This window comes from Croceicoccus esteveae (assembly GCF_031846435.1).
In the GTDB taxonomy this organism is placed as follows: domain Bacteria; phylum Pseudomonadota; class Alphaproteobacteria; order Sphingomonadales; family Sphingomonadaceae; genus Croceicoccus; species Croceicoccus esteveae.
On sequence record NZ_JAVRHS010000002.1, the window covers coordinates 230,686 to 287,349 of the forward strand.

At 60.9% G+C, this 56,664-nt stretch carries 57 protein-coding genes (2 of these 57 cut by a window edge); 36 read left to right on the top strand and 21 right to left on the bottom strand.

From position 1 onward, the window contains the following. Both RM533_RS03935 and astD read left to right on the top strand, forming a co-directional pair. Positions 1-592 carry the final stretch of a protein adenylyltransferase SelO family protein gene (locus RM533_RS03935; protein ID WP_311339899.1) on the top strand. It extends 833 nt beyond the left edge of the window, so the window shows 592 of its 1,425 coding nt (coding positions 834-1,425); its start codon lies off the left edge, out of view; its stop codon occupies positions 590-592. Positions 593-615: 23 nt separating this feature from the next. Continuing rightward, positions 616-2,022, top strand: a complete 1,407-nt coding sequence (astD, locus tag RM533_RS03940) for a succinylglutamate-semialdehyde dehydrogenase (RefSeq protein ID WP_311339900.1) — start codon at positions 616-618, stop codon at positions 2,020-2,022. Positions 2,023-2,194: 172 nt separating this feature from the next. Here astD and RM533_RS03945 read toward each other — a convergent pair whose 3' ends face one another. After that, positions 2,195-2,710: a glycine zipper 2TM domain-containing protein gene (locus RM533_RS03945; RefSeq protein WP_311339901.1), complete on the bottom strand. Its 516-nt coding sequence runs from the start codon at positions 2,708-2,710 to the stop codon at positions 2,195-2,197. Positions 2,711-2,892: 182 nt separating this feature from the next. Between RM533_RS03945 and rarD the strand changes: the two genes are divergently transcribed. Beyond that, positions 2,893-3,837: an EamA family transporter RarD gene (gene rarD, locus RM533_RS03950; protein ID WP_311339902.1), complete on the top strand. Its 945-nt coding sequence runs from the start codon at positions 2,893-2,895 to the stop codon at positions 3,835-3,837. 50 nt (positions 3,838-3,887) lie between these two features. On the opposite strand, the gene RM533_RS03955 is transcribed toward rarD, so the two are convergent. Then, positions 3,888-5,216, bottom strand: coding sequence for a dihydroorotase (locus tag RM533_RS03955; protein WP_311339903.1), 1,329 nt, complete (start codon positions 5,214-5,216; stop codon positions 3,888-3,890). Positions 5,217-5,286: 70 nt separating this feature from the next. Here RM533_RS03955 and ygfZ point away from each other — a divergent pair, with 70 nt between their 5' ends. Beyond that, the gene (gene ygfZ, locus RM533_RS03960; protein ID WP_311339904.1) at positions 5,287-6,030 is read left to right on the top strand and encodes a CAF17-like 4Fe-4S cluster assembly/insertion protein YgfZ; all 744 of its coding nucleotides are present in this window, start codon (positions 5,287-5,289) and stop codon (positions 6,028-6,030) included. An 81-nt stretch (positions 6,031-6,111) separates the two neighbouring features. Then, entirely contained in the window at positions 6,112-6,279 is a 168-nt protein-coding gene (locus RM533_RS03965) for a CsbD family protein (RefSeq protein ID WP_311339905.1), read from the top strand. Between the two features lie 73 nt (positions 6,280-6,352). On the opposite strand, the gene secA is transcribed toward RM533_RS03965, so the two are convergent. Further along, positions 6,353-9,136, bottom strand: a complete 2,784-nt coding sequence (secA, locus tag RM533_RS03970) for a preprotein translocase subunit SecA (RefSeq protein WP_311339906.1) — start codon at positions 9,134-9,136, stop codon at positions 6,353-6,355. Between the two features lie 90 nt (positions 9,137-9,226). Continuing rightward, complete coding sequence (locus RM533_RS03975; protein ID WP_311339907.1) at positions 9,227-9,571, bottom strand: hypothetical protein; 345 nt, start codon at positions 9,569-9,571, stop codon at positions 9,227-9,229. Positions 9,572-9,637: 66 nt separating this feature from the next. Between RM533_RS03975 and argJ the strand changes: the two genes are divergently transcribed. Together argJ and RM533_RS03985 are read left to right on the top strand one after the other, a co-directional pair. Next, complete coding sequence (argJ, locus tag RM533_RS03980) at positions 9,638-10,858, top strand: bifunctional glutamate N-acetyltransferase/amino-acid acetyltransferase ArgJ (RefSeq protein WP_311339908.1); 1,221 nt, start codon at positions 9,638-9,640, stop codon at positions 10,856-10,858. Further along, positions 10,855-11,655 carry an inositol monophosphatase family protein gene (locus tag RM533_RS03985; RefSeq protein WP_311339909.1) on the top strand — a complete coding sequence of 267 codons (801 nt, stop codon included), beginning with the start codon at positions 10,855-10,857 and terminating at the stop codon, positions 11,653-11,655. Before argJ ends, RM533_RS03985 begins: the two co-directional genes overlap by 4 nt. Positions 11,656-11,694: 39 nt before the next feature. On the opposite strand, the gene RM533_RS03990 is transcribed toward RM533_RS03985, so the two are convergent. The 7 genes from RM533_RS03990 to RM533_RS04020 form a co-directional block, all read right to left on the bottom strand. Then, positions 11,695-12,171, bottom strand: a complete 477-nt coding sequence (locus RM533_RS03990) for a nuclear transport factor 2 family protein (protein WP_311339910.1) — start codon at positions 12,169-12,171, stop codon at positions 11,695-11,697. 78 nt (positions 12,172-12,249) lie between these two features. Next, positions 12,250-13,752, bottom strand: coding sequence for an FAD-dependent oxidoreductase (locus RM533_RS03995; protein WP_311339911.1), 1,503 nt, complete (start codon positions 13,750-13,752; stop codon positions 12,250-12,252). After that, positions 13,749-14,786: a 4-hydroxy-2-oxovalerate aldolase gene (dmpG, locus tag RM533_RS04000; RefSeq protein ID WP_311339912.1), complete on the bottom strand. Its 1,038-nt coding sequence runs from the start codon at positions 14,784-14,786 to the stop codon at positions 13,749-13,751. Before dmpG ends, RM533_RS03995 begins: the two co-directional genes overlap by 4 nt. Beyond that, the gene (locus RM533_RS04005) at positions 14,783-15,724 is read right to left on the bottom strand and encodes an acetaldehyde dehydrogenase (acetylating) (RefSeq protein ID WP_311339913.1); all 942 of its coding nucleotides are present in this window, start codon (positions 15,722-15,724) and stop codon (positions 14,783-14,785) included. Before RM533_RS04005 ends, dmpG begins: the two co-directional genes overlap by 4 nt. A gap of 11 nt (positions 15,725-15,735) precedes the next feature. Further along, positions 15,736-16,512: a fumarylacetoacetate hydrolase family protein gene (locus tag RM533_RS04010; RefSeq protein WP_311339914.1), complete on the bottom strand. Its 777-nt coding sequence runs from the start codon at positions 16,510-16,512 to the stop codon at positions 15,736-15,738. Beyond that, positions 16,499-17,320, bottom strand: coding sequence for an alpha/beta fold hydrolase (locus tag RM533_RS04015; protein ID WP_311339915.1), 822 nt, complete (start codon positions 17,318-17,320; stop codon positions 16,499-16,501). Before RM533_RS04015 ends, RM533_RS04010 begins: the two co-directional genes overlap by 14 nt. 14 nt (positions 17,321-17,334) lie before the next feature. Next, positions 17,335-18,549, bottom strand: a complete 1,215-nt coding sequence (locus RM533_RS04020) for an acyl-CoA dehydrogenase family protein (protein WP_311339916.1) — start codon at positions 18,547-18,549, stop codon at positions 17,335-17,337. A 289-nt stretch (positions 18,550-18,838) separates the two neighbouring features. On the opposite strand from RM533_RS04020, the gene RM533_RS04025 reads away from it, so the two are divergent. The 15 genes from RM533_RS04025 to RM533_RS04095 all read left to right on the top strand — a co-directional run bounded on the left by RM533_RS04025 (position 18,839) and on the right by RM533_RS04095 (position 32,936). Next, a complete protein-coding gene (locus RM533_RS04025; protein WP_311339917.1) occupies positions 18,839-19,636 on the top strand; it encodes an SDR family oxidoreductase in 798 nt (265 codons plus the stop codon). A 56-nt stretch (positions 19,637-19,692) separates the two neighbouring features. Then, complete coding sequence (locus RM533_RS04030; protein WP_311339918.1) at positions 19,693-21,411, top strand: FAD-binding protein; 1,719 nt, start codon at positions 19,693-19,695, stop codon at positions 21,409-21,411. A gap of 208 nt (positions 21,412-21,619) precedes the next feature. Beyond that, the gene (locus RM533_RS04035; protein WP_311339919.1) at positions 21,620-22,510 is read left to right on the top strand and encodes a VOC family protein; all 891 of its coding nucleotides are present in this window, start codon (positions 21,620-21,622) and stop codon (positions 22,508-22,510) included. Positions 22,511-22,546: 36 nt separating this feature from the next. Then, positions 22,547-23,431, top strand: coding sequence for a CoA transferase subunit A (locus RM533_RS04040; protein WP_311339920.1), 885 nt, complete (start codon positions 22,547-22,549; stop codon positions 23,429-23,431). A gap of 17 nt (positions 23,432-23,448) precedes the next feature. Then, entirely contained in the window at positions 23,449-24,243 is a 795-nt protein-coding gene (locus tag RM533_RS04045; RefSeq protein WP_311339921.1) for a CoA-transferase subunit beta, read from the top strand. Then, positions 24,240-25,142, top strand: coding sequence for an enoyl-CoA hydratase (locus RM533_RS04050; RefSeq protein WP_311339922.1), 903 nt, complete (start codon positions 24,240-24,242; stop codon positions 25,140-25,142). Before RM533_RS04045 ends, RM533_RS04050 begins: the two co-directional genes overlap by 4 nt. Continuing rightward, a complete protein-coding gene (locus RM533_RS04055) occupies positions 25,139-26,302 on the top strand; it encodes an NAD(P)H-dependent flavin oxidoreductase (protein ID WP_311339923.1) in 1,164 nt (387 codons plus the stop codon). The genes RM533_RS04050 and RM533_RS04055 overlap by 4 nt, the downstream gene beginning before the upstream one ends. Further along, the gene (locus tag RM533_RS04060) at positions 26,302-27,051 is read left to right on the top strand and encodes an enoyl-CoA hydratase family protein (RefSeq protein WP_311339924.1); all 750 of its coding nucleotides are present in this window, start codon (positions 26,302-26,304) and stop codon (positions 27,049-27,051) included. The genes RM533_RS04055 and RM533_RS04060 overlap by 1 nt, the downstream gene beginning before the upstream one ends. Beyond that, on the top strand, positions 27,051-28,202 hold the full coding sequence (locus RM533_RS04065; RefSeq protein ID WP_311339925.1) for an acyl-CoA dehydrogenase family protein: 1,152 nt from the start codon (positions 27,051-27,053) through the stop codon (positions 28,200-28,202). The genes RM533_RS04060 and RM533_RS04065 overlap by 1 nt, the downstream gene beginning before the upstream one ends. 12 nt (positions 28,203-28,214) lie before the next feature. After that, complete coding sequence (locus RM533_RS04070; RefSeq protein WP_311339926.1) at positions 28,215-29,210, top strand: acyl-CoA dehydrogenase family protein; 996 nt, start codon at positions 28,215-28,217, stop codon at positions 29,208-29,210. Further along, positions 29,203-30,357 carry an acetyl-CoA C-acetyltransferase gene (locus tag RM533_RS04075; protein WP_311339927.1) on the top strand — a complete coding sequence of 385 codons (1,155 nt, stop codon included), beginning with the start codon at positions 29,203-29,205 and terminating at the stop codon, positions 30,355-30,357. The genes RM533_RS04070 and RM533_RS04075 overlap by 8 nt, the downstream gene beginning before the upstream one ends. A gap of 41 nt (positions 30,358-30,398) precedes the next feature. Then, positions 30,399-31,310, top strand: a complete 912-nt coding sequence (locus RM533_RS04080) for an SDR family oxidoreductase (RefSeq protein WP_311339928.1) — start codon at positions 30,399-30,401, stop codon at positions 31,308-31,310. After that, the gene (locus RM533_RS04085; protein ID WP_311339929.1) at positions 31,307-32,089 is read left to right on the top strand and encodes an SDR family oxidoreductase; all 783 of its coding nucleotides are present in this window, start codon (positions 31,307-31,309) and stop codon (positions 32,087-32,089) included. The genes RM533_RS04080 and RM533_RS04085 overlap by 4 nt, the downstream gene beginning before the upstream one ends. Then, complete coding sequence (locus RM533_RS04090; RefSeq protein ID WP_311339930.1) at positions 32,086-32,550, top strand: MaoC family dehydratase; 465 nt, start codon at positions 32,086-32,088, stop codon at positions 32,548-32,550. The genes RM533_RS04085 and RM533_RS04090 overlap by 4 nt, the downstream gene beginning before the upstream one ends. A 2-nt stretch (positions 32,551-32,552) precedes the next feature. After that, positions 32,553-32,936, top strand: coding sequence for a nuclear transport factor 2 family protein (locus RM533_RS04095; RefSeq protein WP_311339931.1), 384 nt, complete (start codon positions 32,553-32,555; stop codon positions 32,934-32,936). Positions 32,937-33,013: 77 nt separating this feature from the next. Here the strand turns inward: RM533_RS04095 and RM533_RS04100 are convergent, their stop codons facing one another. From RM533_RS04100 to RM533_RS04120, 5 genes are all read right to left on the bottom strand, one after another. Beyond that, on the bottom strand, positions 33,014-33,514 hold the full coding sequence (locus tag RM533_RS04100) for a nuclear transport factor 2 family protein (protein ID WP_311339932.1): 501 nt from the start codon (positions 33,512-33,514) through the stop codon (positions 33,014-33,016). Next, positions 33,507-34,589: a DUF1214 domain-containing protein gene (locus RM533_RS04105; RefSeq protein WP_311339933.1), complete on the bottom strand. Its 1,083-nt coding sequence runs from the start codon at positions 34,587-34,589 to the stop codon at positions 33,507-33,509. The genes RM533_RS04100 and RM533_RS04105 overlap by 8 nt, the downstream gene beginning before the upstream one ends. Before the next feature lie 25 nt (positions 34,590-34,614). After that, on the bottom strand, positions 34,615-35,394 hold the full coding sequence (locus RM533_RS04110) for an SDR family oxidoreductase (RefSeq protein ID WP_311339934.1): 780 nt from the start codon (positions 35,392-35,394) through the stop codon (positions 34,615-34,617). 103 nt (positions 35,395-35,497) lie between these two features. Beyond that, positions 35,498-36,265, bottom strand: a complete 768-nt coding sequence (locus tag RM533_RS04115; protein ID WP_311339935.1) for an SDR family NAD(P)-dependent oxidoreductase — start codon at positions 36,263-36,265, stop codon at positions 35,498-35,500. A 7-nt stretch (positions 36,266-36,272) separates the two neighbouring features. Beyond that, on the bottom strand, positions 36,273-37,052 hold the full coding sequence (locus RM533_RS04120) for an SDR family NAD(P)-dependent oxidoreductase (protein ID WP_311340164.1): 780 nt from the start codon (positions 37,050-37,052) through the stop codon (positions 36,273-36,275). A gap of 172 nt (positions 37,053-37,224) precedes the next feature. Here RM533_RS04120 and RM533_RS04125 point away from each other — a divergent pair, with 172 nt between their 5' ends. Beyond that, positions 37,225-38,394: a sulfotransferase family protein gene (locus tag RM533_RS04125; protein WP_311339936.1), complete on the top strand. Its 1,170-nt coding sequence runs from the start codon at positions 37,225-37,227 to the stop codon at positions 38,392-38,394. A gap of 47 nt (positions 38,395-38,441) precedes the next feature. Beyond that, positions 38,442-38,990 carry a carboxymuconolactone decarboxylase family protein gene (locus RM533_RS04130; protein WP_311339937.1) on the top strand — a complete coding sequence of 183 codons (549 nt, stop codon included), beginning with the start codon at positions 38,442-38,444 and terminating at the stop codon, positions 38,988-38,990. 9 nt (positions 38,991-38,999) lie between these two features. Here the strand turns inward: RM533_RS04130 and RM533_RS04135 are convergent, their stop codons facing one another. Together RM533_RS04135 and RM533_RS04140 are read right to left on the bottom strand one after the other, a co-directional pair. Continuing rightward, positions 39,000-39,539 (bottom strand): nuclear transport factor 2 family protein, encoded by a 540-nt coding sequence (locus tag RM533_RS04135; RefSeq protein WP_311339938.1) that lies wholly within the window; start codon positions 39,537-39,539, stop codon positions 39,000-39,002. A 52-nt stretch (positions 39,540-39,591) separates the two neighbouring features. Beyond that, a complete protein-coding gene (locus RM533_RS04140) occupies positions 39,592-40,086 on the bottom strand; it encodes an SRPBCC domain-containing protein (RefSeq protein ID WP_311339939.1) in 495 nt (164 codons plus the stop codon). A 287-nt stretch (positions 40,087-40,373) separates the two neighbouring features. Here RM533_RS04140 and RM533_RS04145 point away from each other — a divergent pair, with 287 nt between their 5' ends. Genes RM533_RS04145 through RM533_RS04175 form a run of 7 tightly spaced genes read left to right on the top strand, consistent with a single transcriptional unit; the run spans position 40,374 to position 47,947 of the window. Then, positions 40,374-41,240, top strand: coding sequence for an alpha/beta fold hydrolase (locus tag RM533_RS04145; RefSeq protein WP_311339940.1), 867 nt, complete (start codon positions 40,374-40,376; stop codon positions 41,238-41,240). Further along, the gene (locus tag RM533_RS04150; RefSeq protein ID WP_311339941.1) at positions 41,237-43,048 is read left to right on the top strand and encodes a long-chain-acyl-CoA synthetase; all 1,812 of its coding nucleotides are present in this window, start codon (positions 41,237-41,239) and stop codon (positions 43,046-43,048) included. Before RM533_RS04145 ends, RM533_RS04150 begins: the two co-directional genes overlap by 4 nt. 3 nt (positions 43,049-43,051) lie before the next feature. Beyond that, positions 43,052-44,230 carry an acyl-CoA dehydrogenase family protein gene (locus tag RM533_RS04155; RefSeq protein WP_311339942.1) on the top strand — a complete coding sequence of 393 codons (1,179 nt, stop codon included), beginning with the start codon at positions 43,052-43,054 and terminating at the stop codon, positions 44,228-44,230. 14 nt (positions 44,231-44,244) lie between these two features. Then, positions 44,245-45,219, top strand: a complete 975-nt coding sequence (locus RM533_RS04160) for a bifunctional MaoC family dehydratase N-terminal/OB-fold nucleic acid binding domain-containing protein (RefSeq protein WP_311339943.1) — start codon at positions 44,245-44,247, stop codon at positions 45,217-45,219. A 4-nt stretch (positions 45,220-45,223) separates the two neighbouring features. Continuing rightward, the gene (locus RM533_RS04165) at positions 45,224-46,375 is read left to right on the top strand and encodes an acyl-CoA dehydrogenase family protein (protein WP_311339944.1); all 1,152 of its coding nucleotides are present in this window, start codon (positions 45,224-45,226) and stop codon (positions 46,373-46,375) included. Then, positions 46,356-46,781, top strand: coding sequence for a MaoC/PaaZ C-terminal domain-containing protein (locus tag RM533_RS04170; protein WP_311339945.1), 426 nt, complete (start codon positions 46,356-46,358; stop codon positions 46,779-46,781). The genes RM533_RS04165 and RM533_RS04170 overlap by 20 nt, the downstream gene beginning before the upstream one ends. Next, positions 46,778-47,947 (top strand): lipid-transfer protein, encoded by a 1,170-nt coding sequence (locus RM533_RS04175; protein ID WP_311339946.1) that lies wholly within the window; start codon positions 46,778-46,780, stop codon positions 47,945-47,947. Before RM533_RS04170 ends, RM533_RS04175 begins: the two co-directional genes overlap by 4 nt. A 78-nt stretch (positions 47,948-48,025) precedes the next feature. On the opposite strand, the gene RM533_RS04180 is transcribed toward RM533_RS04175, so the two are convergent. The 3 genes from RM533_RS04180 to RM533_RS04190 all read right to left on the bottom strand — a co-directional run bounded on the left by RM533_RS04180 (position 48,026) and on the right by RM533_RS04190 (position 52,231). Next, entirely contained in the window at positions 48,026-50,356 is a 2,331-nt protein-coding gene (locus tag RM533_RS04180) for a TonB-dependent receptor (protein WP_311339947.1), read from the bottom strand. 97 nt (positions 50,357-50,453) lie between these two features. Next, positions 50,454-52,100, bottom strand: a complete 1,647-nt coding sequence (locus tag RM533_RS04185; RefSeq protein ID WP_311339948.1) for a GMC family oxidoreductase — start codon at positions 52,098-52,100, stop codon at positions 50,454-50,456. Next, entirely contained in the window at positions 52,097-52,231 is a 135-nt protein-coding gene (locus RM533_RS04190) for a hypothetical protein (protein ID WP_311339949.1), read from the bottom strand. Before RM533_RS04190 ends, RM533_RS04185 begins: the two co-directional genes overlap by 4 nt. Here RM533_RS04190 and RM533_RS04195 point away from each other — a divergent pair. The 5 genes from RM533_RS04195 to RM533_RS04215 form a co-directional block, all read left to right on the top strand. Then, on the top strand, positions 52,230-52,865 hold the full coding sequence (locus RM533_RS04195; protein ID WP_311339950.1) for an EthD domain-containing protein: 636 nt from the start codon (positions 52,230-52,232) through the stop codon (positions 52,863-52,865). The two genes, RM533_RS04190 and RM533_RS04195, sit on opposite strands and share 2 nt — an antisense overlap. 159 nt (positions 52,866-53,024) lie before the next feature. Beyond that, positions 53,025-54,329, top strand: coding sequence for a peptidylprolyl isomerase (locus RM533_RS04200; protein WP_311339951.1), 1,305 nt, complete (start codon positions 53,025-53,027; stop codon positions 54,327-54,329). 4 nt (positions 54,330-54,333) lie between these two features. Next, positions 54,334-55,344, top strand: a complete 1,011-nt coding sequence (pdxA, locus tag RM533_RS04205; protein ID WP_311339952.1) for a 4-hydroxythreonine-4-phosphate dehydrogenase PdxA — start codon at positions 54,334-54,336, stop codon at positions 55,342-55,344. 62 nt (positions 55,345-55,406) lie between these two features. Beyond that, positions 55,407-56,243 (top strand): 16S rRNA (adenine(1518)-N(6)/adenine(1519)-N(6))-dimethyltransferase RsmA, encoded by an 837-nt coding sequence (gene rsmA, locus RM533_RS04210; RefSeq protein ID WP_311340165.1) that lies wholly within the window; start codon positions 55,407-55,409, stop codon positions 56,241-56,243. 97 nt (positions 56,244-56,340) lie between these two features. Further along, positions 56,341-56,664: the beginning of a hydrolase gene (locus tag RM533_RS04215; RefSeq protein WP_311339953.1), read on the top strand. The gene runs 909 nt beyond the window's last position; the window shows 324 of its 1,233 coding nt (coding positions 1-324); the start codon lies at positions 56,341-56,343; its stop codon lies off the right edge, out of view.

Below are 56,664 nucleotides of genomic sequence, written 5' to 3' on the forward strand. Positions count from 1 at the left end.
GTTCCTGCCGCATTGGGAGCCGGGCTTTACCGCCGCTTATTTCGATCATCATGGCCTGTATGCTTTTGGCCGGCAGGCAGAGGCAATCAAGTGGAACTGCGCGCAGCTGGCAATCGCATTGCGCCGCATCTGCCCTGCCGAACCGCTGATTGCGGCGGTTGAACGTTATGACGCACTCTTCACGCTGGCGCTGGGTCGCCGCTATGCCTGGCGCCTTGGCCTGAAGGTCGACGACACCGCCGCAAGCCTGCTCGTGCGGCAGGTCGAAGACGCGCTGACCAGCGCCGGATTGCAGCCCGACTCCTTCTTCCATGCAGCTCGGACGGGCAATCTTCCGCAGGATGGCCATTGCAAGACACTGGCCGCCACGCTCGCTGCATCTGAACGAGCGGCAGATGATCATCCCTACTGGTCTGGCGACACCGCACAATCCATGCAGATCGACGAGGTGGAAGCAATCTGGAGCGCAATTGACCGCGAGGACGACTGGACGCGATTGCACGACAAAATTGCCACCATCCGCAACATGGGTGCAGCCCATGGCGCGCCGCCGCTGCCCGCAGGGCACCTGCCCGCAGCGGCCCAGCTTTGAAAACCGCTACAGGAACCATTGCATTGCCCGACCAGATTGTTTCCGTCGAACCTGCCACCGGACACGAAATTGCCCGCTTCGACATGAATGATGCAGAAGCAGCTGTCCAGAACGCGCATGCCGCGCGGGCAGAATGGGCCGCAACTTCGCTCAGCGACAGGGTTGCGGCACTGCGCCGCTTTGCCGAACTGGTCGGCGACGAGGCGGAAGATCTTGCCACGCTCATCGCGCGCGAAACGGGCAAGCCCTTGTGGGAAGCGCGCACCGAAGTTCAGGCGGTAATCGCCAAGGTGGAAATTTCCATTACCGCATTTGCCGAGCGAACCGGCAACAAGGATCTGCCCGGCCCGGTGTCCGGCGCACTGCGGCACAAGCCTCATGGGGTAATGGCAGTGCTGGGCCCATACAACTTTCCGGCTCATCTGCCCAACGGGCACATCGTTCCTGCGCTGCTCGCCGGCAATGTCGTGCTGTTCAAGCCGTCGGAAAAGACGCCAGCGGTGGGAGAACGGCTCGTGGCTTTCTATCACCGCGCAGGGATTGGCGATGATATCGTGAAGCTTCTGATCGGCGGGGCCGAACAGGGCCGCAACCTCATCGCAGACCGGCGCGTGGACGGCGTCCTGTTCACTGGCTCGTCCACGACGGGAATCGCGATCAGCAAGGCGCTGGCGGAGCGGCCGGGCACAATTGCCGCACTGGAGATGGGAGGCAACAATCCTTTGATCGTGTGGGATACGGATCGCTTCGCAGATGCTGCTGCGATCATCGTGCAATCGGCTTACACGACCGCCGGGCAACGCTGCACGGCAGCCCGCCGCCTGATCGTGAAGGCGGATCTTTACGACACTCTGATGGCGCATCTGTTACCGATGGTCGACCGTATCGTGACCGGTGGACCGTTCGATGATCCGCAGCCGTTCATGGGACCTGTCATCGACAATGCTGCGGCAGATGCGTTGCTTGTCGCGCATCAACGGCTTGTCGACAGCGGCGCGAAAACCGTGCGTCCGCTGCGCCGTACCTCTCCAGACCTGCCTTTCCTGTCACCGGCAATTCTTGATGTCACCGACACGCCGCAACGAAGCGATGCAGAGATATTCGGCCCGTTGCTGCAGGTGATGCGCGTGTCGACATTCGATGAGGCGATCGCGGCGGCAAACGACACGGCCTACGGCCTCTCTGCCTCTCTGGTCGGCGGTAGCCAGGCTCAATACGACCGCTTCTGGCAGCGTAGCCGTGCCGGCATCGTCAATTGGAACAGGCCAACCAACGGGGCATCTTCGGCCGCGCCTTTTGGCGGTATCGGATTGTCAGGCAACCACCGGCCCGGCGCCTATTATGCCGCAGATTATTGCTCCTACCCCGTTACCAGCACGGAAGCCGACTTACCAAGGGCAGCCATAGATGTAGGGCTGGTTCCCGGCTGATGAGGCGGAGCCCCAGCATCGGATCTCTGGAGTCAAAGGCAGCTGTGTAGCCAACGCGGGAAGCGAACGACTGGTTCGGGCAATTCAGGTTCGGGCAGGAGCGCACCGTCATCAGCGATGCGATCCTGCCGGTAAAATCCTGTTCAACCGTGCACTGTCGCACACGCGGTCATCAGCGGCAACGCGATCCGCTCCGGTCAATCTCGCGGCCCAGCAATGCGCCGCCTGCTGCACCAAGCAAGGCACCCAGCGTGCGATCGCCCCTGCCGGCAACCTCATTGCCGATCACGCCACCGACTGCACCGCCGATCAACAGGCCGGTCGTGCCGTTGTCCTTCTTGCAGTAATAGCGATTATCGCGTCCGCGCCAGACGCGGGTGTCGCGGCGGACCGGTTCATCGTAGCGGCTGTAGCGATAGCCGTCATAATCACGGTCACGCCGATCATTGCGGTAGTTGCGGTAATCGCGATAGTCCCTGCGGCTGTAATAACGGTCACGCTCGCGGTCGCGGCGATTTTCCACGTTCTCACTTTCAAGGATGGCACCGACGGGCGCGCCGAACTGCGCACTGGCCTGCGCCGGCGTTGATAGCGGCACCGCCTGCGCTGCAGGCGCGCACAGCATCAAGGCAGGAGCGCCAGCGGCGATGGCAGCGATGCGCAGGCGGGAAGCAAAGGGCTGGTCCATTTTCTCGTCTCCTTTTCGGACCGGAAGTACAAACGAAGGCCAGATTGCCCTTGTTGTCCGATCATCGATGTTCAGATTTATACCTCCTTTTATGAACGACAGGAGAACAGCGTTACAGATCTACCCACAATTTGGCGGCTTCCCTGCAACGAGCCTGCGCTCTAAGCACCGCAGGATGATTGATGCACAAGCTGCTTGCCAAGGAAAACGCCGTCATGGGTGACCCTGCCGCCACTCCCCAGCCGCGCAATGGTCTGCCGCTGGCGCTTGCCGCCTATACGATCTGGGGCGTGTTCCCGCTGTATCTCGTGCTCCTGAACGCAGTTAATCCCTTTGCGCTGGTTGGCTGGCGCATCATCTGGACCTTGCCCCTGTGCGCGGCGATGGTGGCGGTCGCCGGGCAATGGCCTGCGGTAAAAGCTGCGTTGCGCAACCGGCGGGTGCTGTTGTGGATGGGGGCCAGCTCTGTCCTGATCAGCGTCAATTGGCTCGTGTATGTCGTTGCCGTGCAGCGCGGCTATTTCTACGCCGCCAGCCTTGGCTATTACATCAACCCGCTGGTCAACGTGCTGCTTGGCACCATCATGCTGAAGGAGCGGCTGGGCTCATTGCAGTGGATTGCCGTAGGTCTGGCGGCAGTTGGTGTCGGCGTTCTTGCCTGGGAAGCCGAAGCCACGCTCATCATCAGCCTGGTTCTCGCGATCAGCTTTTCAGGTTACGGGCTGATCCGCAAGATCATTGCCGTGGACGCTCTGCCCGGCCTTACGATCGAAGTGGTGCTGCTTGCCTTGCCCGCCGCCATTGCCATCGCAGTCGCGCCACCCGGCAGTGCCAGCTTCGGGAGTTCAACCTCGATAACGCTGCTGCTGATGGGAGCCGGCGTCATGACGGCCGTGCCACTGCTGCTCTTTGCCGCAGCGGCACGGCGCATGCCTTATTCCGCGCTTGGATTTGTGCAGTTCATCGCACCCACCATCGTGTTCCTTCTGGGCATGTTCGTATTCGATCAGCCGCTCAACCAGGCGCAGCTCGTCTGCTTCGTGTTCATCTGGATCGCCATTGCACTTTTCTGCACTGACATCCTGCGCCGGGGCAATCTGGCGCGGCGCGGGTTGTCGCGCCTGTAAACCGCGCAATATTGCGCGGTCCAACCTGCTGAACCCGCTCGCCCTGACGGTCAGAGCGCGCCTGCAAAACGCAGCGGTTCACCGTGAGCCTTGTCGGCAAGCTGTCCGTTCCACATCGCCTGCTGGCCCCGCACGATGGTGCCAACCACCCGCCCTTGCAGCTGCTTGCCGGTAAAAGGCGACCAGCCGCAGCGCGAGGCCAGCCAGTCCTCGGTGATCTCGAAGCTGCCCTTGCAATCGACGATGGTAAAATCGGCATCATAGCCGGCCGCGATCCGCCCCTTGCCGACCAGTCCAAACACCCGCTGCACCCCGGCGCTGGTCATGTCGATCAGCCGTTCCAGTGTCATGCGGCCATGCGCCACATGGTCGAGCATCAGCGGCAGCAATGTTTGCACGCCCGGCATCCCTGCGGGCGAATCGGGATAGGTGCGTGCCTTTTCCTCTAATGTATGCGGCGCATGGTCGGACCCGATCACGTCCGCGACGCCCTGTTGCAGCCAGTACCACAGCCCATCGCGATGCGCCGCGCTGCGCACCGGCGGATTCATCTGCGCATGGGTGCCGATTGCCGGATAAGCTTCCTCTGCCGCCAGCGTCAGATGCTGCGGCGTCAGTTCGCACGTTGCAATATCACGATGCTGGCTGATCACTGCCAGCTCTGACGGGGTGGTCACATGCAGAATGTGGATCGGTCGCCGCGCCTGCCTGGCGAGCCGCAGAATGCGTGCCGTTGCCAGCATCGCGCTTTCGTCGTCGCGCCAGACCGGATGGCTCGCCGGATCGCCGGTCACGCGCAGGTTCTTGCGTTCATTCATGCGCTCCTCGTCCTCGGCATGGATGGCAACCCTGCGCGCCCCGCTTTCCAGCACCCGGGCGAGCGTCGCGTCTTCTGCGACCAGCAGATTGCCGGTCGACGAGCCCATGAAAATCTTTACCCCCGCTGTGCCCGGAATGCGCTCGAGCTCGGCCAGATGTTCCGCATTGCCAGCAGTTGCGCCCACATAGAAAGCGTGGTCACACCACATGCGATGATGCGCACGCCGCAGCTTGTCTGCAATGCGTTCGGCAGTGTCGGTATTGGGGTTGGTGTTGGGCATTTCGAAAACGGCGGTTACTCCGCCAAGAACAGCAGCCCGGCTGCCGCTTTCCAGATCTTCCTTGTGCTCCAGCCCGGGTTCGCGAAAATGCACCTGGCTGTCGATCACGCCAGGCAGGATGTCGAGCCCGGTGCAGTCAACCTGACGCACGCCGGGAAAACTGCCCAGCTGCACGATCTTGCCTTCGCGCACGCCGACGTCGATGTTGAGCGGTCCGGCAGGCGTATGGACCGTTCCATTGGCGAGGACCCATTCGGGCGTGTCATGCGTATCTTTCATGCCCCGACACTACCCGTGCCGGTCCACGGCGCAATTGCTTTTGGCACGCAAGGAAAAGGAAATGTTCACGATGACCGATCGCGTTGCAGCCACTCTTCTATGCAACCGCGCCATTGTCAGGTTGTCGGGGGAGGATGCCGCCGGCTTCCTCCAGAGTCTGGTTACAAACGATGTTACCGGTGTCATGCCGGTCTGGGCCGCCCTGCTGTCTCCGCAGGGAAAGGTGCTGTTCGACTTTTTCGTCTGGTTGTCAGGCGACGGGCTGTTGCTCGATTGTGAGCAGGCCCATGCCGATGATCTGGTCAAACGCTTGTCGCTGTACCGGCTGCGCCGCAAGATCGCCATTGAAGTTGATGAGACAGTGGCGGTGCACTGGAATGCCCATCGCGGCGACGGCGGCGCTGACGACCCGCGGCTGGCGGCACTTGGCCAGCGCTGGCTCAAACCATCTGATCCTGACAATGCCGATTGTGCCGACGATGCCTATCGTGCGCACCGGCTGGCGCTTGGCGTGCCGGAGGGCCGGGCCGAGCTGGGCTACGACCAGACCTTATGGCTGGAGTGCAATGCCGGCGAACTGAATGGCGTAAGTTTTGGCAAGGGTTGCTATATCGGACAGGAGAATACCGCCCGCATGAACTGGCGGCAAAAGGTGAACCGCCGCTTGCTGGTAGTACCCATCGACCGTTCGCAAGAAGCACGGCAGAGAACCGCCTACCCCTCGCTTGGCGTTGCTGTCGATCATCTTCGGATGGCGGACGTGCCGGCGGAATTGCTGCCCCGATGGCTGGAGCCGCAGCCTGTTGATGAATGATCCAACGATCTTCGGCCTGCCTGGAACAGGCCAGCCTGCGGCCCGTTGAATGGCCAAGGGCAGACAATGCAGGAGCAAAAAATGGGTGAGTTCACCGACAAGGTCAAAGGCAATGTCAATGAGGCAATTGGCAAGGCGAAGCAGCAAAGCAATGATCCTGACACCCGCGCCGAGGGCGCTGGACAGGAGACGAAGGGCAAAGGTGAGCAGCTCAAGGGCAAGGTCAAAGGTGTCATCAACGACATCTGACTACAAATACTGCTGACAAGAAAAGCCCCGCCAAATGGCGGGGCTTTTTGCTGTCCTTGACGCCTCGCTTGGTTCAGACGCGGCCGGCGCTTTGCGATACCGCCCCATGACAGTGCTTGTATTTGCTGCCCGAACCGCACGGGCAAGGTGAATTGCGGCTGACGTTCTTGCCAGCCCAAGGGTCATCGACCTGCGCACCACCTGGTCCTGCTTGCGCAAAGGTTGATCCCGCAAGCGCGCCGAATAACGCCTCGCGCTGACGCGACCCATCATTGTCATCCGAGTTGTCGCGACCTGTAAGCGGGTCGATATGCCCGGTCATCAATCCTGCACTGGTAAGAAAATCGGGCAGATCAGGCAGGCTTGGTGCCGCCGGCGGAGTCATCCGCAACTGGCTTTTCATCAACGTGCCGGTCACATCCTCACGAATCGCGCCAAGCATTCGTTCGAACAGCGCAAAGGCTTCCTGCTTGTATTCGTTAAGCGGCGTCTTCTGTGCATAGGCTCGCAGGAACACCACCTGACGCAATGCATCGAGCGTGGCGAGGTGCTCCTTCCAGTGATGGTCCAGCCGGTCGAGGAGAACGGATTTCTCGATCTGCTTCCAGCTTTCCTGATCGATTTCGGCCATCTTGGCATCCATGCGTGCATCCGCGATCGCGGCCAGCCGCTGCTCGATATCATCAGGGCCGATGCCGTCCTCTTCCATCCAGGCGTCGAGCGGCGGTTCCTCGCCCATGATGTCGGCCACGCGGGCCTTCAACCCTTCCATGTCCCATTGTTCGGGATAGGTTCCGGGCGGGCATGCACTGGCGGTGATCCAGTTGATCGTGTCCTGCCGCATGGCAGTCACGACATCATCGACCGTGTCGGAGTCCATGATGTCGGCGCGCTGCTCGTAGATGACCTTGCGCTGATCGTTCATGACGTTGTCGTATTCGACGACCTGTTTGCGCGTGTCGTAATTGCGCGCCTCGACTTTCTTTTGTGCGGTTTCGATCGCTTTTGACAGCCATTTGGAGCCGATCGCTTCACCGTCTTCCAGATTGGAATTCATCATCTTGGAAAACAGCGTGTCGGGTCCGAAGATGCGCAGCAGATCATCCTCGAGACACAGGTAGAACCGCGACAGGCCGGGATCACCCTGCCGGCCGGACCGGCCACGCAGCTGGTTGTCGATACGGCGGCTTTCGTGCCGTTCGGTGCCCAGTACGAACAGGCCGCCTGCCGCCAGCACCTGCTCCCGCTCGGCCGCGACCTCCTCCTTGATACGGGCAATGGCAGCGTCTCGTTCCGCGCCTTCCGGCATCTCGCGCAACTCGTCTTCGGTCAGGAACTCGACATTGCCGCCAAGCTGAATGTCAGTACCGCGCCCGGCCATGTTGGTGGCGATGGTCACGGTATTGAGCCTGCCTGCCTGCGCCACGATATGCGCTTCGCGTTCATGAAACCGGGCGTTCAGCACCTCATGCTTGACGCCTTCTTCGCGCAGAAAGCTTGATAGAAGCTCCGATTTCTCGATTGAAACCGTGCCGACCAGGACAGGCTGCCCGGTCACGTTCTTTTCCGCAATCGCTTTGGCAATCGCGCGAAACTTGTCCTGCGTGTTCTTGAAAAACTGGTCTTCCTCGTCAATGCGCTGGATCGGCACGTTGGTTGGAATGGTCACCACGTTCATCTTGTAGATGTCGAAAAATTCAGACGCTTCCGTCGCGGCGGTGCCGGTCATGCCGGCGAGCTTGGGATACATGCGAAAATAGTTCTGGAAAGTGATTGAGGCCATGGTCTGGTTTTCCGGTTCGATCCGGACACCTTCCTTTGCCTCCACCGCCTGATGCAGGCCATTGGACCAGCGGCGCCCGTCCATCATGCGGCCGGTAAATTCATCGATGATGACGACCTTGTCATCCTTCACGATGTAGTCGGTGTCCCGCTTGAACATGACATTGGCTTTCAACGCCTGGTCAAGATGATGCACCACTTGGGTGTTTTCAAAATCGTACAGATTGTCCGTTTCCAGCAGGCCGGCTGCGAGCAGCATCTGTTCGGCATGTTCCAGTCCCTCTTCGGTCAGCGTGACGGAGCGGGCCTTTTCATCCTTTTCGTAATCCTCTTCGACAAGCTGTGTGACCACGGCGTGGACTGTCACGTAAAGATCGGTCTTGTCGTCGGTCGGCCCCGAAATGATCAGCGGGGTTCGCGCCTCGTCGATCAGGATGGAATCCACCTCGTCGATCAGTGCAAAATTGAACGGGCGGTGCACCTGCTGCGCACGCGAATGCTTCATGTTGTCGCGCAGGTAGTCGAAACCAAGCTCGTTGTTGGTCGCATAGGTAATGTCGCAGGCATAAGCCGCGCGGCGCTGCGCTTCGGGCAGGTTGGGTACTATAATGCCGACACTCAGCCCCAGAAAATTGTAAAGCTGCCCCATCCATTCGGCGTCGCGTGCGGCAAGATAGTCATTGACCGTAACGACATGCACGCCCTTGCCTTCAAGAGCATTAAGGTAGACGGCGAGCGTCGCGACCAGCGTCTTGCCCTCGCCCGTCCGCATCTCGGCAATCTCGCCCCGGTGCAGGACGATACCGCCCACCATCTGCACATCGAAGTGCCGCATGCCGAACACCCGCTTGCCCGCCTCGCGCACGGTGGCGAATGCCTGCGGCAGAAGATCGTTCGTCGTCTCGCCTGCTGCAAGCCGCTCCTTGAACAGCACGGTCTGGCTGCTCAGATCCTCATCGGACATGTTTTCGTAGTGCGACTCCAGCGCATTGATGCGGCTGACGATCTTTTCAAGCGATTTGACGTAGCGGTCGTTGGACGACCCGAAGAATGTCTTGGCCAAAGCCCCGAACATGGGCGTTTCCTTTGCGTAAATATCAATAAGAGAACTGATCCGAATACCGCCAGCCCGATTTGCCGGCGCATGCGCATGGCGCCGTTGCGGCTATTCGTGTGCGCGATCCGCTAGCAGGATAAAGCCGGCCGCCATGGGCTGCGACTGTGCGCGCGGCGGTGTTTCGGCGTGACGTCCAGCGTCGAACACGCGCCGGAGCGACATCGGCACGGCAGCATGCAAAGAGGCTGTCGCCGCGCTTTCGCTGCCGCTGGCGGACCCGGCAAGGTCACGCTGCGTACCCTGCTGATCGGCATGCGCCTGCACCGGCGACACCACCGAGGCAAGTCCAAGCATCAAGGCCAACAGGGCAAGCAGCCGCTTCATATGGCTCTCAAGATAAGCGCGGGAGCCGCCAAGGTAAACCCGGCTTGCAGTTACAGGGCGTGCAAACATGATTGCCGCGGCGTGGTTCTGGCCTTATCGGCCGCAAATGCGTGCGCTCTTGCCAATGGTCGAACCATGAACCGGTCTCCTCTTGCCCAGCCATTTCCCGCCATGCCGCAGATTGCCGGGGTGGTGCCGCGCGTCGCCCGCGCCGGGTATAAAAACTGGGACAGGTGCGACCTGACCTTTTTTGAATTCGTCGAAGGGACCAGCGTTGCCGGTGTGTTCACACGCAATATCTGCTGTTCTGCCGAAGTCGAGTTCGGGCGTGGGCAAGTGCAGTTGGGGCAAGCGCGCGCGCTGGTGGTGAATGCCGGCAATTCCAACGCCTTTACCGGTATTCGCGGGCGCGAGGCAGTGGAACAGATCATGGGGCAGGTAGCATCGCAGCTTGACTGTCTGCCAAGCGATGTGTTCGTCTCCTCCACCGGGGTGATCGGCGTGCCGCTGCCTTTGGACAAGGCGCGCCATGGCCTTGCCCAGGCTTTCGCCAGCAGCGCGTGCACCTGGCAGGAAGCTGCCGAAGCCATCGGCACCACCGACACTTTTCCCAAGGGCGTGACGGCAAGCGCCATGCTGGCGACGACCCGGGTGGAAATTGCGGCAATCATCAAGGGCAGCGGCATGATTGCGCCCGACATGGCAACCATGCTGGGCTATATCTTCACCGACGCCGCAGTATCGTCGCAGTTTCTGCAGCACTGCCTCGATGCCGCGAACAAGGCGACGTTTTCCTGCATCACGGTGGACAGCGACACATCCACAAGCGACACGGTGTTGGCCTTTGCGACAGGGCGCGCAGGCAATGAAACACTGGTGGATTTCGACAGCCCCGGCGCGGATGCCTTCGCTGCTGCCATCCATGACGTGTGCAGGCAGCTTGCCCATCTGGTCGTGCGGGATGGGGAAGGCGCGCACAAGTTCATCGAGGTTGCAGTCACCGGCGCGCAGGACGATGACAGCGCCCGACGGATCGGCCTTGCCATTGCCAACTCTCCCTTGGTCAAGACGGCCATCGCAGGCGAAGATGCCAACTGGGGCCGGGTCGTCATGGCAGTGGGAAAGGCTGGGGAACCGGCTGACCGCGACCGGTTGTCGATCGGATTTGGCGGAACGTGGGCCGCGCGCAACGGCCTGCCGCTCGCCGATTACGACGAAGCGCCGGTAGCGGCCCATCTTCGCGGGCGCGAAATTCGCATCGATGCTGACCTCGGAATTGGCGGGGGTCGAGCTACCGTGTGGACCTGCGACCTTACCCATGATTACATCGCCATCAACGCCGATTACCGGACGTGATCGACGTCGCGGCCTTGCCTGTCGTTGACCTGCTGGTCCGCGTTGCGCAAGAGGCCATCCTGCCGCATTACCGCACGCTTGGTGCGCTAGACGTGAGCGCAAAGGCGCCGGGAGAGCTCGTCACCATTGCCGATCGCAAATCCGAAGCGATGCTTACCCGTGCACTTACGGTCATGCTGCCACAGGCAGATGTCGTCGGAGAAGAAGCTGCACATGATGATCCTGCGGTTCTGAAGCGGTTGGGAGATACGCTTTGCTGGATAGTCGACCCGCTTGACGGCACTCACAATTTTGCCGCCGGACGCCCGCCGTTCGCCATCATCATTGCCCTGGCGCAAAGGGGGGAAACATTAGCCGGTTGGATACATGATCCGTTGACCGGGCGGACCTGCCATGCAGTCCGCGGCGAGGGAGCTTACATCAATGGCATTCGCGTTCATGCGCGCAGTACCGGTATCGAACCGCCCGTTGCTGCTGTGTCGATGCTTTATGCCGACATTGCAGAGCGCGCCCAGCTGACCCGTGATGTCGCGCCGTTTTACATGATGGTGGATATTCCCCGATGTGCGGGAGAACAATACCCCCGACTTGCCACCGGCGTGAACGATGTTTCCCTGTTCAACAGGACCTTGCCATGGGACCATGCTGCAGGCGTGCTATGGCTGAACGAAGCGGGTGGCAAGGCAGCGCGACCTGATGGCACCACCTACCGCGTCGACGATAATCGCACGGGACTGATTGCCGCGGCCTCACCCAGCCTGTGGGACGGGCTGGCGCGGCGCCTCGCCAAGGACTGAACTTGCGCGCAGTCCGAGGATCCGGCGCCGCATTGCCGATCAACCGCGAGCGGCGTGAAGATCCGGCAGCATATGTGCGGTAAGGTAGGGGTCCGCATCGTGATAAACGCGTTCGTAGACCCGTTCGTACTGGCTGCGCAGGATTTGCCAGCGGCCGTCCCTGTGCACATATTCATCATCGTAATGTGCAGCACCAACTGTCGTTTCGTTGTTCTTTGCTAGGTTAAGCGCGTAATCGACGAGCGTCCACTTGCCCGTGGCATGGTCACCGTCGACATCAATGATCGGCATATGAACAGTATGCGAGGCGATGAAATCCTTGTGAAACGCGGTTTCAAGCGCATCGACAATACCGTCTCTCCCTGCCATTTCAAATCTGTAAGTGCCGCCGCGATAATCGATCTTGGCATCCTCGGCGAACACTTCGCGCAACATGGCGGTGTTGCAAGTATCTATCGAGCGGCAGTAATTATACTTCAATCGTTTGATAAGTTCAATCGCTTGCAGATCCAGCATCAGGACAATCCTCTCGTCTTTGTTTTTTATAAACCAAGCGTTCCGGCTTTCGAGCCGGATGTTGCCGCCAATCTTGTCCTATTCGGCGCTCACCACATCAATGCTGCGGTTTGACACGGCATCGGCAGGTTCGTTTCTCGCGGCAGATAATCCTGCCTGCCTGCCGAAAAATGTGCAATCCGCAAGACTCATGCCCGAAGAATAGCCGTGCCCCCATCTCGGAAGGCCGCAGCTTGCCCGACCGGCGGCATAAAGGCCCGGCACAGGGATACCGCCTCGATCCAGCACTTCGCCTGTGGGTGCCGTGTTCAATCCCCCCAACGTGAAGAAGCTGAAATAGCTGGTCGAAAAATCCAGCTTCAGGGCAGCGAAAGGCGCTTCGACCAGGGGTGTCATGAATTCTGGCCCGCGATGGAAGAGAGGATCGCGCCCCTGTGCCGCATTGCGGTTGTAAACACGCATCGTTGCCGACAATGTCTCCGGTTCCATGCCGAGCTCTGCCTCCACCTCTTCCCAGCTTTCTCCGACAGCTGCGATTTCTATGCGAGCAATGTCGAGAGGCTGGGCAAAGGTTGCATTGTCGACCAGCAGATAGACGTGGCCGCCCGGCTGATCCAGCATGGTGCGGCTGACCCGCCCGTGATACGCGTCCTCGCCGATGAAGCGGTTGCCAGCCACATTGACGAAAACGCCCTGTGCAAGGCTGTCGGGCATGATCCACGGACAGGTGGAGAAAAATTCGTCCAGATGGATGGCATCGCCGCCCGCCGCCATGCCCATTTCGATGCCCGAACCGTTGTCGTTCACGCCAATAGGGTCGTTGAGTTTTGCTGCATGGGGTGCATACCGGCGGAGCATGTCTTCGTTCATGCAGAACCCGCCTGTACACAGGATCACTCCACGCGTCGCTCGGATGCAGCGCTCCTGACCATCCTGACGCACCACAAGGCCGGCTACTGCCCGCCCGTCCATGATGAGCGCGGTCACCCGGGCGTTGCACTGAACGTCCACGCCTGCTTCGACGGTGCGCGCTTCCAGAATGTCGACCAGCTTGCGTCCGCCGCCCCAGCCTTCATGCTGAATGACATGGCCGCGCGGCGCGGGTGCTGCCTGTTCACGAAAGGGCCAGGCAAGTTCGCTTCCGGACCAGATCAGCGTATCGTCAGTGGTCGGCTCGATGACCTTGCCGGGAACATAGGTGCCTTTGTAAGGGACGCCCTGATCCTTGAGCCATTGATAATGATCGAGGCTGTTGCGGGCATAAAGCGCACATTTGTCCGCATCGGCATCCGGACCGCCCGCCATTTGCAGGTAAGTCTCCAACGCTTCCGCGCTGTCGGAAAATCCAGCAGCCGTTTGCGCATCACTGCCGCCGCCGATGTAGATTTCACCGCCTGACAATGCGGATGCACCGCCGCTGCCGCCTGCCATCTCAAACAGGGTTACACTGGCGCCAGCGCGCGCTGCCTCCAGCGCGGCACAGGCGCCCGCTGCACCAAATCCGACTACCGCCACATCGCAATGATGGTCCCATTGTATGACATCCGCTGCCTGAAGCGGGTGGTGAAGCGACGCCTTCATGATGCGGCCTCTTGTTCCTTCAGCATGTCGAGTGCGACATCGACGATCATATCCTCCTGCCCGCCGACCATCTTGCGCCGGCCAAGTTCGACCAGGATTGCACGCGTATCGAGTCCGTAATCATCCGCTGCCTTTTCCGCGTGACGCAGGAAGGAGGAATAAACACCTGCATAGCCGAGCGCCAGCGTTTCGCGGTCCACACGCACAGGCCGGTCCTGCAACGGGCGGACCAGATCCTCGGCCGCATCCATCAATGCCATGACGTCGCAGCCATGGTTCCAGCCCTTGCGATCGGCGGCAGCGACGAACACTTCCAATGGAGCATTGCCCGCGCCTGCACCCATGCCGGCAAGGCTGGCGTCGATGCGCACCGCGCCTTCCTGTGCCGCGACGATCGAATTGGCAACGCCGAGCGACAGATTGTGATGCGCATGGATGCCCAGTTCGGTTTCGGGCTTCAGCACTTTCTTGTAAGCGCGGAACCTGTCGCGCACACCATCCATGTCGAGCGCGCCACCGCTGTCGGTGACATAGACGCATTGCGCGCCGTAGCTTTCCATCAATGCCGCCTGCTGGGCCAGTGCATCGGGTTCGATCATGTGGCTCATCATCAGGAACCCGGCCACATCCATGCCGAGATCGCGCGCGATGCCGATGTGCTGCTTCGACACGTCGGCCTCGGTGCAATGGGTTGCCACCCGCACCGAACGCACGCCGAGGTCATAAGCACGGCGCAGTTCCTCGACCGTGCCGACACCCGGCAGGATGAGCGTCGTGAGGACCGAGCGGGTAAGCACGTCGGCCACCGCTTCCAGCCATTCCCAATCGGTATGCGCGCCAAAGCCGTAATTGAAGCTGGCGCCAGACAGGCCGTCGCCATGCGCAACCTCAATTGCGTCCACTCCGGCTGTATCCAGTGCGCGAGCGATATCGCGCACATGATCGATGCCATACATGTGGCGGATGGCGTGCATGCCATCGCGCAGGGTCACATCCTGAATGTACAGTTTCTGCGTGTTTACATCGAAGGTCATGCCGCCACCTTTCCTGCCGCAATCCGTTCGGCCATCAGTTCACCCGTTGCCTTGGCCGCCGCAGTCATGATGTCCAGATTGCCGGAATAGCTGGGCAGATAGTCGCCAGCACCCTCGACCTCGAGAAAGATCGAGGTTTTCAGGCCCGTGAAATCGCCACGGCCGGGGATATGCAGCCGGTTGTTGTCGCCATAGCGTTCAAACTGGACATCCTGCTTCAGCCGGTAGCCCGGCACGTAGCCCTGCACTTTCTTCACCATCGCCTGCACCGACGCGCGGATTGCATCCTCGTCCGCACCCTCGGACAAGGTGAACACCGTATCGCGCATGATCATCGGCGGCTCGGCCGGGTTGAGAATGATGATTGCCTTGCCCTTTTCCGCGCCGCCGACGTCCTCGATCGCGCGGGCAGTCGTGCGGGTGAATTCATCGATATTGGCGCGGGTGCCCGGCCCTGCCGACCGGGAGGACACGGACGCCACGATCTCGGCATAATGCACCGTCGCCACTTGCGAGACTGCGGCCACCATCGGAATTGTCGCCTGTCCACCGCAGGTCACCATATTGACATTGCCGGCATCCAGATTGGCTTCCATGTTGACCGGCGGGATCGTGAACGGCCCGATCGCTGCCGGGGTGAGGTCGACCACCTGCTTGCCGTCGGCGCGCAGTTTTTCATCGTGCAGCTTGTGCGCATAGGCGCTGGTCGCATCGAACACGATGCGGATGTCGGGGTAACAATCCATCGCCAGCAAGCCGTCGATGCCATCATGCGTGGTGGCAACGCCATGTTCGCGCGCCATTGCCAGGCCTTCGGATTTCTCGTCAATGCCAACGACTGCGACCAGCTCCATGTTCTGTGGGTATTTCACCATTTTCATCATCAGATCGGTGCCAATATTGCCCGAGCCAATGATTGCAGCCTTTACTCGCGTCATTGTATCGTTCCTTACGTGAAATTTGCGGCACAGGTGCCGACGCCATGCAGTTCCATGACAAAGCGGTCTCCGGGACGTGCTGGCTCCAGCGGCACCAGACTGCCCGACAGGATGATGTCACCGGCATCAAGACTGACGCCATGCTGACCAAGCGTGTTGGCGAGCCAGGCAACGGCGGTGAGCGGAGAGCCCTGCACAGCAGAACCAAGCCCTTCCGAAAGCGGCGCGCCGTTCTTCGTCACTGTGACCTTCAGGTTCGGCAGGTCGAAGTCGCGTGGATCTGCCCGCGCTTCACCCAGCACAAAGACGCCGCACGACGCATTATCCGCGACAGTATCGACAATCGCGATCTTCCAATCGTCGATGCGGCTGTCGACGATCTCGAAACACGGTGCGATGCTGTGCGTCGCGTCCAGCACGTCCGCCTCTGTCACGCCCGGTCCATTCAGCGGCTTTGCAAGCAGAAATGCAATTTCCGCCTCGGCACGCGGATGGATGAGGCGGTTGGCCGCGATGTCGATCCGGGAGCCGGTATCCATCGCATCAGTAAGAAAGCCGAAGTCGGGCTGATGCACACCCAGCATGTCCTGCACGGCCTTGGATGTGACGCCGATCTTCTTGCCGACCACCTTTTCGCCATCTGCCTGCCGCCGGGCCAGAAAAGCAAGGCTGATCGCATAGGCGTCGTCAATGGTCAGCGACGGGTCCGCTGCGATCAGCGGCGGGATGGTCGTTCCGCTGCGCAGGGCTTCATAGAGCCGCCGGCCATGGTCTTCAGCGTTGGTCATTGAGGAAATCGACCGCATAGCGATTGAACTCGGCAGCACGCTCCACCTGCACCCAGTGTCCGACCGTGTTGAAGGTCAGGCAGCGCGCATCCTCGCATTTGTCAAGGAAGTGACGGGCGCCACTTTCAGGACAAAACTCGTCGTTAAGCCCCCAAAGGACGAATATCGGGCACTTTACCTTGCCAAGTTCCGGACCGAGGTTGGGCGTTTTCATCCGGGCGAGCACGTCCTTGGGCTGCTTGCTGGCGACGGCGAACCGCTCCTTCACCAGCGTGTCGGAAATGATCGAAGCATCATAAACGAGGTTCGAGACCAGCCGCCGCTGTTCCTCGACGTTGAAGTCCGGCCCGCCGAACCCGGACACCATCTTCTTGATGCCGGGCATGGTGAAATAGCTTGCCTGCTCCTCGATGCAGCCCGGCGCCATCAGCACCATTGCTGTCGCATAGCCGGGATGATCAAGCTCCATCTGGAGGGCGATGCCCCCGCCCAGCGAATTGCCCACCAGCGCCGCTTTTTTGATGCCGAGCTTTTGCAGCGCTTCATAAACGGTATCGGTAAACAATTGCAGAGTGTAGTCGATCCCTTCGGGCATGGACGAACCGCCATAGCCGATGAGGTCAGGCAGGATCACCCGGTAGCCCGCATCGGCGAAGGCATCGATGTTCTGTTTGAAATTCGATTCCGCCGATGCGCCGGGTCCGCTGCCATGGAGGAAGACAACTGCCGGGCCGTCCGTCGGGCCGCCATGCGCCACCGACAGTTCATAACCGCCCGATACAGCTATCTGCTCGCGTTCAAGATCCATGGCCAATCGTCTCCCTACAGGAATTTAAAGGCAGGCGCCTCTCCCGCCATGGTGCCCAGCACATCGCTGGCGCGATTGCCCGGATCATTGGCGACATGGGCGCGCGCCGCATGCAAATCGAGCCAAGGTTGGACGATAGGGCTCGACATGTAAATGGCCCTTCCGCCCAGCAGCGGCATCAGATCATCGACGAGATCGGCAAGGCGCCGCACCACGGACGAGGATTGATACGCGTAAAGCGCCCGCAGTTCCATAGGAATGGCCTCGCCCGCCTCTGCATGGGCCATGAGCTGCTCGAAACTTGTTTTGTGGGTGAGCTCCATCTCGAGAATCTCGGCGTGCGCGCGGGCAAGGGCCTGTTGCAGCACGGGATCGGCCTTGCTGGCCTTGCCGGTATTGGTCGACACGCGATCCTGCATGATCTGTGTGGCAGCCTTGACTGCGGCACGGGCACCGCCGAATGCCGCGGTGGACACCGAGCGGACGAATACCTGCGCCCAGGGCAGGCGGTAAAGCGCCGAATCGTTCGCTGCCTGACCCGGATTGCTGCACAAGAAGCCATCTTCGGCCCGGTGCGTGCGATATTCGGGGACGAAGACCCGATCGACAATGATGTCTTCGCTGCCGGTGCCCTGAAGGCCGAACACGTCCCACGCCTTTTCGATACGATAGTCGCTGCGCGGGATCAGGAAGGCGCGCGAATCGGGCGCGCCTCCCTCAACCTGCGGCGGGACCAGCGCGCCAAGGATTACCCAGTCGCAATGGCCGCTGCCCGAAGAAAATCCCCAATGGCCCGACAGGTAGAACCCGCCTTCTGCCCGCTCCACCTTGCCGACCGGCTGATAGCTTGAGGATACCAGCGTCGTATCATCCTCTCCCCACACCTCTGCCTGCGCCCGCTCATCGAACAGCGCCAGCTCATAAGGGTGGCAGCCAACCACGCCATAGACCCAGCCCGTCGACATGCAGCCTTCGGCCAGCAGCTTCTGAATGGCGAAGAATGTGTTGGGATGCATTTCATAGCCGCCGAAGCGCTTTGGTTGCAGCACGCGAAAGAAGCCTGCCGCCTGCATTTCCGCGATGCTGTCGTCTGAGACCCGGTGGTTGCGCACCACGTCGCGGGCACGCTCCTGCAGGACAGGGATCATGGCCCGGGCGCGCTCGATCAGCGTTTCAGGTGATGGAATAATCTGTGTCGCATGGCTGTCGACGGCCAGTCTTGCAGTCATGGTGTGCTCCTCTCATCAGGCGATTGCAACGCGTAGACAAGCTACTTTGTGCATGCACTCTCTTAATTCGTAGCGAAATATACCTATGATTACGCAATTCGTCAATGGTGAAGTGCCTGTGTGCAAAATCGCAGGGACGTTGTGCGCCGTTGCGCGGGAACCCTGCTTGAAACTGCGCCGGGTCTGTGCAACCTCGCTGCCTTGGCAATATTGCGCTGCAGGTTGGGCTACCTCTTCGACAATCGTCCGCACGTCTGTTGCTGAATGCCAGAAAACAAGAAAGCCAGTGATGAATAAAGAGCGGGAGATGTTGATGTCGGGAATTGCCATAGATCTGCACGGCAGAACCGCGCTGGTCACCGGCGGAGCGAAGGGAATTGGCAGGACAATCGCGCAGCGGCTTGCCGATGCAGGAGCCACCCCGGTTGTCTGCGGCCGAAGCGACGCCGATCCCGACTGTCCTTTCGACTACGTCAGCTGCGATGTGCGCAACGCACAATCGGTGGAAGCGATGATGGCCACCATCGAGGAACGGCATGGCGGCCTCGACATCCTGGTCAACAACGCCGGCGGCAGCCCCGAAGCGGATGCCGCCACCGCATCGCCGCGTTTTACCGAAGCCATCGTGGGTCTCAACCTGCTCGGCCCGATGCACACGGCGCGTTTTGCCCATCGGCTGCTGATGCGATCGTCCGATGGCAACATCGTGAACATCTCGAGTGTGTCGGCCATTCGGCCCTCCCCGATGACAGCGGCATATTCAGCGGCCAAGGCCGGGCTGACCGGCTGGACGCAAAGCCTTGCCATCGAATGGGGTCCGCATATCCGCAGCAACATCGTCATTGTCGGCTATGTCGAAACCGAGCAGACCGAAGCGACCTACGGCGATGCCGAGGCACAGCAGCGGATTGCAGCAAACATCGGCGCAGGCAGGCTGGCGCGCGCGCAGGAAATCGCCGATGCGGTAACTTGGCTGGCCTCGCCTCTTGCCAGCTACGTCAGCGGCGGATCCTTGCGTGTCGATGGTGGTGGAGAAAGCCCGCCCTGGCGATCCATGCGCGACGACACCGCCAGGCGAGCAGGCTGAGGATGGGCGGACAGTCCCCCCGGCCAGATGCCTTGACGGCTGCGCAAACCGGCGAAATGCCCACTACGAATGCTGTGCCGGCCTTTGCGATGGCAATGGGGGTGCAGATCGATGCACCGCTCGTCCTTGCCAATCCCGACGACGCGCACTGGGATGATGCGGCCGACCTCGTCATCGTCGGACTCGGCGGCGCAGGTGTTGCCGCAGGACTTCAGGCGGTGGAACAGGGCATGAGCGTGATTGCGCTCGACCGGTTTGCACAAGGCGGCTCCACCGCGGCCAACGGCGGCGTGTTTTACGCTGGTGGCGGCACAGCAATCCAGCGGGCAGCGGGCATCGAGGACCGCCCCGAGGACATGCTTGCCTATCTGTCGATGGAGGCAGGCGAGGTCATTTCGCGCCCGGCGCTGGAACGGTTCGTCGCCGGCAGCCCCGAAACGATCGACTGGATCATGTCCCATGGTGGACGCTTTGACCCAAGCTACTGGCCGCACAAGGCATCCTACCCGCCACTCGACAAATTCCTCTACCATCCTGACAACAGCCTGGTGGCTGAATACGCGGCCAAGGCAAAACCGGCGCCGCGCGGGCATCGCGCCTACGCCCGCAACGGGAAGAAGGCATGGGGTCTGGGCAGGGCAATCACGGCCCGGCTCGAAGAAGCGGCGCTCGCCAAGGGTATGCGCCTGTTGCGATATGCGCAGGCACGGCAACTGGTCATGGATGACGCCGGGCGAGTCATCGGGGTGGCGGGGATGCGGATCATGCCCGGCCGCGATGCGGACCGGTTTGCCCGGCTTCTGACCCGGGCCGACCGGATGCTTGCAGCGCTGCCCCCAAGCTTTCCCTTGTCGGCACTGACCATCGCGCTTGGCCGCCGGTCATTGAACAAGGCTTTTGCCATTGCGCAGCGCGCCGCCGTTCCCTTCATGGTGCGGGCGCAGCGCGGAGTGCAGATCAGCGCAGGCGGCTACGTGCTGAACAGGGCGATGCTGGCCCATTTCGCTCCCAAGTTTCTGAAGGCGATGCCAAATGGTACGCTTGGCGACGACGGGTCGGGCATTCTGCTGGGGGCATCGGCGGGCGGCACCACTGCTCTCATGGAGCGGATCAGCGCATGGCGGTTCATCAATCCGCCCAAGGCGTGGTCCGACGCAATTGTCGTCAACGCTGGCGGGCAAAGGTTCGTCGATGAAACCGTTTATGGCGCCACGATGGGCGACTGCATCGCACAGCAGCCAGGTGGCAAGGCCTGGGTTATCTACGATGCGGCCAGCCGCAAGGCCGCGTTTGCACAAGCCCGGGACAAACGCATCGTGCCCTTTCAGCGGCAGGTCACCATGATCAACCTGCTGTTCAATGCCAGGCGGGCAAACACGCTGACGGCACTTGCCGATAAACTCGCGATGCCTGCCGCTGCTTTGAGTGAGACCGTCGCCCGCTACAATGACGTGATTGCCGGAAACGGCACCGACGCTTTCGGCAAGACGGTTCACGACATGCGTCCGATTGCCCGCGGCCCGTTCTATGCCATGGATGCATCCATTGACAGCCGGTTGCTGGCGCTGGCGATCATGTCGGTAGGTGGCTTGCGCGTGGACGAGGACACAGGCGGCGTGCTTGGTCCTGATGGCGCGGCAATCAAGGGATTATATGCAGCAGGCCGCAGTGCGATCGGCCTGTGCTCGCAGACCTATGTCAGCGGTCTCAGCTTTGCCGATTGCATCTTTTCGGGACGGCGTGTGGCACAGGACCTTGCAGATCGCGGCGTCTGAGCTGAAGAAAACGAGCAGGACGCACCACGCCAGTCACGAGGCGCGGCCGGACTGTCTGAGGGCGTTGGCATATACGCGAAGTGATGGTTATATTTATAAATCCTGCTGAATTGCGTATTGCTACCTCGGCAAATCTGCGTAGGGTAGTGTGCAGATACCATGCGTTCGGCATGGCAGGAAACTCGCTTTAGCAAGAAGGGGATTGCCGATGGCCGTTCGGTCGCTCGCCTACATCCGCATCGCCGCACAGGATACCGCTGCGTGGCGCAGCTTTGGCTGCGACATCCTTGGCGTTGCGTTGGCGCATGATGAAGCAGACCGGCTCGATTTCAGGATCGACGCACGGCCGTGGCGCCTGCGCATCGAAAAGTCGGATCGCGACGGTTTTGCCGCTGCCGGTTTCGAATGCGCGAACGAGGCCGACTGGGCAGCCGTGCTCAAGCGGGTGGAGGCTGCGGGCCACAAGGTCACGCACCACACCACACAGGAGGCAGCCGGACGGGCGGCGTCAGGCCTCGCCAGCTTCACCGATCCCTCGGACAATGCAATCGAACTTGTCTGGGGCAGCAGGGTATCCGGTACGCCGTTTGTATCGCCGCAGGCGGTCAGCGGATTTGTCACAGGCGACGGCGGCATGGGCCATATCGTCTTGCCGAGCAGCGCTTTTGAAGAAACCCGGGCATTCTATCGCGATTGCCTGGGTTTTGGGATGAGTGACGAAATGCGGGTGCATTTTCCTGACGGCCCGGCAGCGGGTCTGGGGCTGGCCTTCATGCATGCCGCCGGGCCGCGCCACCATGCCATAGCTTTTGGTGAGTTTCCTGCACCAAGCGGCGCCATTCACGCCATGCTCGAAGTGCAGACCATTGACGATGTGGGATTTGCGCTTGATCGGGCGCTTGACGCCGGCTGCCATATTTCCTCCACATTGGGGCGGCATACGAACGATCACATGATCAGCTTTTACGTGCGGACTCCGGCCGGCTTCGACATGGAATATGGATGTGGCGGGCTGCTGACCGAGGATTGGAGCAGGTTCACGCCGACCTTCACCGAGAAGGAGGACCTGTGGGGGCACAGATGGGATTTCGGACAATGACGGATAATCGTGACGAAATGATCGAAGGAGCGGCCCGTGGCTGATCTCGACAAGCGGATGAGTGCGCGCGACATCGTTGCGCAAATCGAGGACGGCATGACCGTCGGCATCGGTGGATGGGGGCCACGGCGCAAGCCCATGGCGCTGGTGCGCGAGATTTTGCGCAGCGATGTGAAGGACTTGACCATCGCGGCGTTTGGCGGCGCGGATGTCGGCATGCTGTGCGCGGCGGGCAAGGTGAAGAAGCTGATCTTTGCGTTCGTATCGCTGGATGCGATCCCCCTGGAGCCCTGGTTCAGGAAAGCGCGCGAGGCAGGACAGATCGACGTCTTTGAAATGGACGAAGGCATGTTCCAGTGGGGATTGAAAGCAGCGGCGTTCGATATGCCGTTCCTGCCGACCCGCGTCGGGCTTGGCACCGATCTTGCCGAGCTTGGCGGGATCAAGACGGTACAGTCACCTTACGACGATGGCGAGGTCATGCTGGCAATGCCGGCGATCAAGCTTGATGTTGCATTGATCCACGCAAACCGCTGCGACTGGCGCGGCAACAACCAGTTTCTCGGACCTGATTACTATTACGATCCGTGGTTCGCCAAGGCGGCCAAGCGCACCTTTGTCAGTTGCGAGGAACTGGTCGAGAAGATGGAGGACAGCCATCCCGACGATGTCGCGGCCAATGCGATCGAGCGCTGCTTCGTGTCGGGCGTGGTAGAAATGCCCGGCGGCGCGCATCCTTCGTCGATGCCGCCCGCCTATGGCTGGGACATGGGCTGGTTCAAGGATTACGCGGCCGCGGCCAAGGATCCCGGCGACTGGTCGCAGGTTTCCGACCGGTTCGTCGGCAAGGACGAGGCCGCTTACCAGGCCAGCGTTGGCGGCGTGGACAAGATTGCGGCATTGCCGCTGCCGGTGATGTGATGGAAGGCAATGCAGACATGACCGACATTTCCCTTGCCGAACTGTGCATTTTCGCCTGCGCAGAAGCATTCCGAACCGAGCGCGAGATCATCGCCACCGGCGTCGGCACTGTGCCCCGGCTCGGCGCCAGCCTGGCGCGGCTGTCCCACTCGCCGGGCCTCTTGATGACAGATGGTGAAGCGTGGCTGGTGGAACAGCCGGTGCCGATCGGCCCGCGCGATTACAACGACCGCAAGCGTGCAGGCTATCTGCCCTTCTCCCGCTTTTTCGACAGCGCGGTTTGGACCGGCCGCCGCCATGCCATGGTGACGCCGACGCAGATCGACCGGTTCGGGCAGACCAACCTGTCCTATTTGGGCGGAACGCATGAGCAGCCCAAGGTGCAGATGCTGGGCGTGCGCGGTTTCCCGGGCAATTCGATCTATCACCCCAACTCCATGTTCATTCCGCAGCACGGCAAGCGCGTCTTCGTCGAAGGCGAAGTCGACATGGTGTCGAGCGCGGGTTACAATCCGGCCAAGCGCATCAAGGGCGGCAATTACTCCGCCATTGACCTGCGCCGTATCGTCACAAATCTGTGCGTGATGGATTTTGGCGGACCTGATCATGCCATTCGCGTGGTTCATCTGCACCCCGGAGTGACATTCGACGAAGTGCAGGAGGCAACCGGTTTCGAGCTGGCGAAAGCCGACGATATCGGCGAAACGCCGCTGCCGACCGCAGAGGCGCTGGAGATCATCGGCCGGATGGATCCGCACAATCTGCGCGCCAAGGTGATGAAGGACAACCCGCCTGCAAGGAGAGCCGGATGAGCGACGCCTTCGTCCCCCGGCAGGAACAGAACCCCGTTTACGAAACGGATGAGCCGGTAAAATACGAACGGGACGGCGCGGTCGCATGGATCACCATGGACCGCCCCAAGTTCAACAATGCGCAAAACAGCCAGATGACCTATGCGCTGGACGATGCGTTCGGCCGCGCGAACGATGACAACGAGGTAAAGGTCATTGTGCTGGCCGGCGCGGGCAAGCATTTCAGTGCCGGGCACGACATCGGCACGCCCGGGCGCGATCAACTCGTCCCGTTCGAGCGGCGCCTGATGTTCGGCGATCATACCGACCGGCCGGGAGCGGAGCTGCTCTACACCCGGGAACAGGAAGTGTATCTTGGCATGTGTCGCCGCTGGCGCGACATTCCCAAGCCGACCATCGCCATGGTGCAGGGTGCCTGCATCGCCGGCGGGTTGATGCTGGCATGGGTCTGCGATCTGATCATTGCGTCCGACGATGCGTTTTTTCAGGATCCGGTCAATCGGATGGGTATTCCCGGCGTCGAATATTTCGCGCACGGGTTCGAACTGCCGCCACGTATTGCCAAGGAGTTCCTGCTGCTGGGCGAACGCATGCCGGCAGAGCGCGCCCATCAATTCGGCATGGTAAACCGTCTTTTCCCGCGTGATACGCTGCGCGAGGAAACCGCCAAGATTGCCGCGGAAATTGGGACCCGGCCCCGGCTGGGCAATTGGCTGACCAAACAGGCGCTGAACCATGTCGAGGATCTGCGAGGCAAGCGAACCGCCATGGATGCGGTGTTCCACATGCACCATTTCGCCCATGCTCAGAATGATCTTACCGCCGGCAATTCGCTGGGCGGGCTGGACGGCAAGGGCATGGCGAGCGCCAACAAGAAAGCCGCAGGCGAGGATGCATGACCGGATCTGACAGCATGGCGCCACCACTCGCCACCCCCCTCACCCGCTTGCTGGGATGCCGCTACCCAGTCGTACAAACCGCGATGGGCTGGGTCGCGACCGCGCCGCTCGTCATCGCGACCAGCAACGCCGGTGCGTTCGGGTTCCTCGCCGGCGCGGTGATGACGCCCGATGAACTGCGCAAGGAAATTGGCCTGGTGAGAGCGGGAACAGACGCGCCGTTCGGCGTCAATTTCCACATGTTCCAGCCGGGCGCGGCACAGATCGTCGATATCATTCTTGAAAACAGCGAACAGGTGCGGGCGGTGTCGTTTGGCCGGGGGCCGGACAAGGGCATGATCGCGCGGTTCAAGAATGCCGGCATCGTGTGCATGCCGACCGTCGGCGCGGTCAAGCATGCGCTGAAGATGGTGCAGCTCGGCGTTGATGCGGTGACCGTACAGGGCGGCGAAGGCGGCGGGCACACCGGCTCTGTTCCCACCACGGTGCTGCTGCCGCAGGTGCTGGACGCGGTGAATGTGCCGGTCGTTGCGGCGGGTGGCATGTCCGATGGCCGGTCGCTGGCCGCGGCGCTTGCCTATGGCGCGTGCGGAATTGCGATGGGCACCCGGTTCCTGATGACGAAGGAAAGCGCGCCGCCCGAACAGGTCAAGCAGCGCTACGTCGCGGCGGGCACAGACGACATCACCGTCACCACCAAGGTGGACGGCATTCCGCAGCGGATGATCCGCAACCAGGCGCTGCGCCGGATCGACGAATCCAATACGGCCGGCCTGTGGCGGCGTGCTGTCGAGAGCGGGCTGCGCATGAAGCGGCTGACCGGCGCGAGCGCGGGTGAAATGCTGAAATCGGCGCGTGGCATGACGTCGCATGGCGGGATGAGCCTGCCGCAGGCGATGCTGGCGGCGGCCGCCCCCATGATGATCCAGCGCGCGGTCGTCGATGGCGATGTGGAAAACGGCCTCATGGCAACGGGCGTGGTCGCTGGCCGGCTCGACGATCTGCCAAGCTGCGCGGACCTTGTGCAATCCATCATGGTTGAGGCGCATGCCCGGCTTGAGGCGATGAGCATGCTGGCGGGCGCTACGCAGTCAACTGCCCTGTCGAACACTCAGCCAAACACTCAACCAACCGCCTCACCTTCAGCCGGAGCTGCCTGATGCCGGTCACCCATGCCATTAAGGATCGGATTGCCGAAATTGTGTTCGACGTGCCGCCGGTGAACGCATTTGACAGCGAGACGTGGAACAGCCTGCCGGCCATTATCGCCGAAGCGGGTCGCAACCCGGACGTGAATGTCGTGCTGATCCGGGCCGAAGGTCGCGGCTTTTGCGGCGGCGTCGACATCAAGGAGATGCAGGCGCATCCCGATCGCATCACGCTGTTGAACAGGGGCAATTACCTCACTTTCAAGGCCATTCGCGATTGCGAGGTTCCGGTGGTCGTGGCGGTGCACGGCTTTGTAATCGGTGGCGGCATCGGCATTTGCGGCGCGAGCGACACGATCATTGCGGCCGAAGGTGCGTATTTTTCGTTGCCGGAGGTTGATCGCGGGGCAATGGGCGGCGCCAGCCATCTGTCGCGCATGCTGCCACTGCACAAGGTGCGGGCGGCGTTCTTCACCGGTGGGCGCATTCCGGCGGAAGAGGCTTACCGGCTTGGCGGGGTCGAGAAAATTGTGGCGCCAGACCGCCTGGTCGAGGAAGCGCACGACTTTTGCGGCGTCATCGCCGGCAAGAGCCGCAAGGCGTTGGTCATCGCCAAGGAAGCGTTGAACGGATTGGAGCCGCGTGACGTCGATCGCGGCTATCGTTGGGAACAGGGTTTCACCTTGGAAATGTACATGCACGAAGACAGCCAGAAATCACGCGACGCCTTTGTCGAAACCAAGGGCGCGGCGAAGTTCTGATGGATCTTTCCTTCACGCCCGAACAGCAGGCCTTCCGTCAGGAGGTGCGCGCCTGGATGGAAGCAAATGTCCCTGACGAACCCCTCCTCACGCTTGAGGGGCGGGAGGGTTATGACCAGCATGTGGAATGGGAACGCAAGCTGGCAGAGGGCAATTGGGGCATGGTCACCTGGCCCGAAGCCTATGGCGGGCGCGGGCTGGACCTGATCCGCTGGCTGATCTTTGAAGAAGAATACTGGCGCGCGGGTGCCCCGTTGCGTGCGAACCAGAACGGTATTTTCCTCCTTGGTCCGACGATCATGGAATATGGCACCGACGAGCAGAAGGCGCGGTTCCTCACTCCAATGGCCAGGGGTGAGAAGATCTGGGCGCAGGCATGGTCGGAACCCGGCGCAGGATCGGATATGGCAGCGATCCGCAGCACGGCCCGGCGCGAAGGTGATGATTACATTCTGAACGGCCAGAAGACATGGTCGAGCCGCGCTGCCTTTGCCGACTGGGGCTTCGGCATGTTCCGCACCGATGCCGACAGCAAGCGGCACAAGGGATTGTCCTTCATCCTCTTTCCGCTCGATGCCGAAGGCGTGACGATCCGCCCCATTCGGCAGCTGCACGGCGATACCGGCTTTGCCGAAATCTTCCTCGACGAAGTGCGGGTACCGGCAACCAATTGCATCGCCGGCGAAGGCGAAGGGTGGAGCGTCGCGATGGCGACGGCGGGGTTCGAACGCGGGTTGATGCTGCGTTCGCCCGGCCGGTTCCAGGCTGCGGCACAGCGGCTGGTCGAACTATACCGCAAGCATCGTGACACCGCATCGCCTGACGCCCATGCCGCGGTGCTGCAGGCGTGGATGGATGCCGAAGCTTACGCGCTCAACACCTACATGGTGGCAACGACGGTCATGAACGGCGGACATATCGGGGCAGAGGCAAGTGCGAACAAGATCTTCTGGTCGGAAATGGATCGTGCATTGCACCGCGCGGGTATGAGCCTGCTGGGCGCCGCGGCGGAATTGCGCAAGCTGCCTGACGGCACGCCCAACGACTGGCTCGAAGGATATATTTTTTCCCTGTCCGGGCCAATCTATGCCGGGTCGAATGAGATCCAGCGCAACATCGTTGCCGAGCGCCTGCTCGGCATGCCGCGATAAGGGAGCAAGGTCATGGATTTCAGCTTTTCCCAGGACCAGATCGACCTGCGGGACGCCGTGCGGGAATATCTGGATGGCGAGCATGACCCTGCTGTCCTGCGCGCGCTCGACGAGGGTAGCGGGCGCGATCCCGCCATCCGCAGCGGACTTGTCGAGATGGGACTTGCCGGCATCATGGTGCCTGAAAGCAAAGGCGGGCTTGGCCTCGGTCTTCTCGAGGCAACAATGATCGGGGTGGAGCTTGGCCGCGCCAATGTGTCCGAACCGCTTGCTGATACCGCCTTTGTCGCGGTGCCATGGCTTCTTGCCCAAGACCGGGCAGATGCGTTGGACGGCGTTGCCAGCGGCGAGCGAGTGATCGCCATCGCCGATCCTGCGAACGGCTGGGTGGCGGATCTGGACCACGCCGATGCGCTGCTGTCGAGTGCGGGGCTGGTAGAGCCGGCACCTGTCACCGATCGGCTGGATACCGTCGATCCGCTGCGCCAGCTTTTTGCCCTTCCCGACGAAGTCACGCATGATCCGCTGCTTTTCGATCTTGCGGCACTCACCTGCGCGGCGCAGATGGTCGGCGCTGCCGAACGGATGATGGCTCTGTCCACTGATTATGCGGAGCAGCGCGAGCAGTTCGGACAGCCGATCGGCCGCTTCCAGGCGATCAAGCATCATCTTGCGAGCGTTGCGGTTAAAGTGGAGTTTGCCCGCCCGGTGCTGTGGCGCGCGGCCGCAAGCCAGAACGATGAGCGTTTCAGCCTGAATGTCAGCCATGTCAAGATAGCCGCGACGGATGCGGCGATGCTCGCTGCCGAAACCGCCATCCAGGTGCATGGTGCGATGGGTTATACCTATGAGGTGGACCTGCATTTCTGGATGAAACGGGTGTGGGCGCTCGCGGGGGCATGGGGGGATCGTGCAACGCATCTTCGCCGGGTGGAAGCCATGGTGATCGACGGAGCAATGGACATCGGTCCGTCGGAAACTTTTACAAAGGAACTGACGCATGCCTGAAGCCTATATCATCGACGCTGTACGCACGCCGATCGGGCGCAAGAAGGGCACATTGTCCGCCGTGCACCCTGCTGATCTGGGTGCAGAACCGATAAAGGCCCTTATCAAGCGCACGGGCATCGATCCCGGCGCTGTCGATGATGTCGTTTGGGGATGCTGCGATACGATCGGACCACAGGCGGGCGATATCGGCCGCACTGTCTGGCTGGTCGCTGGTATGCCGCAGCATGTGCCTGGGACCACTATCGACCGGCAGTGCGGTTCCTCGCAGCAGGCGCTCCATTTCGCAGCGCAGGGCGTCATGTCCGGAACGCAGGATCTGGTCGTATGCGGCGGCAGCCAGGCGATGAATGCTATCCCTATTTCGGCCGCCATGTTTGCCGGTCAGGCGCATGGGTTCGACGACCCGTTCAGCGGGTCCGAAGGGTGGGTTGCACGTTACGGCAGCGGCACCGTCAATCAGATCAACTCGGCCGAGATGATCGCCCGTAAATGGGATTTCTCGCGTGAGGAAATGGAGCAGTTCTCCCTGACATCGCATCAACGTGCGCAGGCGGCTACCGATGCCGGGTGGTTCGATAAGGAGATCGAACCGGTGCGCGGGCTGGAACATGATGAAACGATCCGCCCCACCACCACGTTGGAAGGTCTGGCCGCATTGAAGCCGGTGCAGGAAGGCGGTGTGATCACTGCCGGTATCGCCAGCCAGAATGCCGATGGCGCGGCATCGATCCTGATCGCGTCGGAACGCGCGGTGAAGGATCATGGTCTGAAACCACGTGCCCGCGTGCATCATCTGTCTGTCCGGGCGGACGATCCGGTGTGGATGCTGACCGCGCCCATTCCAGCGACAAAATATGCGCTGGAAAAATCGGGCATGAAGATTTCGGACATCGATCTGTTCGAATGTAACGAAGCCTTTGCCCCCATCCCCATGGCGTGGATGAAGGAACTGGACGTGCCGCATGATCGCGTCAACGTGCAGGGCGGTGCCATCGCGCTTGGTCATCCGCTGGGTGCGACAGGTGCGCGCCTGATGACGACCATGCTGCATGCACTGGAACGGACAGGCGGCCGTTATGGCCTGCAGACCATGTGTGAAGGCGGCGGACAGGCCAATGTCACCATCATCGAGCGGCTGGGCTGAACACCGGTTCGCCGGCAAACGGATCAAGGAGGATCGGCAGAGTGGGAATATGTGAAGGTCGCGTCGTCATCGTCACGGGTGCGGGCAACGGGCTGGGCAAGGCTTATGCGCTGGGCCTGGCGGCAGAAGGCGCCAAGGTCGTTGTCAACGATCTCGGCGTTGGCACCCATGGCGAGGAAGGCGAAACCCGCGGCGCCGCGCAAATGGTCGTCGATGAAATCAAGGCAAACGGCGGCGAGGCAATTCCCAACACCGCCGATGTCGCCGACTGGGAACAGACCGGGCAATTGGTGAAAGATGCGATCGAGGCATTCGGCACTCTGGATGCGGTGGTCAACAACGCCGGGTTTGTGCGCGACCGCATGTTCGTGTCCTGCACCCCGGAGGAATGGGACGCGGTGACGCGCGTGCATCTTCGCGGGCATTTCTGCACCAGCCGCCACGCCGCAGATTACTGGCGCGGCGAACAGAAAGCCGGCCGTCCGGTCGATGCGCGGATCATCAACACCACTTCGGGTGCGGGCCTTCAGGGCAGCATCGGGCAAAGCGCCTATGCCGCGGCCAAGGCTGGCATTGCCAATCTGACGCTGATGCAGGCGGCGGAACTGGCACGCTATGGCATCACCGCCAATGCGCTGGCCCCCAACGCCCGCACGCGGATGACGATGACGGCTTTTGCCGACACGATGACGGCACAACAGGACGCGCCGTTCGACCCCTATGCGCCGGAGAACACTGCGCCCCTGATCGCCTGGCTGGTCAGCAAGCAATCCGCCGACGTGACGGGGCAGGTGTTTGAACCGTTCGGCAGCACAATCCGCATTGCCGAAGGCTGGACAGATGGACCGGCGTCGGAAGAAAAAAATCGTCCGTTGAAGGCGGCCGAGGTTGGCGATATCGTCCATGACCTCGTTGCTGGTCGGTCTCCCGCCAAGAAGGTTTACGGCACATGAGCAGGACCCCCCCGCCTTATCCAGAGGGTCACAACCTGTTGCGCGGCAAGAGTGTTGTCGTCACTGCCGCGGCTGGCACTGGGATTGGCTTTTCGGTGGCCAAACGCGCGGTCGAGGAAGGCGCGCGGGTGCTCATCAGCGATTTTCACGAGCGGCGGTTGGGTGAAGCCGCCGACCGCATCAAAGATGAAACCGGCACGCGGCCGCAGACAGCGATCTGCGACGTGACGCGGGAGGATGACGTGCAGGCACTTCACCGCGCAGCCCGCGACCAGCTTGGCGAAATCGATGTCCTCATCAATAATGCTGGGCTTGGCGGCAGTGCCGAAGTCATTGCCATGAAGGACGATGAGTGGAACCGCGTCCTTGACGTGACGCTGACCTCCGTCATGCGCATGTCGCGTGCGTTCCTGCCGTCGATGTATGCGCGCGGCGACGGCGTGATCGTGAACAACGCATCGGTTCTGGGTTGGCGTGCGCAGGCCGAGCAGTCCCATTATGCCGCCGCCAAGGCCGGTGTGATGGCATTTACCCGCTGTTCCGCTATCGAGGCGGCGGCCCATGGCGTACGCATCAATGCCGTTGCACCATCGATCGCGATGCATGCCTTTCTTGCCAAGGTCACCACAGACGAGCTGCTGGACGAGCTGGCTGCGCGTGAAGCATTCGGCCGTCCCGCCGAGGTGTGGGAAGTGGCCAATGTGATGATTTTTCTGGCAAGTGACCTTTCCAGCTACATGACTGGCGAAGTGCTTTCCGTATCGAGTCAGCGCGCATGAGCGCGCGAGTTTTCGAAACGCCGGCGGCGCTTCTGGACCATATCGGGGCAACTTTCGGGCCGACTGACTGGCTGGTGGTGGATCAGACCCGCATTGACGGTTTTGCCGAAGTCACTGGCGATCATCAATGGATCCATGTCGATCCCGAGCGGGCAAAAGACGGTCCGTTCGGCACCACGATTGCACATGGCTATCTGACGCTTAGCCTGGCCAATCTGTTCTTGCCGCAACTGATCGAGGTACGTGGCTTTGCCCACGCGGTGAATGTCGGGGCAGACCGGCTGCGTTTCCTGGCTCCTGTACCCAGCGGCAGCCGTATACGCGGCACTGGCGAACTGATTTCGGCCGAAGAGGTCAAGGGAGCGATCCAATCAGTCGTACGCGTTACGATCGAGATCGAGAAAAACGATAAGCCTGCCTGTGTGGTTGATACGATCAGCCGGTATTTCCCGGAAGGATGACGATGACGCATGACGAGAAAGCGGCCGCGGTTCACGCCTATATTGCCGCGTTTGCTGCCAATGATCCCGAAGCGGTGCGACAGATCTTCTCCGCAGGCGCGCGGGTAGAAGATCCTGTCGGCAGCCCGGCGCACGTAGGTATAGAGGCAATTGTCGAGTTTTATACCAGATCCATGGCGATGAAGCCTAAATTGCAGTTGGAAGGGCCTATTCGTACGGCCGCGAATTCTGCCGCATTTGCCTTTTCCGTCGTATTCGAAGGCACGGACATGGCGGTCGAGGTGATCGACATTTTCGAATTCGATGAAGAAGGAAAGGTATCTTCGATGCGCGCATATTTCGCGCCTGAAAATATGAAGGGCTTTCCTCAGGACTGGTCTGCCTGACCCGAAGCGTAATGGCTCTATCCTGATCGGCGGACCACACGCGACGCTAAAGGCCGCGCGCATGGTCCGCCGGCTTATCAGTCGACGCCGTTTTCTTTCAGGTTGTCTTCCAGCGTCCAAGAAGCATTGACCGATCCTTCGGCGAGCACTCCGTCGACGACGGTTCTTGGCTGCGACTGGCTGTAGCAGATACGCCACCCTTGCGGTGTGCGGCGATATCTGTCGTTATAGAAGCTTGTCAGCAGACGAAAACCCTTGGTGCGTGGATCATAGGTGGCATAGCCCAGATTCCAGAGCGCGCTCGCCTCGGCTCCATCGCTCGACACATCTATTTCTGCATTGTGGCCTTGATGGACGTCGATGATGGGGGTGTTCACCGCCATCTGCGTGAACACGTCGATCAAGCCATCGAGGCCAAACTCCCCGATCGGCGGAAAGTCAAGCACCGCATCCTCGGTAAAGCAGGCGCGGATCGCCGCCACGTCCTTGGCATCGCAGGCATTGAGATATCTGGCTTTCAGCCGGCGAATGTCGCTTTCCGCCTCAAGGCGGGCGAGACGCGCTTCAAGATCACTCATCGATTTTAATCACTTTCGTGTTTGGAACGGGATGTTCCCTCGCACCGGTCCAGCGCAACAACATGGTGCCATGGCCATGGCCGGCCGTGTCGATCCAGTTGCCGAAGCCGGGATCACGCGCGGCGACCACGATGGTCAGCGTACCATCCTCGTTCAGCTTTGCACCATGCGCGTTAATGTGGATGCGATGATTGCGATAATCTAGGGATTCAAACCACACATTGTCACACTGAAAATTCCAGAAAGTGCAGTCGGGTACCTTGGTGTCGATAACCAGCGCCTCACCAGGTTGGAGCTCCCAATAACCATGGAGGTAGAAGATTGTCGGATCACCGCCTGCTTTCTGGAACATGTCCTGATCGACCGTCGCAAGCTGATTGTGCTGCTCCTCGATCAACATGCGCGTCCAGCGCATGAAAGTACGCGCCGTTCCTTCAACGAAAGCCGCCGCCTTTGTCAGCCCTTGTTCGAGCTGCCGGACAGTCAGCGGCTCAGGCGTCGTGCGCGGCGCGTCCAGTGCCTCTACCGTGACCTTCGCTGGCTGTTCGGTGGCGCGATCGAGGAATGTCTGGCGTACCAGCAGCATCGTGGAATCATCGTCCAGCGGAAGCCAATTGCCGTTGGCCTTGGTCTTGCTGGCGATGATTTCGAAACTGCCATCTGCGGCAAATTGCATGTCGGCGGCGTCGAGCTCTCCTGTCGAAGCCATGGTGCCGTCTGTTGCATAACGATTGGCCTTGGACCCGAACGACAGGATCGGGACACTGCCCTTTTCCCCGCTGATCCTGTAGCGGCGCTCTCCGCTGATGGTTGCGTTGAGGTACAGATTGTCCGGATTATCAGCACCGATTTTTGCAGTGGCATGCGAAGCTGCATAGAAGCCTGGAAAGTCGGAGTCGGCGTTCTCCACATGCATGTCGAGCGCAATCCGCGCCAGGCGGCTGAGATACCGGTAGCCTTCGGCATGGTCGATCGTTTCTGTGGCAAACTCGGCGTCGCGGACCAAATCGCCGATCGTGTCGAGCTTTTGGCAAAAGTCCTGCCAGACAGCCCTTGCATCCGGGTTATCGCTCATGTCGCAATCCTTTCTGATCCTGCCATCATGGCGCCATGTACTGCCCGCCGTTCACATCGAGCGACGCACCCGTCACTACACTGGAATAGTCGGACACGAAGAACAGAACGCTGCGTGCGCAATCGTCTTCAGGAGGTATGATGCCCAAGGGGATCCGGTCGGTAATTTCGCTGACGACCTCGTCGCGTGGTCTGCCGCTTTCCACCTGCCGTTCGATGAACTCGTCAACCGGCTTGCCGCCGATCCATCCCATCCGGGTGAGGTTCACGCGGATGCCGTGACGACCGAAATCCTTGGCCATGTGCCTGGTCAGCGCATTCAATCCGCCCTTGCCGGCAGAATAGGCTCCCTCGCCGGGAAACGGATTGACTGTGGACATGGTCGACACATTCACAATGGCACCGCCACCTGCCTGTTTCATGGCTGGAAGACAGGCTTGCGCCATGCGCAAGGCGCCTGCACAATTAACATCGAAAACACCGGCGAACTCTTCCGGGTTGGCAACGTCGGTCGGCAGCCATTCGCCGTGCGCGTATGCAGAATTCACCAGTCCGTCGATGCGGCCGAACCGGTCTGCCACTGCCTTGGCGAAATTTTGGCAACCCTCGATTTTGGTGACATCGGTTGCCATGGCCAGTGCCTCGCCGCCGGCATCCTTTATCTCGCCGGCTACCTGATCGAGGAACGCCTTGTTGCGCGCGCCGATGCCTACCTTGGCACCTTCGGCAGCTGCAAGCTTGGCCATTGACTGACCCATTCCAGGCCCTACCCCGCTTATGACAATAACCTTGTTCTTCAGCAGCATTGCATCTCTCCTTTACCCGTCTGTTCAGTCATGAATCCTGCACACCGCGCGACGCTGCCTTTTGACCTGTCGGCGCGCGGTGCTGATCTTGATCGTATGTATCTCAGTCGAAGTTTGCCTGACCCCCATCGAGTGGGATCGTCGCGCCTGTGAGGTAACTGAACGCCGGATCGCACAAAGCCGCCACAGCCTCGCCAATGTCGGTTTCGCAGCCGCCAACCCGCCGCAGCGGGATCGTCTGAAAAAACACGCGAGCTTCTTCCGGGTTCGTTTCAATCCACTTCTTCAGTCCGGGCGAATCGGCGTGCGGCGCGATACTGAGTACGCGGATGTTATCAGGCCCCCATTCCGACGCAGCCGCACGAGTAAGTGCGCGGATTGCCTGTTTTACAGCGCCATAGGCCCCATAATTCGCCATGTCCCAGCGCACGCCTGCCGATGAGGCAAGGTTGAACACGACACCGTTGTCACCCTGCTTCAGCATGGAATGGCACGCCTTCATCAACCGGTGAGTGGCAAGCGGGCCCGATACGAACCCTGCCATGAAAGCATCATCGTCCACGGCCAGCAAAGGGCCAAGCGGCACTTCCTGTGCATTGTTGACAAGAATGTCGAGGCGGCCAAACCTTTCCTCGATCTTCTTTATCAGCGCGCCAATTGCGTCGCCGTCCTTGATGTTGCAGGCCCAGCCGGCTGCCGTTCCGCCCATCCCCTCGATTTCGGCACACACATCGTCCAGTTTGGATTCGGTGCGGCCCGTGACAACGACGCTGGCTCCGGCTTTTGCCAGCCCCAGCGCAATCCCCCGCCCCACACCCTGGCCACCACCTGTGACGAGCGCTACCCGATCCTTCAGAAAACCGTTCTCCATGATCTGTCTACTCCTGTGGCGCGCCGGGAAGCGCAGGTTCATAATGGCCAGCGGTCCAGCCGCCATCGACCGCGATTTCCGCTCCCGAGATGTAACTTGCATCGTCGGAACAGACGAACAACGTCGTGCGGGCAACCTCCTCGGGTTCGCCGATCCGTTGTAGTGGCACCCTCTTGTATGGACGCTGCAGTTCGTCTCCGGTCTGTCCACCGGGGTTGCCCATGGCAGTGTTGATCCCGCCGGGATGCACTGAAACCACGCGAACGCCCCTTGGGCCAAATTCGTAAGCCATGGATTTCGTCATGCCGCGCACTGCCCATTTGCTGGCGGTATAGGCAATCAGCCCGTTACAGCCGCGCATGCCATCCACTGACGAAATGTTGACCACCACCGAGTTTGCGTTCTTCGTCAGCTCGGGGATTGCATGTTTGACGCCCATCATCGCACCGATGACATTGATGCCAAGCACGCGTTCCGCATCCTCAAGATTGATGTGCTCTGCCGCAGTGAAATGGGTAACTGCCGCGTTATTGACCAGCACGTCGAGCTTGCCAAACCTATCGACGGCAGTGGCGACGGCATGCTGCCAGTCGCCTTCGTTCCGCACATCAAGATGGCAGAACGCTGCGTTTTCGCCCAGTTCCTCGGCAAGCCGGCTCGCCGGTTCGTCGAGGATGTCGCAGATGACGACGCGTGCGCCTTCGGCCACGAACAGCCGCGCAGTAGCGGCCCCCATGCCCTGTGCTGCACCACTGATGATAGCTACCTTGCCCGACAATCTGCCCATGTTCACTCGCTCTCCCTTGCGACCTGTTGATGCAGAAGGTTGCGCATGGGTCAGGCCGGTGTCAAGCGAATGCGTGTTGCCAAGCCTTGCGCGTTCTGCAATCTGGCAGGTGATAACAAGAATGGCAGCAGATCGCGCAGACGATCGCCCGGTGGGATTATAGGAGGAAGCAATGGAGGCCAAAGTGGCGTCGCACGTGCCTGACTGCGATGTGCTTGAACAGCACGCGATGGACGAAACCGGATTGCAGGATTTTGGCGATCGCTGGATCTTTGAGAATCTGGCCGCGCTCATCCCTGCCTTGAACGAGGAGGCAGGTCTTACCGAAGCAGGGGCGGCCGGCGCCAGGCAGATGATCGTCTCGGCGTTGTCCAATCGCCTGCGACACGTGGAACTTGTCAAACAGCACCCCGAAATCCTGCAGGAAAAGATTGAGGTTGCCGCCGTGGTGGTCGGCTTGCCGCGAACCGGCAGCACCATGCTGCACCGCATGTTGGCATCTGCGCCGGGCATGACCGGGGTGCGATGGTGGGAGTGCCAGAATTACGCGCCGTTTGTCGGCGACGATCCGCACGACCCGGAACCGCGCCGGGCTGCGGCGAGCCAATATCTCGACTATTTTCTGGAACATGCGCCGGATATCATGTCGATCCACCCCATGAACATCGATCAGCCCGACGAGGAGCTGATCATTCTGGGGCAATTGTTTTCCTCCACCATGATCGAAGGGATGTATTATGTGCCATCCTACGCCCGCTGGTTGATGGAGCACAGCCGCACCCGTTGTTACACAGACCTGAAGGAAATATTGCAGTCGCTGCAATGGCAGGACAAGCGCCGCAATGGCGCGAAATGGGTGCTCAAGACGCCGGGTCATCTCATGGCGCTGGACGCGGTGCTGGAGGTGTTTCCCGAAGCGCGCATTGTCATGACTCATCGCGATCCAGTCCAGACGGTGCCAAGCTACGCGAGCATGGAAGCCACTTTGTATGCAATGGCGGCAGATATCGACAAGAAGAAGATCGCCGCGTTCTGGCAGGACAGGCTGGCTGAGCTGCTTACCCGGTTCATGGACACGCGCGAGGCAAGCGGCGGGCGCAATTTCATTGACGTCCAGTACCGGGATCTGACGTCTAACCCGATCGAGGAGGGGCAGCGGGTGCTGCGCGAAGCCGGTATCGTGGTGACGCCGACTGTCGTTTCTGGTATGGAAGAATGGATCGAGGCAAACCGCCGGGAAGACCGGGCGGCACACAATTACTCTCTGGAGGAGTACGGCCTGTCATCCAAAGGCATCGAGCAACGATTTGCCCGTTACCGTGAAGATTATCTGAACAGCTGATGCGGCGCGCTACAGCCAATCGGTTTATCAATTGAAAGGAAAACGCCATGCAGATCCAGGTACCGCACGAACACGCCCATGAGCCTTACGGCTTTGCAGCGCGCACGTTGGCTCCGGACATCATGACCGCAGCGGGTGCCTTTTCAGAAGCAGTTTATGGGCACTCCTCGCTCTCCCTGCGCGAGTTCGAAGGAGCCCGGGTCCGCACCGCCCAGATCAATGGCTGTGTTATTTGCCAGGGCTTTCGCGCCGCGCGCGATCTTCCCTCGTTGTACTCGGGGCGGCTGGCCCGTTCGGTCATCGATAATGGCGACGCGCCTGACGAAGCATTTTACGAAGCAGCGCAGACTGGCACCCGCTCGCCGCTGTTCAGCGCGCGCGAATGGCTGGCCATCCAATTTGCCGAGCGGTTCGGAACAGAACCCAAGGCACTTGCCGCAGACGCGGAGTTCTGGACGCAAATGCACGAGTGCTTCTCCGACGCCGAGATTGTCGACCTTGCTCACTGCGTCGCAGCATGGACAGGCCTTGGCCGCGTTGCCCACGTACTCGGCTTTGATGAAGTGTGTCTGGTGCCGCAACACGCCGAGGCGTGACACGGCGCCTTACGCGCCGCGGTGCAGGAGCTTGAAAAAACGGTAGGAAGGATCATCCGGGCCGGGACGACCGATGTGTGCCCCTGCAAGGAAGGGGTGTGACAGGGTGACGTGGCTCGGTTCGTTGACAAAGCTCCAGTCGGCGACAATTGCGTGGTGCTGGTATTTCCACACGCCATCTCGCTTGCTGTAGCGATCGAAGAAGCGCCCGCCCACCAGCACATCATAAGAGCGGTCGGCTTCCTGTACCTTGTGCAGAGCGAGCAGGTATATTTCGCCTTCTGCAATATCGCCTTCGACAGCGATGTTCATGCTGGTCGCATTGTGGTGGAGCACTTCCATCGGCGCCTGAATTTGCGGCAGGATGTCGATGAACTCCATTGCAGGACCGTTGAACATCGCACCATGATCATCAATCGCGTCTTCCCAATACAAGGAGCGCATCTTCTCATGGTCGTGCCGGTCGGCGGCATTGCAATAGCGAGAGACAAGGCTGCGAATCGCTTCCTTGTCTAGCAATTCCTGCACTGCGGACATATCGATTGTCACGGCGCTACGATCCTGCTCATTTCACTAGTCTGTCCCGGCAAAGCGGCCCTGCTCAGCCCTGCCCGTTTTGCGCAGCAAACGCTTCTGCCCGCGCTTTCAAAGCATCGGCCGTGTCGTCGAACGCGCGTTTGACCCAAGGACCTGCAAACAGCATCACATGCCGCGCATTGGGACCGAAGAAGGCGTCGGTACTGAAATAGCGGCACTTGTCCGCGCGTACAGGTTCGATGACCTGATCGCGGCGTGCCGGGTAAGGCATGTCCTCGCTCTCGGGAAGCTCCCACGACAGCAGCCGCTCCGGCTCATATGCGCAGATATATTCGCAATTGGGCTGCGTCTCTCCGGGCACGATATAGCTGTTGAGCTGCATGTGCACAGGCGCGCCCATTTCCAGCGTGGAGCTTGCCTCGAAACAGAACGGGTTCCATTCACCATAACGATCCATATCCACAAGGATGTCCCACACGATCGAAGCCGGCGCATCGATCTCCACTGTCTTGGATCGCACCGTGAATTGCGGATCGTAATCCGGCAGCTGCGTCTTCATCTCCCAATCTCCTTTTTTGTCTGTCGCTTCAACATGCGGCGACCGCCCCTTAGCGTCAAGCCGCATCGCCCATGTTTGCGCACCTTTGAAAGCGTATCGCTGCGCATTAAAAATTGCGGCGTGAAAAGTTCATGCATTTCATCAGGCGTGGCGCAGATTTTTTAATCATTTCAAAAAACGGTGGTTGTCCTTTGCTAATCCTTGCGTAGAACCTTTGACAAGCATCGCGCAGACTTTGCGCGAAACTAATTTGCGGTGACACCCGATCGCCGGACAATGGAGAGCGCATGTCGCCTGAAACCCTGACCTTCGATGGAAGCGGCTCATTACAGCTGGCGGCAGGATCCTATGGGCCGCACGATGGCGCAAAGGTTCTGCTGATCCACGGCGGCGGACAGACCCGCTGGTCCTGGAACGACACTGCGATCCATCTTGCCGAGGCCGGCTACCATGCAGTTACGCTGGACCAGCGCGGTCACGGTGACAGTGCATGGAGCACCACAGGCAACTACCATCTGGACGATTTCGCCAATGATCTGCGCTGCGTCATTGCCCAGCTTGGCGGCGCACCCATTCTTGTCGGCGCTTCGCTGGGTGGTCTGGCCTCGCTGCTGGCGCTGGGCGAAGACCCGCAAGCGCCCAGTTCAGGACTGGTGCTGGTCGATATTGCCCCCCGCATGAAGCGCACCGGTGCAAACCGCGTCGTCGACTTCATGCGCAGCACGCAGGATGGCTTCGCCTCGCTTGAAGAAGCAGGCGAAGCAGTGGCCCGGTACAACCCCAACCGCAAGCGGCCTGCCAGCGCCGCGGGCCTTGGCAAGAACATGCGCCAGGGTGCCGATGGCCGCTACCGCTGGCATTGGGACCCTGCCTTTGTGGCCCCGCGGGAGGGCTGGGATCCTGAAGCGTTCGAGCGCCGGCTGATGACTGCCGCAGGCCGGATCGCGGCACCGGTGCAGATCGTGCGCGGCGAACACAGCGACGTTGTGGACGCCGAGGCCCTGCACGAGCTGGCGCAATCCCTGCCAATGGTGGATACAGTGCAGATAGAGGACGCAGGCCACATGATTGTTGGCGACAACAACGCTGATTTCAATGCTGCCATCCTGCCGTTCGTAACGGCACACGCAGCGCGCAGGCAAGCCGCGCAATGATGAACAGCATCCTGCCCACCCGCGAGGAGAGCATGGCGCGTTTCATGGCCGGCGCGGCGCGCATTGCGCAGTTCACGCGCGACATGCCATATACCGTCCCGGACCGGCTGGAGGAGCGGGCGCTTGACCATGGAGATGCTCCTTTCATCCTGTTCGAAGATCAGCGCATCAGCTTTGCCCAGGCCAATCGCAGGGCCAATCAGATCGGCCGCGCGGCGCTGGGTGCTGGCTTGCGCAAGGGTGACGTCGTTGCTCTTCTCATGGAAAACCGGCCTGAGTTCGTGCTTGTGTGGCTCGGCCTTGCCAAAGCGGGCATCGTCACCGCGCTGATCAATACCAGCGCAACCGGCAACGTGCTTCAACATGCGCTCGATCAGGTCGAGGCGCGGGCAATGATCGTCGGCACCGAACTGTTGCCGGCGCTGGACACGCTGGAGCAGAGCCTGTCGATGCCGTGTTGGCAAAGCGGGGAGGCTGGAGAAACCAGCGGGACTGACCTTCCCAGCTTCGAGGCACTCTACGAAAAATGTGAAGACGGTAATCTGCCGCCCGATGCGCGCGCGGGCATCGTCGCATCCGATCCGCTGTATCTGATCTTCACGTCGGGAACGACGGGCCTGCCCAAGGCTGCGAAGATGAGCCATTTGCGATTTCTGAACAGTGGGGAGGTGATCGGGGGCATCCTGCGCCTCCATTCGGAAAGCGTCTTTTACTGCGTGCTACCGCTTTACCACGGCGCGGGAGGCATGGTGGTTCCGTCGACGGCGCTGGCGTTCGGCATTCCTTTCGTGCTGCGTCGTAAATTCTCCCGATCCGGCTTCTGGGAGGATGTGAAGCAACACCGGATTACCGATTTTTACTATATCGGCGAAGTCGTACGCTACCTGCTCGCCACTCCCGAGCATGAGGCAGGGCGCGACATCACCTTGCGCGGCATGGCAGGCGCAGGGCTCAAGCCGGATGTGTGGCGTGCCTTTGTCGAACGCTTCGGCATCGAGCAGGTCGTCGAGGGGCTGGGATCAACTGAGGCAAATTACGGCATCACGAACGTGGACAATGTCGTGGGATCGGTTGGGCGCATTCCCTATCCTGAACACAGCAATGTGCGGGTCATCCGCTGGGACGCGAACAATGCCTGCCACATGCGCGATGCCGCAGGTGCGCCCGTGCTTGCCAAGGCAGGCGAGGTCGGCGAATTGATCGCAGAAGTGCTCCATGCCGACAGCCCTGCAGGTTTCTTCGAAGGCTATACCTGCGCCGATGCGACAGAGGCGAAGCTGATGCGGAACGTGTTCAAGCCTGCCGACGTGTGGTTCCGCTCAGGTGACCTTGTTCGCTTCGACGAGGAGGATTATTTCTACTTCGTGGATCGGGCAGGTGACACTTTCCGCTGGAAAAGCGAGAATGTCTCGACCCAGGAGGTAGAGGCCATACTGTCCGGATTTGCAGGGCCCCAGCTCGCCAACGTCTATGGTGTGAAAGTGTCGGGAACCGAAGGACGCGCCGGTATGGTGGCGCTGACCTATCCCGACGGCGTCAGTTTCGATGCCGAAGCATTCTACGATTATGTCGAGCGTCACCTTGCCCATTACGCAAGACCGCTCTTCGTGCGGCTTGCCCCGGTGGCCGAGATGACCACCAGCTTCAAACTGAAGAAGGTTGCCCTGCAGCAGCAGGGTTACGACCCCGAACTGGCCGGCGGCGAGCCCATCTTTGTCGCCGATCCCGATGCTCGGACCTATGTACCGGTAACAGATGCCACCTTGCACAGGCTGGGCCTGCGCATGTTCGAACAGGATGAGGATTGAACGATGCGGGTAGAATATACCGATGAGCAAAAGGCACTGCGCCGAGAATTTCGCGAATATCTGCAGCGTATCGTCACGCCCGAAGTGCGCAAGGCAGCACAGGGAGCTGAAGGAGGCCCGCTGTACCGCGACACCATCCGGCAGATGGGCCGCGACGGCTGGCTGACGCCGGGCTGGCCGGTGGAATATGGCGGCCGCGCACTTGACCCGCAGACACAGAAGATCCTGCTGGAGGAACTGGTGCTGGCAGAGGCACCCTTCCCGTTTGTTACTGTGAACACCGTGGGCCCGGCGCTCATGCGGCTGGGCACCGAACAACAAAAGGAGATGATCCTGCCGCGCATTGCGGCGGGCGAACTGATCTTTGCCATCGGCTACACTGAACCTGGAGCAGGCACCGACCTCGCTTCCCTTCAGACCAAGGCGGTGCGTGAAGGCGACCGGTTCCGCATCAACGGACAGAAGATCTACACCAGCGGCGCCGAAGGAGCAGACTACGTCTTTCTGGCGGTGCGCACCGACCCTGATGCCAAGCCGCACAAGGGCATCTCCATTCTGATGATGGACACATCGCTCGACGGATTTTCAATTACTCCCATCGAGACGGTGGGCGGGGTGCGTACCAATATCACCTATTACGAAGACGTGATGGTTCCGGCCGACATGATGATCGGCGAGGAAAACACCGGCTGGCGGCTTATTGCCGAACAGTTGAACCACGAACGGATCGGGCTTGCCGCACTAAGCTACGGAGCAAATGGTGCCTTCGACGCGGTGGTCGACTGGACCCGCGCGACTTCTGCCGGCGGCAGCGGAGAAATGGTAGCGCAACTTGGCTGGGTGCAGCAAAGCCTTGCCGAGGCGTTCGTGACGCTTCACGCGACGGACATGATCGGCCATCGGGTCGGCTGGGAAACGGCGCAGGGCATCGCCAGGCCAGAACTTGCCGCATCGGTGAAAGTGTTCGGGACAGAAGCAGTCATCAAGGCAATGCGCAGCCTGCTCGACATCATCGGCGCCGCAGGACTGGTGCGCGAAGGATCGCCCGGTGCCGTGCTGCGTGGGCGGATCGAGCGCGAATATCGCAAATGCCAGATCAACACCTTTGGCGGCGGCACGGCCGAAGTGCTGCGTGACATGGTGGCGCAGGTCGGCCTTGGCATGCCCCGTGCGGCACGATGAAGGGATCAGCGATTGTGACTGAAAGCAAGGATGTGCTGCAGGAGGCACGAATCTGGGTCGGCAAGCAGTCGGGTAAACCGGCCAGGGCGCGTGATCCTGTCAACGTGCCAATGATTCGTCGCTGGTGTGAGGCAATGGGCTTGACCGATCCGGTTTACGTCGACAGGCAAGCGGCTCAAGCTGCCGGATATCGGGACATCATCGCACCTGCTGCCATGATGGAAGTGTGGACGATGTCGGCCTATGATCCGCGCGGTCGCCAGCCTGAGGATTCCATTCCGGTCATCGACCTGTTCGATGATCATGGCTACATCGGTGTGGTTGCGACCGATCTGCAGCAGGAATACATGCGCCCTCTGGTGGTAGGCGATGTGATCACCTGCACCATCATCGTCGATGACGTTTCGGATGAGAAGCGCACGGCGTTGGGCATTGGGCATTTCGTCACGTTGCGGCACGAATTTACCGATCAGGACGATCAGATTGTCGGGCAGATGATGTTCCGGATCCTGAAGTTCAAACCCAATCTGAAGCAGGATGAGGCAGCATCGATCACCGAGGCAGCAGGAGCCAAGCCAGACAGGACGCCCGCGCATCCCCGCCCCGGCATAACGCATGACCATGCGCATTACTGGAAAGGCATTGCGGAACGCAAATTGCTGATCCAGCAATGCTCCGGCTGCGGCCGCCTGCGTCATCCGCCGGGACCGGCTTGCCCGGTATGTCACGCACTTGAATGGGAGGCAAAAGAGGCAAGCGGACGCGGCAAGCTGCACAGCTTTGTCGTCGTTCATCAGCCGAAGGTTCCCGGGTTTTCCTATCCCTTGCCCGTCCTGCTGGTGGAACTGGAGGAAGGGGTGCGCATGGTTGCCAATGCCATTGATGTTGATCGCGATGCGCTCACCATCGGAGCTGATCTGATGCTCGATTTTCTTGAGGTGGAGCCTGGCTATTTGCTGCCGGGGTTCCGTTTGGCAAAGGTGGATTGACGCTGTGGATTTTGCACAAAGCGAAGACCAGAAATCGGTCGTCAGCCTGGCCGCGGACATATTTGCCGACCATTGCAGCGACGAGAAGCTGCAAACGTTCGCCAGATCCGCCGCGCCGTTGGACAGCGATCTTTGGCGCGTCGTCGGCGAGGCTGGTCTTGCCGGCATCGGCATTGCCGAAGCGGCAGGTGGCAACGGCTTCGGCGTGCTGGAAACCGTCCTGCTGCTGGAACAGGCAGGCAGGTTCCTTGCTCCCGCGCCGCTGCGCCAGACGATCGGCGCGGCACAGACGCTGGCGCATGCAGGTCCTGCCATGGCGGACATTGTGGCCAAGGCCGCAGCCGGCAGCGTGATCCTTGCAAGCGCCTGCGAGGAGACCGGCGGCGCCTGGCAAACACCGTCGCCAACAGCGCAAAGGCACAGCAATGGCTGGATGCTCGACGGAGTCAGGACCGCTGTGGAATATGGCAGCGAGGCGGATTTCCTGCTGGTGTCCGCAACAATAGAGGGTGAAGGACCCGCGCTGTTTCTCGTTCCTGCCGATCATGACGGGGTAACCCGAGCAGCGCAGCAGGGAACCGATCCTGTCCCGCTCAGCCTGGTAACGCTGAATGAAGTCGCACTGGATGCTGACGCCATGATCGATGATGGCACCGGCCCTGCCGAAACCTTGCGTCGCCACCTTGGCAGAATGCGCGTGCTGTTGTGCGCCAGCCAGCTTGGCATCGTTTCGCAGGCGCTGGAACGCACCGCGCGATATACGTCGGAGCGGGTTCAGTTTGGCCGGCCGATCGGCTCCATGCAGGCGGTACAGCAGCGCTGCGCCGACGCGTTCATGGATGTCGAGGCAATCCGCTCGACCCTCTGGCGCGCTGCATGGCTGATGGACCAGGGCGTGTTCGACGAGGCGGAGATCGCCGCCGCCAAATATTGGGCCGCGCATGGCGGGCACCGCGTCACTCACACCGCGCAGCATCTGCATGGCGGCATGGGAGCAGACGTTACCTATCCCATCCACCGGTTCTTTCTGGCGGCGCATGCAGTGGCGCTTGGCCTGGGCGGCGCGCAGCCGATGCTGGCGCAACTTGGATCGCTTATTGCCGCAGGAGATGCGCGGCGGCTTTCGGCAATTGGAGATGGCCGTGATGAAGTATGAAGATATCAAGGAAGGCGCTGAACTGCCGCCACTTACCTTCCCTGTCAGCGCGTCGGCAATTGTCACCGGGGCCATCGCAACCAACGATTATCAGAACGTTCATCACGACAAAGCAGCGGCCGAAGCGACCGGAGTGCCGGACATTTTCATGAACATTCTCACCACCAACGGAATTGTCCAGCGTTACGTACAGGAATGGGCGCAGAAACCCGGAGCGGTTCGCAGCGTCAAGATCCGGCTGGGTGCTCCCAATTTTGCCGGTGACACCATGGTGTTGCGCGGAACAGTGGCGAATGTCGACAAGGCGCAGCGCACTGCTGCCGTCGCGGTCGAGGGGACCAACAGCATCGGCAAGCACGTCACCGCCACGGTGGTAATCGGGTTTGACGAGAAAGGCGCAGCATGAACGATATCGCAGGCAAGGCGGCAATAGTCGGCATCGGTGCTACCGAATTTTCCAAGAACAGCGGCCGGTCTGAAATGCGGCTCGCGACAGAGGCGACGCTGGCCGCGCTGGCCGATGCAGGGATCGACCCTTCCGAGGTGGATGGCATGTCCACCTACACCATGGATAACAACCCTGAAATCGAGCTGTTCCGCAACATCGGTGGCAAGGACCTGAAGTTCTTCAGCAGAGTGCACTACGGCGGCGGCGCTGCCTGCGCGCCGATCATGCATGCCGCGATGGCCGTGGCAACAGGGGTTGCCGAGGTGGTGGTCTGCTATCGCGCGATGAACGAGCGGTCGCAATACCGGTTCGGCACAGGCTACACGCCTGAGGCAATTGCCACAGCGGAGGTGGCGCATTTTGGCTACTACGTCCCGACCGGTTTGATGTCGCCGGCATCATGGGTGGCGATGAACGCACAGCGGTACATGCACGATCATGGCGTCACATCGGAAGACTTCGGCCGTATCGCGGTAGCCGCGCGAGACTTTGCAGCAACCAATCCAAAAGCCTGGTTCTACGAACAGCCCATCACGCTTGACGATCATCAGGCATCCCGCTGGATCGTGGAGCCGCTGCATCTGCTCGACTGCTGCCAGGAATCAGATGGCGCGGTGGCCATCGTCGTGACCAGCGCCAAGCGCGCTGCCCGGCTTGCGCAACCGCCAGTGACGATCCGCGCGGCGGCGCAAGGTGCCACGGACGATCAGCAGATGATGACCAGCTACTACCGCGGGAATATCGGTCGGCTGTCGGAAATGGATCTGGTTGCTCAGCAGCTTTATAGTCAGGCAGGTATAGGACCGGACGATGTGCAGGCAGCAATCCTCTACGATCATTTCACGCCGTTTGTCCTGCCTCAGCTGGAGGCTTTCGGATTTGCAAAGCCGGGACAGGCTGCCGCATTCGTGCGCGAAGGCAACACAGCGCGAGGGGGGCGTCTGCCGGTAAACACCAATGGTGGACAGCTTGGCGAGGCCTATATCCACGGCCTGAACGGAGTTGCCGAAGGGGTCAGGCTGGCCCGCGGCCAGAGCGTCAATCAACCCGGACCATGCGCCAATGTGGTGGTCACGGCAGGAACAGGAGTACCTACTTCGGGCCTGATCCTGTCCGGCGGGTAAGCTGAATGCAGGAGCCTTGATGCCGAACCATCGGCATCAAGGCTTCTCCTGTTTTAACTGTTTCCAGTTACGTACCGATCAATATTCGATCCGCAAGTCGACACCATAGGTACGCGGCACCCCGTAGGTGTTGGTCGCAAACCCCAGCGAGCCGAAGTCGATGCCGGAGATGCGGTATTCCTCGTCGGTCAGGTTCTTGCCCCACAGGCTGATCTGCGCTTCCACCCCGCCCAGCGGAATAGCTGACAGGCTGATCCGGCCGTCGAGCAACCCGACGCCGGGAGACGCGATGATCGCATCATTGGGCGAGAAGCGCGGCACGACGTTGTAATTGACCTTGCTGCGATACAGATAATCCAGTCGGGCAGACAATTGTCCTCCCAACATTTCGCCCACGGTATATTGCGCGCCAACGTTACCGGTGGTGCTGGCCGAATAGCTGTACTGCGCCTCGTCAGCGACATTGACTATCTCGCCCACGGCAGGGTCGAATACGAGGAACGTATCGAAGTCGCGATCGGTGTAGCCGAACGATCCGTTAACTCTGAATCCTTCGAAAGGAACAGCGTCGAACTCCAGCTCCACGCCTTTGAAGGTACCGCTGCCGGCGTTGATGGTAATGCTTGATGCGCCGCCTGCGCCAGCGACGAACTGGTTAAGCTGCTTGTCGTCGAGCTTGCTGTAGAAGCCCACCAGATTGAGCCGCAGGCGCCGGTCGAACAGTTCCGATTTTATGCCCGCTTCGTAATTGGTCACCTCTTCGGGTTCGTAGCCATCATTGATGGAACGCGGATTGAAGCCGCCCGCCTTGTATCCGCTGGCCACCCGACCATAAACCAGAATGTCGGGTGTGGCCTGAAACTGTACCGTGCCGGCATAGTTGAAGCTGTCGAACGAACGCTGCAGATCGCGCACGAAATTCGCCGGCCCCGACTGGATCAGACGTTTTTCATCCTTGGTGTAACGCGCGCCACCCACGATGCTGAGACTGTCCGTAAGCTCGAAGGTGACCTGACCAAATCCGGCCAGAGAGCGGTTGCGCGTGCTGTATTCCAGCGGATTTTCAAGGTTGATCCCGACCAGACCCACATCCGGAATGTCCCGCACGACGGTGAAACGCTGCGGATTGCGCTCCGATGCTTCTTCATCGAAAAGAAATCCGCCAATGACATAGTCAAGCCGGTCGCCGATCTGACCAAGCACATTGATTTCCTGTGTCCACTGGTGCTGGCGGTCGAACTTGTCTGCTCCGAACAGGGACACAGGACGTACTGACGGCGGCCCTGGCGACACCACCAGACCTGCCAGACCTGCATTGCCGTCAAGATCGGTGTTAAGCGTGTCGTTATCCCACTTCCTGAAGCCGGTGATCGACCTCAGCGTCAGGGCGTCGCTCAACTCTGTCTCCAGGGTCAGCGTGTGAGATTGCGTGGTGTCGTCGATAAACGTGCCTTCGGACCGGATGAAATCCAGCCGCTCCAGCGAAGGCCCGACCAGCCCGGTGCCGCCAAAGGCCGGTGACTGGCTGAAATAGGCCAGCTGATCCGGGTTGACGACGGCAAGCTGGCTGGCCGGCGACACCGAGGAAGATTCAGTCCAGTCAAAGGTATAAAGCCCGGTAAACGCACCGCCCTTGTCGAACAGCACCGCCGCACGTGCCGCCTCGCCGTTGTAAGCACCGGGATCGCGCTTGTCAGGAGCGTTCAGATCATCGACATAACCATTACGCTGCTTGTGGAAATACGAAAACGTGGCTTTCAGCCCACTTTCGCCGATGTCTCCTGTGTCGACTGACAGACGTGCCTGAACCGCTTCGAAATTGCCGTAACTTGCCATGGCTCGCACGCCCATCTCACGCGAAGGCTTGCGGGTGATGAAATTGACCGCGCCTCCGGTGGTGTTGCGTCCGTAAAGCGTGCCTTGCGGACCACGCAGCACTTCGATGCGTTCAAGATCGACAATGTCGAATACCGACCCGGTCGATCGACCGACGACCACGCCGTCGATGTAGATGCTGACCGGCGAATCATTGGTCAGGACAGGTTCTGATTCGCCGATGCCGCGAATGTGGATGATGAGATGCGACGTGGAGTTCGGTCCCGTCGTGGTGGTGAGATTGGGCGCGATTGCGCCCAGCTGGTCGGCGGAGGTGATGTTGCGCGCCTCGATCAGCGCCTCGTCGACAGCGCTGATCGCCAGCGGTACGCTTTGCAGAGATGCGCTGCGCTTCTCGGCCGTGACCACGATCTCGTCGAGCCGGGTCTGCGACCCGGTCTGTGTCTGGTCGGTATTCGTGTCGGCACGGTCATCGATTGCGATTGGCGGCGCCTGCGCCAGCGCCGGAGCGCAAAGCGCCAGCATGGCGGTTCCGGACAGCATCGTGGCAGCATGGCGCAATCGTGACGACATATTAATTCCCTCATTCTTGTTATGGCTTTTCTTTATCGTCATTTTGCGAGGCAGTCACGTCTTGTTTGCTGCGCATACGCAACGCCGCCGCCTGCAGTCACATGTCTTTCAGAATCATGCCCGCTGCTTTTTCTGCGATCATCATGGTTGCCGCATTGGTATTCCCGCTGACGATGGTCGGCATAACGGAGGCGTCTGCAACCCGCAGGCCGGCCACTCCGATCACGCGCAGATCAGCGTCCACTACAGAGCTCTGGCTGGAGCGTGCACCCATGGCGCAGGTGCCTACCGGATGGTAGATCGTAGAGGCATTATGCCGCAGCCAGTCATCCAGTTCATCGGGATCATGCACTGTTGCTCCCGGCGACCTTTCCGTCGTTCGCCACGGATCAAGCGCAGACTGGCTGGCAAGCTGTCGTGCAATCCCGACTGCACGCCGCAACACGGCAAGGTCGCCGGGGGTGGAAAGATGGTTCGGTTCGATACGCGGAGCGGTCATGGGGTCGGCGGACTGCAGCGACACCCGCCCCCGGCTTTCGGGGTGAAGCGCGATCATGTCGAGCGTGAAGCCATCCTCGGCGATCATTTCCTTCGCCCCGTCATTGCTCATGATGCCGGGGATGAACTGCACTTGCAGATCCGGCCGGTCCAGGCCCGGACGGCTGCACAGGAATGCACCTGCCTCCAGCGCGTTTTCAGCGCCTGGCCCGTCGCGACGCGCAAGATAGCGAAGGCCGATCATTGCTGAACGCCAACCCTTGGTACGTGACCAGAGGAGCGGCAGCCGCGACCGGTAAGTGACGGCAATATCGACATGATCCTGCAAATTGCGCCCTACACCGGGCAAGGCCACCGCCGGGGCCAGACCGACGGCGGCAAGATCGTCAGGATCCCCGATGCCCGACAGGTTCAGGATCTGCGGCGACTGCATCGTGCCTGCGCACAGGATGATTTCACGCCTTGCTTCGATACGCTGTGCAACAGTGTCACCCGCCCGCCGGTATTCGACCGCACGCGCCCTGCCCTGCGTGAGCACGATCCGGGTGACATGAACACCGGTTGTGGCGACCAGATTGCCGCGCCCCAGCGCCGGACGCAGGAACGCCCGCAACGTACCCGCCCGGCGACCGTTTTCGATATTGAGCTGATAACGCCCGAACCCAAGCTGGCTCCTGCCGTTGAAATCTGGTGTGACCGGATAGCCGGCTTCCTGCCCGGCATCGAGAAAGGCCTTGTACACCGGGTCGCGCGACTGGCCAAAACGCACGGCAAGCTCCCCGCCTTGACCATGATAGCGGGATGCTTCGCTCAACTCATCGGCCGGCGGCCCGTCTTCGGACCTGCGAAAAAAGGGGAGCACATCATCATAGCTCCATCCATCCAGGCCCATCTGCGCCCATTGATCGTAATCGGCGGCGTTACCGCGAACGTAAAGCATGCCGTTGATGGACGAAGACCCGCCCCACCCCTTGCCGCGCGGGATGTAAGCGGTGCGGCCATGCAGCGATGATACTGGCTCCGACTGAAAGGCCCAGTTGCTGGGATTGGCCTTGCGCAGCAACACCGCCATGCCCGCTGGCATCGTGTTGAGGAGCCCTGTGTTGCGACCCCCGGCTTCAAGCAGGACCACCTTGTGACGGCCATCTGCGCTCAGCCTGTTGGCAAGAACGCAACCCGCCGATCCTGCTCCGATGATGATGTAATCCGCAGCATCCGGCGGTGCTGGCGATCCTGTTCGTATCATTTTTTTCCTCCGCCAGTACAAGCAGGCGCGCATGATTGTTGCACCATCGCGCGCTTGTCGATGCATTTGTGCTGGCCTAATGCCATTGCCATGATAACGATGGTGTCCATGATAAAGACACTCGCTTTCATGAAACGCAGGTCAGATATTGGTCGTGACCAGTTCCGCCACCATTACGAAACACACCACGCGCCATTGGCAGCGCCGCTGTTTCAGTTCAGCCGATACAGGCGCAACCATCTGATCGAGCAGGCGGTGGAGCCGGGCTTCGACTGCATATCCGAGTTCTGGAACGAGTCGCTCGATCGCGTGCGCACGCTGATGGCGGGCGAGGTCGGACAGACGATGGACGAGGATGAGCGCAGATTTCTTGATCAGGCGCAAACGGTAGGTGTGCTTTCGACGCCGGTGCTGCACGGTGCGGATAACGGGACCACGCTGTTCCTGCTCAACGGGCCGGATGATGGACGCGATGCGCTGGTTGCTGCTCTGGGCGATCAGGATGTCGGCTGTGAGTTTCTGGAAACCACACAGGTAACAGCGCCGGCCAAGGCACCCGCGCACTGTTATGCCGCGATGGTGCGCACCTACGGCGAGACCCCGTCATTGCCTGCCGGGTGGAGCATTGCACACAAGCTCGAGGTTTCGGTTTGCGAATTTGGCGGCGCAAAGCAGGGCAGCGCCCGTCGGACCGACAGTTCGAAACAAACGCCTTCATCTGCCTCAGATACAGTTCCTGCGGCAGATGCTGTCAAAAGCCGCTGAAGCCGTTTAGACGCACACCAGATGAGGCGCCGCGCATTGCTCAGCCGCTGTTAAGATGGTCGCTGGCATGCACAGGCGGCGTTTGCCGCGCGTGCGGCAGCAAGATGGTAGGGACAGATGATCGCAATTGCCAATATCCTGAAGCCAGCGGCTCGCTGCATGACTGCTTTGAGCCTGATAATGCTTGCTGGCACACCCGTGCTGGCGCAGGCAGATCGTCCTGCTGCAACACCAGCGCCGCAGACGGCTGCGGCGGCGACGTCTGCAGAACCGGGGCTGCGCGGCGCAACGGCGATCGTCAACGGCGCGATCATCACCGGGACCGACATCGATCAACGCCTGGCCATCGTGCTTGCGGCAAACGACAGCGAACTCGCTCCTGCCGAGCAGGCACAACTGCGCAACCAGATCCAGAGCAATCTCATCGACGAGATGCTGCAGATCCAGGAAGCAAATGCAGCCGACGTCGCCGTCAGCGATGCCGAAGTTGAAGCGACATACAATCGCGTTTCGCAGCAGAACTTCAACATGCCTTCCGACAGGCTCGACGCTTATCTGGCTACGATAGGATCATCGCCGCAGTCGATGAAACAGCAGATCAGGGGCGAACTGTCATGGCAACGCCTGCTGCGCCGCAATATCGCACCGTTCATAAATGTGTCCGCAGACGAAGTTCAGGAGCGGCTCGACAGGCTGCAGGCCGACAAGGGCACCGAGGAATACCGGCTGGGTGAGATTTTCCTGTCGGCCAACAGCGAGAACAGCGCACAGGTGCGCGAACGTGCCCTCCAGATTGCGCAGCAATTGCAGCAGGGCGGCAGCTTCGTTGCTTATGCACGCCAGTATTCCGAAGCGTCGAGCGCGGCTGTCGGCGGTGACCTTGGCTGGGTCCGATTGGGCGCACTGCCGCCTGAACTCGCCACATCTGCGTCACAGATGCAGACAGGCCAACTGCTTGGCCCGATCGAACTTGCCGGCGGCTATTCGCTGATGTATCTCATTGACAAGCGGCAGGTTCTGGTCGCCGACCCGCGCGATGCGGTGCTGTCGCTCAAGCAGATTTCCATCAGCTTCCCAGCCGGAGCAAAGCAGCAGGACGCCACAGCACGGGCATCGCGTTTTGCCGAGGGGGTGCAGGATCTTGGCGGTTGCGACCGTGCTGAACAGGGTGCGGCCGCCTTGGGCGCACAGATCGTCAGCAATGAAGGCGTGCGCGTGCGCGACCTGCCCGCCCCTTTGCAGGAAGCGATGCTTTCCCTGCCCATTGGCGGCGTGTCGCCACCGTTCGGATCGATAGAAGAAGGTGTGCGCGTGCTGATGGTATGCGGGCGCAGCGATCCTGCGGCGAGCAGCGGACCGAGCGCTGAACAATTGATGGCGCAGATCGAGGATGAACGCGTCAACAAGCGGGCGCAGACTTATCTGCGCGATCTTCGCCGCGATGCCATCATCGAATATAATTGATCCCATGATCGCCCGGCCATTGCCGCCGCTGGTTGCCACCATGGGCGATCCGGCTGGCGTTGGTCCTGAATTGCTTGTCCGTGCTTGGGAAAACCGGCACGCTGCAAACCTGCCGCCGTTCTTCGTCGTCGGCAGCGCAAGCGTCCTGCGCGACGCTGCGCGACAGCTCGACAGCGATGCCCCGATTGTTGCGGTCGATAATGCTGATGAGGCAGTCGAGCATTTCGCCACCGCCTTGCCTGTTCTTGATCTTGCAAGCGGCAGCTACGCGCCGGGTTGTCCCACACGCGAAGGGGCAATCATCGCCCGCGATACGCTCGCGCATGCCTGCGATCTGGTGCTCGCAGGCACGGCATCCGGCCTTGTTACAGGCCCGATAGCAAAGGCAGCCATGCAGGAGATCGGCTTTGCAGGTCCTGGACAGACCGAATTTGTGGCGCAGGCCTGCGGTGTCGCTCCGGCAGACGCGGTGATGATGCTGGCCGGACCATCGCTGCGCGTATTACCGCTCACCGTGCATGTGGCGCTTGAACAGGTGCCCCAGATGCTTGACCGGCAGCTCATCGAACGGCGCATAACAATTGCCGCAGCGGCCCTGTCGCGCGATTTCGGCATCGATCGCCCGCGGATTGCGGTCGCGGGACTGAACCCGCACGCCGGCGAACAGGGCCAGCTTGGGCAGCAGGAGGTCACAACCATTGCGCCGGCCATTGCCACCCTGCGCGCAGCCGGTATTGACGCCACGGGACCATTTGCTGCTGACACCATGTTTCACGCAGCAGGACGTGCCCGTTACGATCTTGCCGCCTGCATGTACCATGACCAGGCGCTGATCCCATTGAAGGCGCTGCATTTCGACGAAGGCGTGAATGTAACGCTCGGCCTGCCGATCGTGCGCACTTCGCCCGATCATGGCACTGCCTTTTCCATCGCAGGTCTGCGCAAGGCCAGTGCCGGACCTACTCTCGCGGCGCTCAAGATGGCGGGTGAAATTGCGCGAAGGCGCACTGCGTGACATTGCCGCCGTCCCGATCACCGGACTCGTCACTGGCTGGGCAAGCGAGCGCCGTGCCGCAGGTGCCGCATCTTCAATCGCCTGCCGCGTTGCCGCCACTTCGCGAAACCATTGCCCGGCACGGACTTTCGGCCAGCAAGGCACTGGGCCAGAACTTCCTGCTCGACGAACAATTGCTTGACCGGATCGCTGCTCTGCCAGGTGCGCTGCGCGGGCGCGACGTGCTTGAAATCGGGCCGGGACCAGGCGGCCTTACCCGTGCGCTGCTGCGCGCCGGGGCGCAGGTCACCGCCATTGAACGGGACGCGCGTTGTTTGCCGGCGCTTGCGGAACTCGACCTCGCCTTTGAGGGACAGCTGCGCGTGATCGAGGGCGATGCCATGAAGATCGATCCTGCGCGGTTGTTCACCGGGCCCTATGCCATCGTCTCTAACTTGCCTTACAACGTCGGCACGGCGCTGTTCACCGGCTGGATGGGGGGCGAGGAATGGCCGCCGCAATGGTCCTCGCTGACCCTGATGTTCCAGCAGGAAGTGGCGCAACGCATCGTGGCAGCGCCCTCAACCTCTGCTTACGGCCGCTTGTCGGTTCTGTCGCAGTGGCGCGCCGAGGCAAGGATTGCGATGAAAGTGCACAGAAGCGCCTTTACCCCGCCGCCCAAGGTGATGAGCGCAATGGTCCACATCCTCCCCGCACCGGCACCGGCGCATGTCTCCATGGAAGTGCTTGCACGTATCACGCAGGCAGCGTTTGGCCAGCGGCGCAAGATGCTGCGGCAAAGCCTGCGGCCGGTCGCAGGTGCGATCGACGCGCTGGCAAAGCTCGGCATCGATCCTGTGCGAAGGGCAGAAACGCTGTCCATCGACGAATTCACGCAGCTGGCAAGGGAACTGTCCTGACCGGGAGAGCTGTCAGCGTTTCGTGATCTTCGCAAAATTCGTGTCCGCGCGCCGGGGGTAGCCAGACGGCATCGCTGCCATTAGTGTTTGGTTGCATATGGAACCTCATCTTACAGCTGCAGAAGCCAGCCTGCTTGCCACCGCTGATGCCGACAGGCTGCTCAGGCGCACTCTGGAATGGAGCGCGATCAACACCGGCACCGGCAACCTGGACGGGCTGACCCGGCAGGCGCAGCTGTTGGTGGAAGCCTGTGCGGGTCTTCCCGGCGAGGTTTCGCTCGTCGATGGCACTACGGTGACCAAGATCGACGAGACGGGCACCGAGACATTGGTGCAAAATGGTCGGCATCTTGTGTTGAAAGTGCGGCCAGACGCTGAACGGCGCCTGCTCCTCACTGGTCACATGGACACTGTCTTTCCG

What these genes read in the sequence shown, in the direction of transcription:
- RM533_RS04035 (WP_311339919.1), top strand. Translation starts at nt 21,620, where the DNA reads ATGGCCGTTCGGTCGCTCGCCTACATCCGCATCGCCGCACAGGATACC.
- RM533_RS03965 (WP_311339905.1), top strand. Translation starts at nt 6,112, where the DNA reads ATGGGTGAGTTCACCGACAAGGTCAAAGGCAATGTCAATGAGGCAATT.
- RM533_RS04110 (WP_311339934.1), bottom strand. Translation starts at nt 35,394, where the DNA reads ATGCTGCTGAAGAACAAGGTTATTGTCATAAGCGGGGTAGGGCCTGGA.
- RM533_RS04145 (WP_311339940.1), top strand. Translation starts at nt 40,374, where the DNA reads ATGTCGCCTGAAACCCTGACCTTCGATGGAAGCGGCTCATTACAGCTG.
- RM533_RS04095 (WP_311339931.1), top strand. Translation starts at nt 32,553, where the DNA reads ATGACGCATGACGAGAAAGCGGCCGCGGTTCACGCCTATATTGCCGCG.
- RM533_RS04030 (WP_311339918.1), top strand. Translation starts at nt 19,693, where the DNA reads ATGCCCACTACGAATGCTGTGCCGGCCTTTGCGATGGCAATGGGGGTG.
- RM533_RS04175 (WP_311339946.1), top strand. Translation starts at nt 46,778, where the DNA reads ATGAACGATATCGCAGGCAAGGCGGCAATAGTCGGCATCGGTGCTACC.
- argJ (WP_311339908.1), top strand. Translation starts at nt 9,638, where the DNA reads ATGAACCGGTCTCCTCTTGCCCAGCCATTTCCCGCCATGCCGCAGATT.
- RM533_RS04155 (WP_311339942.1), top strand. Translation starts at nt 43,052, where the DNA reads ATGCGGGTAGAATATACCGATGAGCAAAAGGCACTGCGCCGAGAATTT.
- dmpG (WP_311339912.1), bottom strand. Translation starts at nt 14,786, where the DNA reads ATGACCTTCGATGTAAACACGCAGAAACTGTACATTCAGGATGTGACC.
- RM533_RS04055 (WP_311339923.1), top strand. Translation starts at nt 25,139, where the DNA reads ATGACCGGATCTGACAGCATGGCGCCACCACTCGCCACCCCCCTCACC.
- RM533_RS03975 (WP_311339907.1), bottom strand. Translation starts at nt 9,571, where the DNA reads ATGTTTGCACGCCCTGTAACTGCAAGCCGGGTTTACCTTGGCGGCTCC.
- RM533_RS03945 (WP_311339901.1), bottom strand. Translation starts at nt 2,710, where the DNA reads ATGGACCAGCCCTTTGCTTCCCGCCTGCGCATCGCTGCCATCGCCGCT.
- RM533_RS04015 (WP_311339915.1), bottom strand. Translation starts at nt 17,320, where the DNA reads ATGGATCTTGAACGCGAGCAGATAGCTGTATCGGGCGGTTATGAACTG.
- RM533_RS04050 (WP_311339922.1), top strand. Translation starts at nt 24,240, where the DNA reads ATGAGCGACGCCTTCGTCCCCCGGCAGGAACAGAACCCCGTTTACGAA.
- RM533_RS04170 (WP_311339945.1), top strand. Translation starts at nt 46,356, where the DNA reads ATGGCCGTGATGAAGTATGAAGATATCAAGGAAGGCGCTGAACTGCCG.
- RM533_RS04180 (WP_311339947.1), bottom strand. Translation starts at nt 50,356, where the DNA reads ATGTCGTCACGATTGCGCCATGCTGCCACGATGCTGTCCGGAACCGCC.
- RM533_RS03990 (WP_311339910.1), bottom strand. Translation starts at nt 12,171, where the DNA reads ATGCTGGATCTGCAAGCGATTGAACTTATCAAACGATTGAAGTATAAT.
- RM533_RS04060 (WP_311339924.1), top strand. Translation starts at nt 26,302, where the DNA reads ATGCCGGTCACCCATGCCATTAAGGATCGGATTGCCGAAATTGTGTTC.
- RM533_RS04085 (WP_311339929.1), top strand. Translation starts at nt 31,307, where the DNA reads ATGAGCAGGACCCCCCCGCCTTATCCAGAGGGTCACAACCTGTTGCGC.
- RM533_RS04125 (WP_311339936.1), top strand. Translation starts at nt 37,225, where the DNA reads ATGGAGGCCAAAGTGGCGTCGCACGTGCCTGACTGCGATGTGCTTGAA.
- RM533_RS04070 (WP_311339926.1), top strand. Translation starts at nt 28,215, where the DNA reads ATGGATTTCAGCTTTTCCCAGGACCAGATCGACCTGCGGGACGCCGTG.
- RM533_RS04140 (WP_311339939.1), bottom strand. Translation starts at nt 40,086, where the DNA reads ATGAAGACGCAGCTGCCGGATTACGATCCGCAATTCACGGTGCGATCC.
- RM533_RS04025 (WP_311339917.1), top strand. Translation starts at nt 18,839, where the DNA reads ATGAATAAAGAGCGGGAGATGTTGATGTCGGGAATTGCCATAGATCTG.
- RM533_RS04105 (WP_311339933.1), bottom strand. Translation starts at nt 34,589, where the DNA reads ATGAGCGATAACCCGGATGCAAGGGCTGTCTGGCAGGACTTTTGCCAA.
- RM533_RS04020 (WP_311339916.1), bottom strand. Translation starts at nt 18,549, where the DNA reads ATGACTGCAAGACTGGCCGTCGACAGCCATGCGACACAGATTATTCCA.
- RM533_RS04045 (WP_311339921.1), top strand. Translation starts at nt 23,449, where the DNA reads ATGACCGACATTTCCCTTGCCGAACTGTGCATTTTCGCCTGCGCAGAA.
- RM533_RS04010 (WP_311339914.1), bottom strand. Translation starts at nt 16,512, where the DNA reads ATGACCAACGCTGAAGACCATGGCCGGCGGCTCTATGAAGCCCTGCGC.
- RM533_RS04120 (WP_311340164.1), bottom strand. Translation starts at nt 37,052, where the DNA reads ATGGGCAGATTGTCGGGCAAGGTAGCTATCATCAGTGGTGCAGCACAG.
- RM533_RS04005 (WP_311339913.1), bottom strand. Translation starts at nt 15,724, where the DNA reads ATGACGCGAGTAAAGGCTGCAATCATTGGCTCGGGCAATATTGGCACC.
- RM533_RS04185 (WP_311339948.1), bottom strand. Translation starts at nt 52,100, where the DNA reads ATGATACGAACAGGATCGCCAGCACCGCCGGATGCTGCGGATTACATC.
- rarD (WP_311339902.1), top strand. Translation starts at nt 2,893, where the DNA reads ATGCACAAGCTGCTTGCCAAGGAAAACGCCGTCATGGGTGACCCTGCC.
- pdxA (WP_311339952.1), top strand. Translation starts at nt 54,334, where the DNA reads ATGATCGCCCGGCCATTGCCGCCGCTGGTTGCCACCATGGGCGATCCG.
- RM533_RS04065 (WP_311339925.1), top strand. Translation starts at nt 27,051, where the DNA reads ATGGATCTTTCCTTCACGCCCGAACAGCAGGCCTTCCGTCAGGAGGTG.
- RM533_RS04100 (WP_311339932.1), bottom strand. Translation starts at nt 33,514, where the DNA reads ATGAGTGATCTTGAAGCGCGTCTCGCCCGCCTTGAGGCGGAAAGCGAC.
- RM533_RS04130 (WP_311339937.1), top strand. Translation starts at nt 38,442, where the DNA reads ATGCAGATCCAGGTACCGCACGAACACGCCCATGAGCCTTACGGCTTT.
- RM533_RS04200 (WP_311339951.1), top strand. Translation starts at nt 53,025, where the DNA reads ATGACTGCTTTGAGCCTGATAATGCTTGCTGGCACACCCGTGCTGGCG.
- secA (WP_311339906.1), bottom strand. Translation starts at nt 9,136, where the DNA reads ATGTTCGGGGCTTTGGCCAAGACATTCTTCGGGTCGTCCAACGACCGC.
- RM533_RS04115 (WP_311339935.1), bottom strand. Translation starts at nt 36,265, where the DNA reads ATGGAGAACGGTTTTCTGAAGGATCGGGTAGCGCTCGTCACAGGTGGT.
- RM533_RS04075 (WP_311339927.1), top strand. Translation starts at nt 29,203, where the DNA reads ATGCCTGAAGCCTATATCATCGACGCTGTACGCACGCCGATCGGGCGC.
- RM533_RS03995 (WP_311339911.1), bottom strand. Translation starts at nt 13,752, where the DNA reads ATGAAGGCGTCGCTTCACCACCCGCTTCAGGCAGCGGATGTCATACAA.
- RM533_RS04090 (WP_311339930.1), top strand. Translation starts at nt 32,086, where the DNA reads ATGAGCGCGCGAGTTTTCGAAACGCCGGCGGCGCTTCTGGACCATATC.
- ygfZ (WP_311339904.1), top strand. Translation starts at nt 5,287, where the DNA reads ATGACCGATCGCGTTGCAGCCACTCTTCTATGCAACCGCGCCATTGTC.
- RM533_RS03955 (WP_311339903.1), bottom strand. Translation starts at nt 5,216, where the DNA reads ATGAAAGATACGCATGACACGCCCGAATGGGTCCTCGCCAATGGAACG.
- RM533_RS04195 (WP_311339950.1), top strand. Translation starts at nt 52,230, where the DNA reads ATGAAACGCAGGTCAGATATTGGTCGTGACCAGTTCCGCCACCATTAC.
- RM533_RS04150 (WP_311339941.1), top strand. Translation starts at nt 41,237, where the DNA reads ATGATGAACAGCATCCTGCCCACCCGCGAGGAGAGCATGGCGCGTTTC.
- RM533_RS04190 (WP_311339949.1), bottom strand. Translation starts at nt 52,231, where the DNA reads ATGAAAGCGAGTGTCTTTATCATGGACACCATCGTTATCATGGCAATG.